The sequence below is a fragment of the Moritella sp. genome (assembly GCF_033791185.1).
Lineage (GTDB): Bacteria > Pseudomonadota > Gammaproteobacteria > Enterobacterales > Moritellaceae > Moritella.
In genome coordinates, this window is the sequence record NZ_JASJHF010000168.1 from 1 (window position 1) to 41,431 (window position 41,431).

At 41.5% G+C, this 41,431-nt stretch carries 37 protein-coding genes and 1 pseudogene; 24 read left to right on the forward strand and 14 right to left on the reverse strand.

Annotation, left to right across the window (positions count from 1 at the left end; all coding sequences use genetic code 11):
- From QNK26_RS10085 to QNK26_RS10095, 3 genes are all read right to left on the reverse strand, one after another.
- The coding region (locus QNK26_RS10085) for an OB-fold nucleic acid binding domain-containing protein (RefSeq protein WP_319222655.1) at positions 1-347 on the reverse strand (347 nt) is incomplete at its 3' end.
- A gap of 67 nt (positions 348-414) precedes the next feature.
- The gene (locus tag QNK26_RS10090) at positions 415-747 is read right to left on the reverse strand and encodes an SMR family transporter (RefSeq protein WP_319222656.1); all 333 of its coding nucleotides are present in this window, start codon (positions 745-747) and stop codon (positions 415-417) included.
- Complete coding sequence (locus tag QNK26_RS10095; protein ID WP_319222658.1) at positions 740-1,072, reverse strand: multidrug efflux SMR transporter; 333 nt, start codon at positions 1,070-1,072, stop codon at positions 740-742. The genes QNK26_RS10090 and QNK26_RS10095 overlap by 8 nt, the downstream gene beginning before the upstream one ends.
- Before the next feature lie 132 nt (positions 1,073-1,204).
- On the opposite strand from QNK26_RS10095, the gene QNK26_RS10100 reads away from it, so the two are divergent.
- The 7 genes from QNK26_RS10100 to QNK26_RS10130 all read left to right on the forward strand — a co-directional run bounded on the left by QNK26_RS10100 (position 1,205) and on the right by QNK26_RS10130 (position 10,382).
- The gene (locus QNK26_RS10100; protein WP_319222659.1) at positions 1,205-2,089 is read left to right on the forward strand and encodes a LysR family transcriptional regulator; all 885 of its coding nucleotides are present in this window, start codon (positions 1,205-1,207) and stop codon (positions 2,087-2,089) included.
- A gap of 81 nt (positions 2,090-2,170) precedes the next feature.
- Positions 2,171-2,770, forward strand: coding sequence for a Yip1 family protein (locus QNK26_RS10105; RefSeq protein ID WP_319222660.1), 600 nt, complete (start codon positions 2,171-2,173; stop codon positions 2,768-2,770).
- Between the two features lie 326 nt (positions 2,771-3,096).
- Positions 3,097-5,250 (forward strand): FAD-dependent oxidoreductase, encoded by a 2,154-nt coding sequence (locus QNK26_RS10110; protein ID WP_319222662.1) that lies wholly within the window; start codon positions 3,097-3,099, stop codon positions 5,248-5,250.
- Positions 5,251-5,407: 157 nt separating this feature from the next.
- Positions 5,408-6,823, forward strand: coding sequence for a PLP-dependent aminotransferase family protein (locus QNK26_RS10115; RefSeq protein ID WP_319222663.1), 1,416 nt, complete (start codon positions 5,408-5,410; stop codon positions 6,821-6,823).
- Between the two features lie 315 nt (positions 6,824-7,138).
- Entirely contained in the window at positions 7,139-8,545 is a 1,407-nt protein-coding gene (gene ccoG, locus QNK26_RS10120; RefSeq protein ID WP_319222664.1) for a cytochrome c oxidase accessory protein CcoG, read from the forward strand.
- 173 nt (positions 8,546-8,718) lie between these two features.
- On the forward strand, positions 8,719-9,708 hold the full coding sequence (locus tag QNK26_RS10125; protein WP_319222665.1) for a serine/threonine protein kinase: 990 nt from the start codon (positions 8,719-8,721) through the stop codon (positions 9,706-9,708).
- Positions 9,709-9,758: 50 nt separating this feature from the next.
- Positions 9,759-10,382 carry a thiol:disulfide interchange protein DsbA/DsbL gene (locus QNK26_RS10130; protein ID WP_319222666.1) on the forward strand — a complete coding sequence of 208 codons (624 nt, stop codon included), beginning with the start codon at positions 9,759-9,761 and terminating at the stop codon, positions 10,380-10,382.
- Between the two features lie 72 nt (positions 10,383-10,454).
- Here QNK26_RS10130 and QNK26_RS10135 read toward each other — a convergent pair whose 3' ends face one another.
- The 4 genes from QNK26_RS10135 to QNK26_RS10150 form a co-directional block, all read right to left on the reverse strand.
- A complete protein-coding gene (locus tag QNK26_RS10135; protein WP_319222667.1) occupies positions 10,455-12,116 on the reverse strand; it encodes an AMP-binding protein in 1,662 nt (553 codons plus the stop codon).
- Positions 12,117-12,333: 217 nt separating this feature from the next.
- The gene (locus QNK26_RS10140) at positions 12,334-13,251 is read right to left on the reverse strand and encodes an acyltransferase (protein ID WP_319222668.1); all 918 of its coding nucleotides are present in this window, start codon (positions 13,249-13,251) and stop codon (positions 12,334-12,336) included.
- On the reverse strand, positions 13,244-14,146 hold the full coding sequence (locus QNK26_RS10145; RefSeq protein WP_319222669.1) for an acyltransferase: 903 nt from the start codon (positions 14,144-14,146) through the stop codon (positions 13,244-13,246). Before QNK26_RS10145 ends, QNK26_RS10140 begins: the two co-directional genes overlap by 8 nt.
- 73 nt (positions 14,147-14,219) lie before the next feature.
- A complete protein-coding gene (locus QNK26_RS10150; RefSeq protein ID WP_319222670.1) occupies positions 14,220-15,737 on the reverse strand; it encodes a YifB family Mg chelatase-like AAA ATPase in 1,518 nt (505 codons plus the stop codon).
- A 500-nt stretch (positions 15,738-16,237) separates the two neighbouring features.
- Between QNK26_RS10150 and ilvG the strand changes: the two genes are divergently transcribed.
- The 11 genes from ilvG to QNK26_RS10205 all read left to right on the forward strand — a co-directional run bounded on the left by ilvG (position 16,238) and on the right by QNK26_RS10205 (position 30,123).
- Complete coding sequence (ilvG, locus tag QNK26_RS10155; RefSeq protein ID WP_319222671.1) at positions 16,238-17,893, forward strand: acetolactate synthase 2 catalytic subunit; 1,656 nt, start codon at positions 16,238-16,240, stop codon at positions 17,891-17,893.
- Positions 17,886-18,140 (forward strand): acetolactate synthase 2 small subunit, encoded by a 255-nt coding sequence (ilvM, locus tag QNK26_RS10160; protein ID WP_319222673.1) that lies wholly within the window; start codon positions 17,886-17,888, stop codon positions 18,138-18,140. The genes ilvG and ilvM overlap by 8 nt, the downstream gene beginning before the upstream one ends.
- A 92-nt stretch (positions 18,141-18,232) precedes the next feature.
- On the forward strand, positions 18,233-19,162 hold the full coding sequence (locus QNK26_RS10165; RefSeq protein ID WP_319222674.1) for a branched-chain amino acid transaminase: 930 nt from the start codon (positions 18,233-18,235) through the stop codon (positions 19,160-19,162).
- Positions 19,163-19,311: 149 nt separating this feature from the next.
- Entirely contained in the window at positions 19,312-21,159 is a 1,848-nt protein-coding gene (gene ilvD / locus QNK26_RS10170; protein ID WP_319222675.1) for a dihydroxy-acid dehydratase, read from the forward strand.
- Positions 21,160-21,440: 281 nt separating this feature from the next.
- A complete protein-coding gene (gene ald / locus QNK26_RS10175; RefSeq protein WP_319222676.1) occupies positions 21,441-22,556 on the forward strand; it encodes an alanine dehydrogenase in 1,116 nt (371 codons plus the stop codon).
- A gap of 61 nt (positions 22,557-22,617) precedes the next feature.
- Positions 22,618-23,589 carry a glucosaminidase domain-containing protein gene (locus tag QNK26_RS10180; RefSeq protein WP_319222677.1) on the forward strand — a complete coding sequence of 324 codons (972 nt, stop codon included), beginning with the start codon at positions 22,618-22,620 and terminating at the stop codon, positions 23,587-23,589.
- Between the two features lie 500 nt (positions 23,590-24,089).
- Complete coding sequence (locus QNK26_RS10185) at positions 24,090-25,367, forward strand: dicarboxylate/amino acid:cation symporter (protein WP_319222679.1); 1,278 nt, start codon at positions 24,090-24,092, stop codon at positions 25,365-25,367.
- A gap of 189 nt (positions 25,368-25,556) precedes the next feature.
- Entirely contained in the window at positions 25,557-27,122 is a 1,566-nt protein-coding gene (gene ilvA / locus QNK26_RS10190) for a threonine ammonia-lyase, biosynthetic (RefSeq protein ID WP_319222680.1), read from the forward strand.
- 187 nt (positions 27,123-27,309) lie between these two features.
- A complete protein-coding gene (locus QNK26_RS10195) occupies positions 27,310-28,152 on the forward strand; it encodes a 23S rRNA (adenine(2030)-N(6))-methyltransferase RlmJ (RefSeq protein WP_319222681.1) in 843 nt (280 codons plus the stop codon).
- A gap of 21 nt (positions 28,153-28,173) precedes the next feature.
- Complete coding sequence (locus QNK26_RS10200; RefSeq protein WP_319222682.1) at positions 28,174-29,040, forward strand: alpha/beta hydrolase; 867 nt, start codon at positions 28,174-28,176, stop codon at positions 29,038-29,040.
- A 6-nt stretch (positions 29,041-29,046) separates the two neighbouring features.
- Entirely contained in the window at positions 29,047-30,123 is a 1,077-nt protein-coding gene (locus QNK26_RS10205) for a potassium channel family protein (RefSeq protein ID WP_319222683.1), read from the forward strand.
- Between the two features lie 91 nt (positions 30,124-30,214).
- Here the strand turns inward: QNK26_RS10205 and ubiK are convergent, their stop codons facing one another.
- The 3 genes from ubiK to ilvY form a co-directional block, all read right to left on the reverse strand.
- Positions 30,215-30,451 carry a ubiquinone biosynthesis accessory factor UbiK gene (ubiK, locus tag QNK26_RS10210; protein WP_319222685.1) on the reverse strand — a complete coding sequence of 79 codons (237 nt, stop codon included), beginning with the start codon at positions 30,449-30,451 and terminating at the stop codon, positions 30,215-30,217.
- 95 nt (positions 30,452-30,546) lie between these two features.
- Positions 30,547-31,158, reverse strand: coding sequence for an LA_2272 family surface repeat-containing protein (locus QNK26_RS10215; protein ID WP_319222686.1), 612 nt, complete (start codon positions 31,156-31,158; stop codon positions 30,547-30,549).
- Between the two features lie 103 nt (positions 31,159-31,261).
- On the reverse strand, positions 31,262-32,140 hold the full coding sequence (ilvY, locus tag QNK26_RS10220) for an HTH-type transcriptional activator IlvY (RefSeq protein WP_319222687.1): 879 nt from the start codon (positions 32,138-32,140) through the stop codon (positions 31,262-31,264).
- Between the two features lie 332 nt (positions 32,141-32,472).
- Between ilvY and ilvC the strand changes: the two genes are divergently transcribed.
- A complete protein-coding gene (gene ilvC / locus QNK26_RS10225; protein ID WP_319222688.1) occupies positions 32,473-33,948 on the forward strand; it encodes a ketol-acid reductoisomerase in 1,476 nt (491 codons plus the stop codon).
- A gap of 93 nt (positions 33,949-34,041) precedes the next feature.
- On the opposite strand, the gene fabV is transcribed toward ilvC, so the two are convergent.
- On the reverse strand, positions 34,042-35,241 hold the full coding sequence (fabV, locus tag QNK26_RS10230; RefSeq protein ID WP_319222689.1) for an enoyl-ACP reductase FabV: 1,200 nt from the start codon (positions 35,239-35,241) through the stop codon (positions 34,042-34,044).
- A 499-nt stretch (positions 35,242-35,740) separates the two neighbouring features.
- Positions 35,741-36,490 (reverse strand): glutathione S-transferase N-terminal domain-containing protein, encoded by a 750-nt coding sequence (locus QNK26_RS10235; protein ID WP_319222691.1) that lies wholly within the window; start codon positions 36,488-36,490, stop codon positions 35,741-35,743.
- A 167-nt stretch (positions 36,491-36,657) separates the two neighbouring features.
- On the opposite strand from QNK26_RS10235, the gene tcdA reads away from it, so the two are divergent.
- Together tcdA and QNK26_RS10245 are read left to right on the forward strand one after the other, a co-directional pair.
- Entirely contained in the window at positions 36,658-37,458 is an 801-nt protein-coding gene (tcdA, locus tag QNK26_RS10240; RefSeq protein WP_319222692.1) for a tRNA cyclic N6-threonylcarbamoyladenosine(37) synthase TcdA, read from the forward strand.
- A 236-nt stretch (positions 37,459-37,694) separates the two neighbouring features.
- Positions 37,695-38,906, forward strand: coding sequence for an acetyl-CoA C-acetyltransferase (locus QNK26_RS10245; RefSeq protein ID WP_319222694.1), 1,212 nt, complete (start codon positions 37,695-37,697; stop codon positions 38,904-38,906).
- A gap of 141 nt (positions 38,907-39,047) precedes the next feature.
- On the opposite strand, the gene csdE is transcribed toward QNK26_RS10245, so the two are convergent.
- Both csdE and QNK26_RS10255 read right to left on the reverse strand, forming a co-directional pair.
- On the reverse strand, positions 39,048-39,473 hold the full coding sequence (gene csdE / locus QNK26_RS10250) for a cysteine desulfurase sulfur acceptor subunit CsdE (RefSeq protein ID WP_319222696.1): 426 nt from the start codon (positions 39,471-39,473) through the stop codon (positions 39,048-39,050).
- 47 nt (positions 39,474-39,520) lie between these two features.
- Positions 39,521-39,775, reverse strand: coding sequence for a PepSY domain-containing protein (locus tag QNK26_RS10255; protein ID WP_319222698.1), 255 nt, complete (start codon positions 39,773-39,775; stop codon positions 39,521-39,523).
- Positions 39,776-39,827: 52 nt separating this feature from the next.
- Here QNK26_RS10255 and QNK26_RS10260 point away from each other — a divergent pair, with 52 nt between their 5' ends.
- From QNK26_RS10260 to QNK26_RS10270, 3 genes and pseudogenes are all read left to right on the forward strand, one after another.
- Positions 39,828-40,184 (forward strand): PepSY domain-containing protein, encoded by a 357-nt coding sequence (locus QNK26_RS10260; protein ID WP_319222700.1) that lies wholly within the window; start codon positions 39,828-39,830, stop codon positions 40,182-40,184.
- A 2-nt stretch (positions 40,185-40,186) separates the two neighbouring features.
- Positions 40,187-40,846: a response regulator transcription factor gene (locus tag QNK26_RS10265; RefSeq protein WP_319222701.1), complete on the forward strand. Its 660-nt coding sequence runs from the start codon at positions 40,187-40,189 to the stop codon at positions 40,844-40,846.
- Positions 40,843-41,431, forward strand: a pseudogene (locus QNK26_RS10270) (ATP-binding protein); the annotation flags it as partial. The gene QNK26_RS10265 and the pseudogene QNK26_RS10270, both read left to right, overlap by 4 nt.

A 41,431-nucleotide genomic window follows, 5' to 3' on the forward strand; every position in this document is an offset into this window, starting at 1 on the left:
CCAATATCCCATTTTTTAAATTGTTCATTGTAGAAGTTTTCAGGCAGATTATCACGGCTCACGTACAATTGGATTTTTCCACCCATATCCTGCAGTGTCACAAAACTTGCTTTACCCATAATACGACGAGTCATGATACGACCAGCAACTTTAACTGTTACCTTTGACGCTTCTAATTCATCGCTCGATTTGTCACCATAAGTGTTTAACAAATCGTTAGAAATTGAATCCCGACGGAATGTATTTGGGAAGGCGTTACCTTGCTTTTGTAGCTCAGCTAACTTGTGGTGACGTTGTTCAACTTCACTTTGAAAATCGATTTCTGGGTTTTGGATAGTTTCTGACATATAGAGCCTCTGGTGTTTAGTTTATTAATGCATGTTTATAAAATTTACTGTGAGTTAATAATTACGTTCAGTGTGAAAATTGCAGTACCACAATGCCTGAAATTAAAAGTGGTACGCCTATTTGGCTACGACGTCCTATCGTTGCGCCGAACATGTATTTATCGACTAAAAGGGTACCGATAATACCGCCAGCCCCCCACGTCGCATAAGCAATCGATAATTGGATTGACTGTACAGCCTGACCCAGACTGATAAACGCTGCCGCAACCAGTAAGATGGCAAATACCCCTGGTACTTTATTTTTAAAACCATCTGATAGTTTTAAAAAATAATTTGCAGCGATATCTAACAATATGGAAAAGCATAAAAATAGTATGTGTATGAGTTCAGCGTTATTCATCGTTATGTCCTTCATCAGAATTAATAAAGATAAGTCCAGCGACGATCAAACCAACACCAAAAATTTTAGCTAGGGTGATATGTTCATCAAATAGATAATTACTTATTATTGTTATAAGTAAAATACCGACCCCTTCCCAAATGGCATAAGCCACACCTAAGGGAATTTTTTGTATCGCTTTTGACAATAGAAAATAGGACAGACCTATTAATATTATCATTGCTATTGTGCCTGTTACTGGACTGTTTTCAGCGGAGTAGCGCATGGATATCGTGCCTGCAACTTCGGCTATAATGGCCAATAACAGCATCATGCTGTGATACATAAATAATCCCTAGTTGTGGTTAATAATGCTTTAATTAAATCCTCGATTTAACTACTATGGACTTGAGTCTATCCTTGGCTCTAAAAAAGGTGAAATCGCTCAGCGCTAGTTTTTTCATCACTGGGGGTTATTGTGAGATTGATACAAATTGAGATGTTCTTGTTGGCGGTTAAAACTGGGTCTGTTTCCGAAGCGGCTATTGAGTTAGGAAAAAGTCGTTCAACGGTCAGTGCTGCGCTGCTTGCGCTTGAAGATGAGCTCGGGGTAGATCTATTAATACGTAGTGGTAATAAAATTGAGTTAAGTAATATTGGTGAAAATATTGTTGCTGATTGTCAGCGGATTTTGCATCTATCTAAAGGCGTTCATGCAAAATGTGCACATCACCTTGCGGGGGCTGAGTCGGCATTAAGAATCGCTCGAGATGATGCATTACCCGAAAAGTTTTGGAGTCAACTTATCGGTGAAATTGAAACTAAATTTCCGCATACTTCATTATCAATATACGCCGCGCCAACACCTGAGTTAATCGGTTACGTTGAGGATAACAAAGTGGATATCGCCTATGGTATAGTCACTAATAATCATGATTATCAACGGCATGCGAGGTATGAGTTGGGCCAGATCCGCATGATGGCGGTTGCGGCTGCCACACATCCTTTACATACCATCGGCAATCGTTTGACCAGTAATGACTTAGCGCTATACACCGAAATTGTGTTGGCTTATATGGATGGACTATTAACAGTTGAAGCGTCTATCAGCAATCGCTATATCGGTTTAACATTTTATGAATACTTACGTGATGCAGTATGTAATGGGGTTGGCTGGGCTAAGGTGCCTGCGCCTCTTATTACGGAACAACTTAGAAATGAAACACTTAAAGTTCTTCGTTATAAAAAGTCGATGAGTTGGGAAATCTATGGTGAAATTACTGGTGTGGATTTTTGTCGTGGTGCCGTGACCGATTGGATTGCAGAGCAAATTGAGCACTACTTGATTACTGAGTCACACTAACAACTAATTCTTGCTGGGTAACTGGCAATCTCAATATATTCGCTAATACTTAATGAAAGTCTTACATTAAGGAGTCGACTTATGTTGGTAAAACACTTATGGGGTTTATATGTGCAGCCCAAGGACGAATGGATTGATATTGATACCCACCATGAGTCTTTATTATCGGTAGTTGTGAGTTTGTTGTTTTTTGCTTTAATACCGGCGATATCAGCTTGGTATACAGCAACTGTAACAGGCTGGAAGCTTGGTGTTGGAGAAACCACCTATTTATCTTCCTCAAGCGCAGGGATAATGGCTGTTGGTATGGTTATTATCAGTATTGTGCTTGTGGTTACATTTGCAATCTTTGTACAGTGGATGGCGGGTAACTTTGGTTCATCATCGAGCTTTACTCAGGCCTTAGAATTAACGACATACACTGCAGCCCCTATCTTTATTACCGGTATTGCTGCGTTGATCCCTGTTGCTTGGGTCATTATGCTGGCGTTATTAGTGGGGGTAACCTTCTCGGTGCGAGCCCTTTACACCGGAGTACCAGTGATCATGCATATCACTGAAGAGCGTGGTTTCATTTATGCGTCGTCATTATTGACTGTTGGTCTGGTATTATTTGTCGCATCGATGGGCTTTACTGTGGTGATGTGGAGCTTTGGCTTAGGGCCACAATTTGTTATTTAATCCCGTTTATAGCCTAAATTTATTTTATCGCAGCGATGTCGGTTAGTGTCTACCTCGCTGCTTTTTCATATTTGATATATTCTATATTTAATCAAATTATTTTCCCTGCCTCATGTTTCCTAAAATATATTGCCACAGCAAATACTTGTCAGTAAAAATCCAATTACCAAGTAGATTAACCTGCGCAGATCCATTAATGTAATTTAACTGTTCTGAAACTTAACCATAAATATAGAAATAGCAGATTGTCGTGAGACTTTTGTGATGATTCAGGGTTAGGCTTACAGTAATACCGAGTTATTTATGTGTGCAAGGATAGGTGCCAGATGGCTATTAATGATAAAGAACCAAAATCCCAGAATAAAAAAATTATTATCGCAGTGATTATTACCGTATTTTCATTGTGGTATGGGTTTGATTTAAATCAATACGCTTCTCTGGAGCAAATAAAAGCATTGCAGCAAAGTTCTGGTGATTATATTGCTGAGCATCAATCCTTGGCTATGCTGATCTTTTTTGTTAGTTATGTTGTTATCACCGGGTTTTCATTACCTGGGGCGGTATTACTGACGTTGTTAGGTGGCGGCTTGTTTGGTTTTGGTTATGGGTTATTACTTATCTCTTTTGCTAGTTCTATTGGGGCAACGCTGGCCTTTTTAGTTAGCCGCTATTTATTACGAGATTATGTGCAAAAGAAATTCGGAGCGCGCCTTAATGCGATTAATAAAGGGGTGGAAAAGGAAGGTAACTTTTACTTATTCTCGCTACGTTTAATTCCTGTTTTCCCGTTCTTTTTAATTAATATTTTGATGGGATTAACTAAGATTAGTACCCGTAGTTTTTACCTAGTAAGTCAAGTGGGTATGCTCGCTGGTACCGCTGTTTATGTTTGGGCTGGTACACAATTAAGTGAAATAAACAGTTTGTCGGGTATCGCGTCACCTTCGTTACTCAGTGCGTTGGTGCTATTAGGCGTTTTTCCTTGGATTGCCAAGCGTGGATTAGCCATGTTTAGTGAACGTCAACGTTACGCTCGTTGGGATAAACCTAAGTCATTTGATCGAAACATGATTATCATTGGTGCCGGAGCCGGTGGTTTGGTTAGCGCTTACATTGCGGCTGCGGTTAAATCAAAAGTAACCTTAGTGGAAAAGCACCGTATGGGTGGTGACTGTTTGAATACCGGTTGCGTACCTTCTAAAGCATTGATCCGTAGCGCACATGCAGTGGCTGAAATTGGCCGTGCCAATGAGTTTGGTATTGATGTGGAGATTAAAAATATCAACTTTGCAAGAGTGATGGGACGTATTCAGCATGTCATTAAGACGATAGAGCCACACGACTCTATTGCGCGTTATTCGGCGATGGGCGTTGAGTGCCTAACTGCAGAAGCTAAAATTATCGATCCTTGGCATGTACAAATTGGCGACCAGGTATTAACCACTAAAAATATTGTGGTGGCAACGGGCGCTCGTCCTATTGTGCCGCCAATCCCTGGGCTCACCGAGGTATCGTATTTAACATCAGATACCTTGTGGCAGTTAACAGATCAACCGCAACGTTTATTAGTATTAGGCGGCGGTCCTATTGGTTGTGAAATAGCACAAAGTTTTGCTCGTTTAGGCTCTACTGTGACACAAGTTGAAATGGCGCCACAATTACTGGGGCGGGAAGATGAAGATGCTGTTGCAGTGGTGCAAGCTGAATTATTTGCTGATGGTGTGACGATATTGTTAGACAATAAAGTAGAGCGTTTTATCAATGAAGGTGGTCAATATAGTGCGCTATTATCGAATGGTGATGCCATTGCATTTGATCAGGTATTTTTAGCGTTAGGGCGCCAGGCTAATATCAGTGGTTTTGGTTTGGAGGCGTTAGATATAGCCATTACTGAACGCGGTCTTATCGAGATTAATGAATTCCAACAAACTTCTATTCCCAATATTTATGCAGTAGGAGATGTTTCTGGGCCTTATCAACTAACCCATGTTGCGGCGCATCAGGCTTGGTTCGCGGCGGTAAATGCTTTGTTTGGGTCGGTGAAAAAGTTTGCCACGGATTATCGTGTTATTCCTGCTGTGACCTATACCTATCCTGAGTTGGCGCGTGTTGGCATCAGCGAAAATGAAGCGCGACAAGCAGAACTTGATTATCAGGTGACCAAGTATGACATTGATGATTTAGATCGTGCTATCACAGATGGTGAAACCAAAGGTTTTGTTAAAGTTATAACCGCAGCCAATAGTGATAAGATTCTAGGGGTTACTATTGTCGCTAGCCACGCTGGTGAGTTGTTGGCGGAATACACGTTAGCAATGAAATATAAATTAGGTTTAAACAAAGTGTTAGGTACTATTCACCCATATCCAACCATGAGTGAAGCAAATAAATATGTAGCAGGTAACTGGAAGCGTAACAACAGCCCTGAGAAATTACTGCTGTGGGTGGCTAAGTTCCATCGTTATATGCGCAAAGCTTAATATGTTCTTTTGCTACTAATGTTTGGATGCCGATTCAGAAAAGAGCGTAGTCCTGAAAATATCGTATATAATCAATCGCACTTAATTCGTTTACTGTGCGCTTGTTGCTTCGCTATTTTTCAGGTCGATATTCAAATAGATAGATTTAGGTAGATTCATGTTGTTACAAAAAAGTCGTTATCATGTGGTTGCGGCTGAGCTCCAATTACAGATTGAACAGCGAATATGGCTACCCGGTGATCGCATACCTTCTATTCGTAAAATGAGCAAAATACAAAATATTAGTCCGATGACGGTGTTAAAAGCCTACGAGCGCTTAGAGTCGGCTGGTTGGATTTATGCTAAACCGCGTTCCGGATATTTTGTTGCCGCTCACCTTAATCGTCTTGCTATCCCTCAACAAACCATCCCTCAGTTAACTAATCGTGCCATTAAGATTAACGAACATGTTTTTGAAGTACTTAAAGCTTGTAAACGTGTTGATATTGTACCACTTGGTTCTGCTTTTCCCGATCCGGCCTTATTTCCGTTAAAACAATTGGGTCAAGCGTTGGCTAAAACCATCAAAACCATGCCAGCGCAAAGTGCTGTCACGGAATTACCACCCGGCAGTGTGGCCTTAAGACGGGCGATTGCTCAGCGTTATATCCGTGACGGTATCGATGTGTCCATTGATGATATCGTGATCACCTCGGGCGCGATGGAATCATTGGGTTTGAGTTTAATGGCGGTGACCAAACCGGGCGATACGGTGGCGATTGAATCACCGGCTTTTTATGGGGTATTGCAAACCGTCGAACGCTTGCAGCTTAAAGCGATTGAGATCACCACCGATCCCCAATTTGGCATGTCAGTTGAAGCGTTGACAAATGCAGTGAAGAATCATGATATTAAAGCCTGTTGGTTGATGAGCAAATACCAAAATCCGTTAGGTGCCACGATGCCTGAAGCAAATAAATTGGCGATCCGAAATGTATTAGCTGCGGCGCAGATCCCGTTACTGGAAGATGATGTTTATAGTGAACTGTATTTCTCAGAACATAAACCTAAACCGATAAAAGCTTATGATGAACAAGGTCTGATATTACATTGTTCATCATTTTCAAAATGCTTAGCGCCTGGTTTTAGAGTCGGTTGGGTGGTTGCTGGTCGCTATGCGAAACAAATAGAACAGCTGCAATTGATGACCACGCTTTCGGCCGCGGTACCGAATCAGTTAGCCATTGCTGAATTTGTCTTGCATGGTAACTATGATATTCATCTGCGTCGATTAAGGCGTCAGCTTGAATCTCGTCAGCAACAGATGCAACATGCAATTGCCCAGTACTTCCCCATCGAAACCAAGATAACTAGACCTAGTGGCGGTTATTTTTTATGGATTGTATTAGCTGAACATATTAATACTGGTGAGCTATTGCAAACTTTACTGGATGATCACAATATCAGTATTGCACCTGGAACTTTATTTGCTTGTGATGACAAATACAAAAATTGTATGCGTATTAATTGTTCCTATGCACTGACTGACAACATTCGCCAAGCACTTATTACCTTGGCTCGCTGCATTGCTTGATATCCAATATAAATAAAACTGTTCTAGTCTTTATTTATAACTAAAGCATCTGTTATAGGGTGGTTTAGTATTGATCTGTACTATGCTCATGCGCCTATTTTGTGTTTCAATAGCAGCGCTAATGCATTAAATAATTCTATCCATTAAGAGATAACTGGGTTGGTGTCATGTCAACTTGCTTTCAGCCCTGTCTGCAAGTTTTTCGGTTGCAATAAGTGTTTGATTAAATTGATAAGCATGAGGTAAGTCAAATGATTGTAAAGACTTATAATGCTTTTTTGGTATAATCGAAGATATAAAAATAAGGAGCATGTAATGTCTGAAGAACGCATAAATATAAAAGATGTAACCCCTAAAGTGAAGCCTAAATATACCAATGTTGGCGCTGATAATCATATCTATGTCCGCAACATGACGGGTGTATTTCAGCGACTGAGAAAATACATGGGTTGGTTTTTTATGGTGTTGTTTTTAGCATTACCTTTGTTCCAGTGGGATGGGCAACAGGCGATCTTATTAAATATTGTTGAACAGCGTATTCATATTTTTGGGTTAACTATTTTCCCTCAAGATCTGATGTTATTAGCCCTATTACTGATTGTCTGTGCATTCGCGTTATTTTTTATCACCGCTTATTTAGGTCGGGTATGGTGTGGATTTATGTGTCCACAAACAATCTGGACCTTTATTTTTATTTGGTTTGAAGAGAAAATTGAAGGTTCTGCCAATAAACGTCTGAGGCTAAACCAAGGTCCGGTAACCGTAGACAAAGTGAAAAAGAAAGTACTTAAACACACTGCTTGGTTAAGTTTTTCGGTCATTACCGGCTTGGCATTTATGGCTTATTTTGTGCCTATTTTTCAACTGTACACTGATTTTTTCACCCTGAAAGCCAGTGGTATTGTGTATTTCTGGGTGCTGTTTTTTGCATTTTGTACTTATGGTAATGCCGGCTGGATGCGCAGCATTATGTGTACACATATGTGCCCGTACGCGCGTTTCCAATCGGCAATGTTTGATACTGATACCTTAATTGTTGGTTATGATTTTAATCGCGGTGAGTCTCGTGGACCTCGTTCACGTAAAACCGATCACAAAGCTAAAGGCTTAGGTGATTGTATTGATTGTAATTTATGTGTTCAAGTATGTCCTGCTGGTATTGATATTCGTGATGGCCTGCAGTATGAGTGTATTAACTGTGGCGCTTGTATTGATGCTTGTGATCAAACTATGGAGCGCATGAACTACCCGAAAGGATTGATCCGCTATACTTCTGAAAACGACCTAAATAATAAACCGCATGAGAAAAGCCGTTTTAAGTTAGTTGGTTACGGTATTGTTATGACGTTAATGACGGTGATGTTTGCGATGAGTGTGATGAGTGTTTCGCCAGTGCAAATGGACATTATCCGAGATCGTAATGCGCTCTATCGTGAGAACGCGGATGGTAATATTGAAAATACTTATACATTGAAAATTATCAATAAAACATCATCGATACAGCGATACAGCTTATCGGTTATCGACGTGCCTGAGCATGAATGGTTTGGACCGCGTGAAGTGGAAGTATTGCCTGGTGAATTGTTGATACAGCCTGTGAGTTTAGCTATCGACCCGTATGATCTGCAACAACCTGTGCTTAAAATCAACTTTGTTATCACTGAACAAGGTAATACGCATTATGCGTTTACCCAACAAAGTCGTTTTATCAGCAAGTTATAGTTTCAATCGGTAACTATAAATAGCTTTATAATCTATGTAAGTTAAAGTAAATAGCAAGCCCAGTATCACTGGGCTTGCTATTATTGTATCCAATCTAATACCTGTTATACGTTTATAGCGTGATTTGGATATAGATATGTGGGTATTAGAGAGTCGTTTTTTAGGAAATAACCATGACAGACCAGCCTGTTGACTACCGTTTGCTTTCCCCTGATTTTATGTTGGACGCGATAGAGTCTATCGGTATCCGTGTTGATTCAGGGCTGTTGGAATTAAACAGCTATGAGAATCGGGTATTTCAATTTCTCGATGAAGATCGTCAGCGCTTTGTGGTTAAGTTTTATCGCCCTGTACGTTGGAGCGATGCACAGATCCAAGAAGAGCATGATTTTTCGCTGCAGTTAAAGTCGGCTGAGATTGATGTCGTTGCGCCATTACAATTTGATGGCTGTAGTTTATTCACTTACCAAGGTTTCCGCTTTGCTATTTTCCCTAGTGCCGGTGGTCGTCCTATTGAAGTGGATAACCTCGATGCATTGGAGTCGGTAGGGCGTACCTTAGGTCGCGTTCATCAGTTAGCGAACCAGCAATCATTTGTGCATCGGCCAACATTGTCGATTGCAGAGTTTGTGGACACACCCAAGCTGATATTGCAGCAGAATGATTTTATACCTACGCATTTAGAAAACTCATTCTTTAATGTTTACGATGTGTTAGCTAAAGAAATTGCATTGCAATATAAGCCGGATAATAAGCAATTGATTCGCTTACATGGTGATCTGCATGCCGGTAATATATTGTGGCGTGATAAAGTGACACTATTGGACTTTGACGACTGTCGCCAAGGCCCTGCCGTGCAAGATCTTTGGATGATGCTGCACGGTGAACATCATGAACAATTATTACAATTGGAAGTGATGCTTGAAGGTTATGAGGAATTTTGTTCTTTTGATACTAAGCAGCTGACTTTAATTGAGCCATTGCGTGCGATGCGCATGATGAATTATATGGGCTGGATCGCCAAACGTTGGCAAGATCCGGCTTTTAGTCGTCATTTTGCTTGGTTTACAGATGAGCAATATTGGCAACAGCAGATAACTTTTTTACATGAACAGATTGATAATATGCAAAAATCGCCGTTATCTCTCATTCCCAATTACTAATTTTTTGTACCGTTAATTATGTTTAATTTAAATTTTCAGGAAGGAAAATAATGAAAAAAATATTTATATTGATCACCGCAATGCTATTTTTACCATTTGCGAACGCTGCACAGTTTAAAGAAGGTGTGCATTATGATGTTATCTCTGAACAGGCAACATCAAAACCACAAGTTGCTGAGTACTTTTCGTATTTTTGCCCACACTGTAGTAAATTTGAACCTATCATGACCGACGTGACTAAACGTTTAGCTGATAGTGATATTAAAGTAGAAAAAAATCACGTTGCTTTCATTGGCCGTGAAATGGGTATTGAAATGCAAAAAGCATTTGCGACAGCCGAATTACTGAATGTTGAACATGAAATGTCATCAGCAATCTTCACGGCTATTCACGAGCAAAAACGTCGTTTTAGTGATCGTGATGATATTCGTACCGTATTTACTGACGCTGGCATTGACGGTAATAAGTTCGATGCTGCGGTTAATAGCTTTGCTGTGAATGGTAAAGTTGCACGCATGGATAAAAATACGGCTAAAAACAATATCCGTGGTGTACCAGCACTAATCGTTAACGGTAAATACCAAATCAACATGGGTAGTCTAAAAGCCCGTGGTGAAGAGTTTAACGTTAAATTAGCCTCACTAATTAAATACCTAGCGGCAAAAACTGATTAATGTAGTTGGATTTTAGGTATTAAAAAAGGACGCAATAGCGTCCTTTTTGTTTATCTAAATAACGCTGTTAGGTTACTGTTCCCAAACAATTTTAGCTTGGTGGTTCTCTTCATAGAAAGGTTTAAAGCGGCTTTCTAATTCGTGACGTTTAAATTTAAGTGTTGGTGTTAATAAACCATTATCGACAGTCCACTCATCTTTTAAGACGATGATATGACCGATACGCGCATGTGATTCCAGAGATTTATTGATATGCTGACGTGTTTCTTCAAGGTTACTTGTCATCACTTCTTGGCCTTGCTCACGCGCTTCAGGTGATAGCACCACTAAGGCAACTGGCTGAGTTAGTGCTGTACCGGTAATACAGATTTGCTCAATATTCGGGTTTTCACCAAACTTACATTCAATTGGCACTGGTGTAACGTACTTACCTTTCGATGTTTTGAAGATATCTTTTACACGACCGGTAATTTTTACATAACCGTTAGCGTCGATTTCGCCTTTATCACCCGTTTTGAAATAACCTTCTTCATCGAATGACTCTTTGGTTTGTGCTTCATCTTTGTAATAACCTGTCATCAGGCCATCACCTTTTACTAAGATCTCACCGATCTCTGAAATTTTAAGATCAACACCTTTACCTGGCTTACCAATAGTGCCGATTTTTTGTGGATTAAACGGGTGATTTAACGTGCCGTAAGCTAGGTTTTCTGTCATCCCCCATGCTTCGGTAATATTTAAACCAAGACGCTCATACCATTTTAATAATGCTGGTGATACCGCTGCGGAACCACAACCAAGCATACGGGCATGATGTAAACCGAGACCACGTTTAATTTTCGCTCTAACTAAACCATTAACGAATGGAATTTTAAGTAGGAAATTAAGTTTATGTGCCGGCATTTTTTGTAATACGCCCATTTGGAAGCGAGTCCATAGACGGGGTACTGAAATAAATAATGTCGGTTCTACAGACTGAATATTACTTACAAAGGTATCCAGTGACTCCACAAAGGAGACCACGCCTGCACCGGCATAAATACTGCTGCCTTCAATGTAAACACGTTCAGTGATATGTGCCAGTGGTAAATAAGACAGTAAACGGTCGCCTGCCACAACGCCTAAGCTGGCGATAATATTTTGTGATGCTGATTTGAATGCCGCAAACGTGATCATCACGCCTTTCGGATTACCTGTGCTACCAGAGGTATAAATAATCGACATCAAGCTGTCTAGATCTATTTTCACTGGTGTTGCTAATGGTTGATGCTGCTCAAGTAGATCATTCCATTTATATTGGCAAGTCAATGTTTCGTAAGGGTAGCTAATCGTGATAACGTCTGCTGGCAATTTGCCTTCTAGGTTTTGATAGTTATCTAGCTTACCAACAAATAATACTTTGGCTTCACTGTGCTCGAGCACATAGTTGATTGTTTTCGCGTTTGCTGTTGAATAAATTGGCACACTGATATAACCCGCGTACATAATTGCTAAATCGTTAATAAACCATTCAGCGCTATTCTTTGCAAGGATTGCGACTTTGTCACCTGGTTCTAGCCCCAGTGATTGTAGTGCTTGAGCGATACGCTTGGTTTGGTCAGCCACTTGCGACCAAGTGAACTCGTGAAACGTCCCATTAATAGGCTGGCGTAAATATACCTCATTGGCACGATGCTTTTCCCAGTGCAATAAGGCATCGAGAGGTGTGTTTAAGTTTGGTGCTAATGTGCTCATATGAGATCCCACAAAAAAGGTTAATGCAACAATGCATTAACAGTTATAGCATGTTACACCTTGTTTCGTTTAAGATTAAAGTAAAAGTGAGATCTTAATGTCGATTTAGAATCAACACTCTATTTATGGCAGTTTTTCCCGCTTTTTTTACCCCTAAAGCGTTATTTTGTTGTGTGTTTTTGATAATTAAAATGAAGTGGCCCACAAAATTATCATCTTAATATTGTGGGGGGTATCGTTGTGTTTGTTGATGCAATGTTGCAATTAGTCGATCTTTAGCTTGCCATAAATGCGTTACCCATTGTTGAAAGTGATGCTTAAAAGCGGCATCATTCTCATAATCACCTTGCAAATCTTCGGTGACTGCAATCACTTCAACCCGGATAACAATACGCTTTAATTTACCTTGTAATAGATCTTTAAAGGGTGACTCTGGGTTATCAGGATAAATAATCGTCACATTTAATATCTGCTCAAAGGTTGAGCCCATTGATGCTAATGACAGGGCAATTCCGCCTGATTTTGGTGGTAATAAATAACGATAAGGAGAATTGGTTTGCTGTTGCTTTTCTTCTGTGAAACGTGTGCCTTCGGCAAAATTAACAATGGTAGTTGGCGACAGTTTTGCTTTAGCGCATGCTTGGCGTGCACTTTCCATGTCTTTGCCTTTTAAATGAGGCTTTTTGGCCAGTATTTGTTTGCTGTAGCGTTTCATGAATGGCATCTCTAGTGCCCAACAGGCTGTACCAACAAAAGGTAGATATAAGATAGCTTGTTTTACGAAAAATTTCGGCAATGGGATTTTATTGGCAAATACAGAAAAGAGAATAACAATATCAGCCCAGCTGTGATGATTGGATATCAACAAATACCAATTATCTTTGCTTAAGTTATCGTTGATCTCAACATCCCATTCGGCCTTGTTAATCAGTTTGATCATCCAAGTATTGATACCAGCCCAGATGGCTAACAATATATCTGCGATTTTACGGGTAAATTTCTGGATTGGTGCAAAAGGTAAAATTAGCTTAATTAGACCAGTGAGGGTGATCAATGTTAATGAACAAATAATGTTAATCACGACTAATGATGTGCTTATAATCATTAAAATAAACGTGGGTAAAAAATTAATCATTTAATGATGCCTGCTTAAGTTGTTCTATCTCCGCATCTTTATTTACCCATAATGCATTGATCCATTGCTGGAAATTCGCCTGAAAGGCTTTGTCATTAGCGTAATCACCAATATAACTAGGATGAATATCCTGCGTTGTTATTTGCACTTGAATTTGATCGACTTGGCCACTGATAAACTGCCAAAAAGTTGGAATACCTTGCGGATAATGAATCGTCACGTTGACTAAGGTATCAAGTTGTCCACCCATTGCATCGAGTGCAAATGCGATACCGCCAGCTTTAGGTTTTAATAAATGTTTAAACGTTGAAGCCTGTTGACTATGTTTATCTTGAGTGAAACGGGTGCCTTCAACAAAATTCATCACACTGACTGGTTTGTGCTGGAATTTAGCACAAGCTTTTTTGGTGGTTTCAATATCTTTGCCACGCATGTGAGGATTCTTTTGCAAAAACTTTTTGCTATAGCGTTTCATAAATGGGAAATCTAATGCCCACCAAGCAAGGCCTAAAAAAGGTACCCAAATAAGTTCTTTTTTTAGAAAGAATTTTAGAAACGGGATTTGACCGTTAAGTACACGCTGCAACACTAAAATATCAACCCAAGATTGATGGTTAGAAATGACCATATACCATTTATTTAATGATAGGCCGGCAAGACCATCTATTTGTATATTTGGATTGCCAATTAAGCGTTGGGTAATCCCATTGACTGAGATCCAATTTGAGGCGCAACCATCAAGTAAATGATTAAGAGTCTTTTGCGTTATTTTGAATGGCGTGACGCTTTTTAACAGCGAAAGCACAACAATCGGGATTAACCAAAATATGGTATTCAAAAGATAACAGGTAAATGCAATGGCGCCTGCCACCTTTTGCGTGAATGTCGAGAGCATAATATGGCCTAGGTGTGATGAAGACCTGAATGATAAACTATCATCACGTTAAGCCAAACAAAAACTACCATTATTAAACATTAATTTGTTGTAACAAACGGTCCATGGCTCGGTATGAAAGTGCTTCAAGCAAATGGGATTTATTGATATCTATACAATTATTTAAATCGGCGATGGTACGGGCGACCTTAATTATTTTATGAAATGCCCGTGTTGATAAGCCCATTTTATCTATCGCTAATTCTAAGAACACCGCATCTTGATGCTGTAGTTGGCAGTGTAATTCAATTTCTTTGTTGCTGAGCGCATCATTTAATTTGTTACTGCGTTGGCGTTGTATTGCTTGGGCGGTACTGACTCTGAGTTTGATTTGTTCACTGTTTTCACCACGCTGACCTTGTTCAGTTAAGCTGCCTTTCGGTAATGCGGGTACTTCAATGGTGAGATCGAAGCGGTCTAAAAATGGCCCTGATAATTTACTCAAATATTTTGCCACTTGGTTGTTATTACCACCGAATTTATTATTGTCATAATAACCTGAAGGGGAAGGATTTAGCGCGCCGATTAATTGAAACCTAGCGGGGAAGTCGACTTGTTGATTGGCACGTGAAATACTAATTGTGCCTGATTCTAATGGTTCCCGTAATGAATCGAGCGCCTTGCGTTGATATTCAGGTAGCTCATCTAAAAATAGTACGCCGTTGTGCGCTAGGGTTATTTCTCCAGGTCGAGGATTGCGGCCGCCGCCGACTAATGCAACCGCAGAAGAAGTATGATGTGGGGTACGAAAAGGCCGGCGACACCAATCTTGAGCGACAAACTCGCCACCACTAATTGACTTTATCGCTGCACACTCTAATGCTTCTTGCTCGGTCATGTCGGGCTGGATCGTTGTTAACCGACTCGCTAACATAGTTTTCCCAGTCCCCGGTGGACCAAACAAGAGGAGGTTGTGATTGCCCGCTGCACTGATCTCTAAAGCGCGTTTGGCACTTTGCTGGCCAATAATATCTTGCATGTCTTGTTGGTTGTCTGCTGTGGTAACGGAGGTTGTGATTCGCTGCGCTGATTGCAATGTTTGCTGTTCATTTATATGTTCACAGACTTGAAGCAGGTTATCAGCGACAAAGCAATTGGCGTTGTCGATAAGCGCTGCTTCGTGGCCATTACCAAAGGGAATGATACTGCTGCGGTTGGCTTTTTTAGCGGCGATAATACTGGGTATCGTGCCACGGCAAGCACGTAATTTACCAGATAAGGATAACTCACCAATAAACTCTAGCTGTGGATGTTGGTTGCTACTGAGCTGTTGTGATGCAATTAAAATAGCGATAGCAATGGGCAGGTCATAGCGACTGCCTTCTTTGGGTAAGTCGGCTGGGCCCAAATTGACCGTTATTCGTTTTGCGGGCATAACAAAATTTGAATTCATTAAGGCGCTACGCACGCGATCTTTAGCTTCTTTTACCGATGTTTCGGGAAGTCCGACAATAGTAAAACCAGGTAAACCCTCGCTAATGTGCACCTCTATGGTGATTAATGGTGCGGTAATACCTAAAATGGCGCGGCTGTAGATCACGGCTAAATTCATTCATTATCCTTACTAAGTGGGTGGTCGTGTTTCTACCCTAGTGGAATAAATGACAAGCGCAGTTGAATTCGATGGATTATTTTAAAACCTTAAGCAAGACCAATTTGCCACAGTCTATTTTGTGATGTTCGTCATGTGTGAAGTTTTAAACTGCATATTGTTGATTTGTCGATATGTTGAATTATTCACACCTGTTTATTTGGTTGTTTGAGTTATTTTGTACTCGGTTATAAGGCTTGCTTAAATAAATTCACCATGCTAATAATGAATTATCAAAATGATTTAGAGTTGTTGGATTAGTTATATGTTTGGGTTTACTTCGCGTCTAATTATAGTAGTCAGCATTCTGGTGGTAATTATTAAATTACCAAACCGGGGACTTACTGCTAAGCGAAAATAAGCTTAATCCAGCAATAAGAAAACCTCGGTAAATAACCGGGGTTTTTTTTTGTCTGGCGTTTAATTATTTGCAAGAATGATGTTTAAAGGGATGTAGATTAATGAAAGCAACAGAATTTATTGTAAATGCTTTACGTAAACAGGGGGTAACCCAGGTATTTGGTTATCCTGGTGGCGCGATCATGCCGTTATATGATGCGTTATATGATGGTGGTGTTTCTCACTTGTTAGCTCGTCATGAACAAGGCGCAGTGATGGCGGCGTTAGGTTATGCGCGTGCTGGTGCCAGAGTCGGCGTATGCATTGCCACTTCGGGTCCGGGGGCGACCAATATCGTGACTGGCTTAGCTGAGGCAATGGCAGATTCTATTCCTGTCGTGGCTTTTACCGGTCAAGTACCGAGTGCCTTGATTGGCGTGGATACGTTCCAGGAAGTGGATATTCTGGGCATGACCTTATCGTGCACCAAACACAGCTTTTTGGTCGAAGATCAAAATGATTTAGACCGTATTATTACTGAAGCATTTACTATTGCAACGACGGGCCGCCCTGGCCCGGTATTAATTGATATCCCTAAAGACATCCAGCTTGCTGAAATGGCGGTGGAAACGGTTTCTGAATTACCGGCGTTACCGCCACTCGATGGTTTAGTTGAAGAGCAAGTTGCTGCTGCACGCGCATTATTACATGCGGCTAAGAAACCAGTTTTGTATGTTGGTGGTGGCGTTGGTATGGCGAATGCGGTACCTGAGCTACGTGAATTAGCTGCAGCATTAGATATCCCTATGGTCAGTACCTTAAAAGGTCTTGGCAGTGCGGATCCTGAACATCCTTATTATTTGGGTATGTTGGGGATGCATGGTTTGAAAGCGGCGAACTTAGCAGTACAAGAAAGTGATCTGTTGATTGCCGTTGGTGCACGCTTTGATGACCGGGTAACGGGTAAACTTGATGAGTTTGCCCCGCATGCCAAAGTTATCCATCTTGATATTGATGCTTGTGAACACAATAAACTACGTGTGGCTAATGTGGCGATCACTACAGATCTAAAACTTATTCTACCGGCATTAAAAATGACCTTGGACATTGCCCCGTGGCGTTTACATACCCTAGAGCTGAAAGTTGAAACCGCGTTTCGCTATGATCATCCAGGCATCGCAATTTATGCACCTTTATTACTTAAGCAATTATCTGCGAGCTTACCAGAAGATCATCTTGTGGCTTGCGATGTTGGTCAGCACCAAATGTGGACAGCACAACACATGACCTTTACCCAACCTGAAAACTTATTATCCAGTGCCGGTTTTGGCACTATGGGGTTTGGTCTACCTGCTGCAGTAGGTGCTGCGTTAGCACGTCCCGATGCGATGCCTATTGTGGTAACGGGTGATGGTTCTATCATGATGAATATCCAAGAGCTCGCCACTATTAATCGCGCAAAATTACCGGTCAAAATTGTGCTTATCGATAACCAACGTTTAGGCATGGTACGTCAATGGCAAACTTTGTTCTTTGACGGTCGTTTATCCCAAACAATTTTGGATGATAATCCTGATTTTGTGGCGCTGGCTGCGGCCTGTGGTATTCCCGGTGAAGCTATTATGGTTAAGGAGCAAGTGCAACCTGCCATCGATCGTATGCTGGCTAGTTCTGGTGCGTACTTCTTGCATGTGCAGATCTCAGAGCAAGAAAATGTGTGGCCATTGGTACCTCCAGGGGTAAATAACGGCGAGATGTTGGAGCAATATAATGATTGAAAAACAAGTACATGAAATGGTTATTGAAGCCAATAATACTGCCGAAGTTTTAGAGCGTATATTACGGGTTATTCGTCACCGTGGTTTTCGGATCAGTAGCCTGCATTCTGTAGAAATGAATGATTGCAATAATATTAAGATTACGGTTACAGTATCTAGTCAACGTCCGATAGATTTACTCTATAAACAACTAGATAAGTTGTTTGATGTGAGTCAGTTAGACTACCAAAAAATAAATACTCTATAATATTTTATTAAAAATGGCGGCTGACATTAGGTTGGCTGGCGTTAATTAACAACAAAATCAAGATTAAATTACAGCTAAAGGAAGCAGCAATTATGGCGAATACTGAACAGCAAGTTTGGTTTAATGGCAAGATGGTACCGGAGTCTCAAGCACAAGTGAGTGTCTTTACTCACGCTCTACATTATGGTTCATCTGTATTTGAAGGTATTCGTGCATATGATACGCCCAAGGGCCCGGCTATTTTCCGCCTACAAGAACACATCCAACGTTTATTTGATTCCGCTAAGATCTATGGCTGGACCATTCCTTATTCAAAGCAAGAAATAGAACAAGCCTGTAAAGATGCGGTATTAGCCAATGGCCTGACTAATGCTTATTTACGTCCTCTGGCTTATATTGGTAATGTTGGTCTTGGTTTAACACCAAAATCAACCGTGTGCGAAGCACTTGTTGCAGCGATGAATTGGGGCGCTTATCTGGGTGATGAAAGTTTAGAACAAGGGGTTGATGTTTGCGTTACTTCTTGGAACCGCCTTGCACCAAATACTATACCGACTGGCGCCAAAGCCGGTGGTAACTATTTATCATCACAATTAATCTCATCAGAAGCGAAACGTCATGGTTATGCCGAAGGTATTGCGCTGGATGTGAATGGCACTATTTCTGAAGGTGCGGGTGAGAATTTATTCTTCGTTAAGAATGGCGTTATCCACACCCCACCGACAACGGCATGTATCTTACCGGGTTTAACCCGTAATACCTTGATGGTATTAGCACGTGATTTTGGTTATGAAGTACGTGAAGAGCCGATTGCTCGTGAAGCCATGTATTTAGCCGACGAAATGTTCATGTGCGGTACAGCTGCAGAAGTTGTTCCAGTTCGTTCGGTTGATCGTATTGAAATTGGCACGGGCAAACGTGGTCCAATTACTGAACGCCTACAGAGTGCTTACTTTGCTTTGATTAAAGGTCAGAGTGAAGACAAATGGGGTTGGTTGGATTACGTTGCTGATCCAAGCTAAGCGTCATTATTAGATTATTGCTACTGTTTATTATTTATATAGGTAGGTGTTGTTTACCTACGCACGACCGAGAGTCGATTTAATTATTAAGGTGAGGCGCAGAGCCGCCTCCTTTATTTACTGTTTATTTTGTTTCATGGAGAGAACCTATGCCTAAACTGCGTTCTGCAACATCTACCCAAGGCCGTAATATGGCGGGTGCTCGTGCCTTATGGCGTGCTACTGGTACCCGAGAAGAAGATTTCGGTAAGCCTATTATTGCCATTGCCAATTCATTTACCCAATTTGTACCGGGTCACGTTCATCTAAAAGACATGGGCCAACTAGTTGCCGATGAAATTTTGAAAGCCGGCGGTATCGCCAAAGAATTTAATACCATTGCTATCGATGACGGTATCGCGATGGGTCATGACGGCATGCTCTATAGCTTACCTTCACGTGACTTAATTGCCGATTCTGTTGAATACATGGTGAATGCCCATTGCGCCGATGCATTAGTGTGTATTTCTAACTGTGACAAGATCACCCCTGGTATGTTGATGGCGGCACTGCGTCTTAATATTCCGGTTATCTTTATTTCCGGTGGTCCAATGGAAGCGGGTAAAACCAAACTTTCAGACCAACTGATTAAACTTGATCTTGTTGATGCCATGGTAATGGGCGCAGATAAAAATGTGTCAGATGAAGATGTCGAAAAAGTAGAGCGTAGCGCGTGTCCTACTTGTGGTTCATGTTCAGGCATGTTCACTGCAAACTCTATGAACTGTTTAACAGAAGCATTAGGTTTATCACAACCGGGTAATGGTTCATTAGTCGCAACCCATGCTGATCGTGAAGAATTATTCTTAAATGCGGGTCGTCGTATTGTTGATCTGTGTAAGCGTTATTATGAGCAAGATGATGAATCAGTATTACCGCGTAATATTGCTAATCGTGAAGCGTTTGAAAATGCCATGACCCTTGATATTGCCATGGGTGGTTCAACCAATACAGTATTACATTTAATTGCGGCAGCGATTGAAGGTGAAGTTGATTACAGCTTAACGGATATGGATGCGCTATCACGTAAAGTACCGCAGTTATGTAAAGTTGCACCGTCGACGCCGCTTTATCATATGGAAGATGTACATCGCGCCGGTGGTGTGATGGGTATTTTGGGCGAACTGAACCGTGCTGGTTTATTGCATACAGACAATATGACCGTAATGGGCATGACAATGGCTGAACAGCTCGCTAAGTTTGATATCGTGACGACTGAATCTGCAGCCGTGAAGAAAATGTACTCGGCAGGTCCTGCTGGTATCCGTACTACCAAGGCCTTTAGTCAAGATTGTCGCTGGGATTCATTGGATGATGATCGTGCTAACGGTTGTATTCGTTCAATCGAAAATGCGTACAGCCAAGAAGGTGGTCTTGCCGTATTAACAGGTAACATTGCTATTGATGGCGCGGTTGTTAAAACAGCGGGTGTTGCCGATGACAACTTATTGTTCCGTGGTACTGCACGGGTATTTGAAAGCCAAGATTCTGCGGTAAGTGCAATTCTAGCCAGTGAAATTAAAGCTGGTGACGTTGTTGTTATTCGTTATGAAGGCCCTAAAGGTGGTCCGGGTATGCAAGAAATGCTTTACCCAACCAGCTACCTGAAATCAATGGGACTAGGTAAAGAATGTGCATTAATTACTGATGGCCGTTTCTCGGGTGGTACGTCGGGTCTATCTATTGGCCATGCTTCACCAGAAGCGGCAAGCGGTGGCTTGATTGGTCTGGTTGAAGATGGCGATATTATTGATATCAACATTCCAGAGCGTTCAATGAACTTGGTTGTTGCTGATGATATTTTAGCGGAACGTCGTGCTGAAATGGAAAACCGTGGTGATCAAGCTTGGAAACCAGTGGAAATTCGTGAACGTAAAGTAACTCAAGCACTACGTATTTATGGTCACTTTGCCACAAGTGCTGATAAAGGCGCGGTACGTGATAGAAGCTTGATTTAATCTACCTCGTTAGTATTATCTGGCACTTCGCCATGATCTACATCAAGGGCTTTGCGGTAATCTACTATGATTACCGCAAAGCTATTTTTTTGAGGGCGATCTTGCTCACAGAAAAAATTATCCTCTGTTTAACATCGATTTAACAAATCTTATATAAAATTTCCTTGAAATTAGAATGATCTTTAGTGATTAATTCTGTAGTTCTGCGTCTATACTTCACCTATATATCGAGAAGCTTTTCTCAGCCAGTTAAATAAACCATAAATCGGAGTAAACAGCATATGATTATCGGCGTACCTAAAGAAATTAAAAACCATGAGTATCGCGTAGGTATGACTCCTGCAAGTGCACGTGAGCTTATTGCACATGGCCATACTGTTAATGTTGAAACATTTGCTGGTGCTGGTATTGGTTTTAGCGATAGCGATTATGAAGCTGTTGGCGCAACTATCCTAAACACAGCTGCTGAAATTTTCGCAATTGCAGACATGATTGTTAAAGTTAAAGAACCACAAGCTGTTGAACGTGCAATGTTACGTGAAGACCAAGTGTTATTCACTTACCTTCACCTTGCACCAGATCTTCCACAAACTGAAGACCTAATCAAGAGTAAAGCAATCTGTATCGCTTATGAAACAGTAACAGATGTAAACGGTGGTCTACCACTTCTTGCGCCTATGTCTGCTGTTGCTGGTCGTATGTCAATTCAAGCTGGTGCACAAGCATTAGAAAAATCACAAGGTGGTTGTGGTCTTCTTATGGGTGGCGTACCGGGTGTTGCTCCTGCAAACGTGGTTGTTATCGGCGGCGGTGTTGTTGGTATGAATGCAGCGAAAATGGCTGTTGGTATGGGCGCTAGCGTAACTATGTTAGACCGTAACCTTACAGTACTAGCTAACCTAGACAACCAGTTCGACGGTCGTCTAAAAGTTGTTTACTCTACGCATGATGCAATCGAAAAATATGTATTAGAAGCTGACCTAGTAATTGGTGCTGTACTAGTACCGGGTGCTGCAGCGCCTAAACTAGTTACAAAAGAGCTTATCTCACGCATGAAACCTGGTGCTGCTGTTGTTGACGTTGCGATTGACCAAGGTGGTTGTTTCGAAACTTCACATGCTACTACACACCAAGACCCTACTTACATCATTGATGACGTTGTTCACTACTGTGTTGCTAACATGCCTGGCGCTGTTGCGAAAACATCTACATTCGCATTAAACAATGCAACACTACCGTACATCATCAAACTTGCTAACCTAGGTTGGAAAGAAGCACTAATCCAAGATGAGCACCTGCTTAACGGTCTAAACGTTATCGCTGGTCACGTCACTGTTCAAGATGTTGCTGAAGCACATAACTTACCGTTCGTTGCACCAAAGAGCATGATTTTATAATCTAGCTTATTGCAATAACGTGTTAAATTAGCACCATTATTTATTAATGGTGCTTTTTTGTATGCAAAAGAAAATAACTGCGTTAATCCTTACAGCCGGGATCGGTCTATTTGGTCTCTATACTGTCCTTCAATTTGATAATACTGCTGACACAGAAAAGTCCGATGTGCCTGACTTTGCAGCTATCAGTGATGTTAATGCTAAAAAAACTGCCTTCTTTAATTATTTACAACCTGCGTTTGATGTTGTCACTGCCGAAGTCTTAGCTGAACGTGCATTACTGACTACTTGGCAGACTAAAGCCACCTTAACCACCGACGAGCAAGCTCAGCTGCAAGCGATGGCTGACATGTATAAAGTCACGGCTGATACTGATCAGCAAGTGATTACGACATTATTAGCTCAAGTCGATGTCATTCCAGAAGAACTGGTGTTTAGTCAATCCGCTAATGAAACGGGTTGGGGGACGTCTCGTTTTGCTAAAGAGGGTCATAACTTCTTCGGCCAATGGTGCTTTAGCAAAGGTTGTGGCATCGTGCCGAACCAACGTGATCAAGGCGCTGACCATGAAGTGGCGAGTTTTGATTCGATAGAAGCCTCTGTGCGATCGTACTTCCGTAACATTAACCGTAATCAAAGTTATTTACCGCTACGTGACATTCGTAGCGAGCTGCGTATTAATGATGAAAGTATTAATGCCTGTGCGCTTGCGGCGGGATTAATTAACTATTCAGAAAGAAAAGAAGCCTATATCACGGAGATCCGCGCGATGATCCGTCATAACCGTAAATTTTGGCGTGATAATGAAAATACCGACTATCGTTTATGCGCAGCACCAAAACCCATCGTGACAGAAATTGTGCCGGAGGAATCGATTGAACTTCCAGAGACAATGACGTTAACACCTGACTCTACAACAATTGAAACTGCAAATAGTGCTTTAACAATAGTTGAGTCTGACAAGGTGACTGATGTTGTGGAAAATGAGCCAGTAGCAACAGAAGAACCATTAAAAAAGGCTGCAGCAGAATAATTACCTAGTTTGCTTTTCGGCGTTCAGAGCCCTCCTGAGCGCCTTCTCTTATCTTACCTCTTCCTGAATAGTTTAGCTAAATTCGATTTATTGGTTCGTATTGGTAACTTAGGTTAAATTTACGCTACAAATCACTACATTTGTTAAAAGTAGCGTTGCTATTAGATTTTAATTATTATCGATTTAATGCCTACTTTTGAGTATATAAGGCTTTTTAGTGGTTTAAGCTCGGTAAAATTGCTGTTTCACGATTTAAAGCCCCTTTTATTGATGATTGCTCGGATGTTGCACACTGGTAAAAGTTGTAAATGGCTTGGATGTGTGACCAACCTCTATATTCCAACTGCCAGATGATTGAACTGCTTCCCTTCGTCAATGGAGTTGTAATACTCTCCACTCAGCAAATCTTGCAGTGCAAAGAATTGTAAAATTATAAAAAAATATATATAAGCAAATAAACACACACACACTACTATGATAATTGAAAGGCTGAGTTTGTTATGGATAAATCACTAAGTTCGAAAATATTTATATCCCTGTTTGTGGGCTTGCTACTGGGTACCATCGTTCAGTATGGCTTTGGTGCAGGATCGTTCCTTGACACATACTTTGTCGGTGCAGCAACTGCAGTCGGTACTATGTTTGTATCACTCATTAAATTGATGGTTGTACCATTAGTTTTCATCTCTATTGTATGTGGTGTATGTGAACTAAAAGACATTAAAAGTTTCGGTCGCCTAGGTGGCAAAACTTTCTTCCTTTACCTCGCTAATACAGCAATCGCAATCACAGTAGCACTTATTGTGGCAATGATTGTGCAACCAGGTGTTGGCGCTAACCTTGCTGAATTAGGTGGTACCGCGGTACAGCTAGCAACAACTGAAACACCTGATATCGGTCAACTCATCGTAAACATCGTACCAAGCAACCCAGTACAAGCATTTGCTTCTGGTGACATGTTACAAATCATCTTCATGGCAATCATCACAGGTCTCGCGATTCAAGCATTAGACACAAAAGGTGGTCCAGCGATCAATGCATTCCAAATCGCTAATGACATCATGATGAAACTTGTTAGCCTAATCATGAGCTTTGCCCCGTTTGGTGTATTCGCGTTAATGATTCAATTAGGTGCAACACTTGATGGTGCTACACTGGCTTCAGTGGCAAGTTATGTTGGTCTCGTTGTAACCTTACTTGTTGTTTGGATTCTAGTTGTATACCCGCTAGCAGTATGGGCAACTACCGGTATCCGCCCAGCTACGTTCCGTCGTCAGATCCGTGAGCAGTTCCTATTCTCACTATCGACAGCGAGCTCAAACGCAACTATCCCAGTAACTATGCGTACCCTAACTGAGAAAATCGGTGTATCGAAAACAGTTGCTGGTTTTGGTGTGCCACTTGGCGCAACAATGAACATGTCTGGTGTTTCTATCTACATCTCTATTGCAACCGTATTTGCTGCAAACGCATACGGCACGCCAATCCAAGTGACTGACTTGTTCACTATGGGTCTAACCATCTTACTACTATCTGTTGGTGCAGGTGGTGTACCTGGTGGCGGTATCGTAATGATCGGTGTGTTACTAACACAAATGGGTCTGCCTGTTGAAGCACTAGCAATCATTGCAGCGGTTGACCGTATCAATGACATGTTCTGTACCTCTGCTAACGTTATCGGTGACACTGCGGTTAACACTATCGTGGCTAAATCTGAAGGCGAGCTAAACATTAATGTTGCTAATGCAGAACCTCAAGGTGAAGTTGAAACAGCTTAATAACTAGAAAGTAATACCAGAGAGGGAGCTTAATGCTCCCTTTTTTATTTCCTGCTAAAAGTTATCCAGTGTTAGCTCTTTTTATCTGTTTCGATTGTTGTTATAACTAGGTAATAGTACTAAGTATTAAAACTAGATAATAGCGTTAACGATGGCATGCCAAAGCGTTAACTTGTCAGTTAAATTTCAATGGATGATAAAGTGACAAATAACGAACCCCAACAAGACCACTCGCTACTTACAGCAAGTGAATACTTATGTAAGATCTTATTATCACCAGTTTATGAAGCTGCCGTGGTTACCCCGTTACAGCCATTAACTAAATTGTCTGAACGTCTGGGGAATACTATTTTACTTAAACGTGAAGATCGCCAACCAGTACATTCGTTTAAATTACGCGGCGCGTTTAATAAGTTAGTACAATTAACAGAAGCACAAAAATTACGTGGTGTCGTTGCGGCGTCTGCCGGTAACCATGCCCAAGGCGTCGCGATGTCTGCTAAGAAGTTAGGTATTAAAGCCACTATTGTTATGCCTGTCATTACCCCTGAGATTAAAGTCAGTGCAGTACGCGGATTTGGTGCAGAAGTATGCCTGCACGGTGATAGTTTTGATGAAGCCTCTAACTATGCTAAAAAATTATCAGCGGAACAAGGTTATACGCTGATACCACCATTTGATGATCCGGATGTTATCGCGGGACAAGGGACTATCGCGCGAGAACTGCTCGAACAAAACGCCCATTTAGACTATATCTTTGTGCCTGTTGGCGGCGGCGGTCTGGCGGCGGGTATCGCTGTTTATATCAAACAACTAAAACCCTCTATTAAAGTGATTGGCGTCGAGCCTCGAGATTCTGCCTGTTTACGTGCTGCACTGGATGCTGGTGAACCGGTTACTCTAGACCGTGTTGGGATTTTCGCTGATGGCGTGGCGGTAAAACGGATTGGTACTGAAACCTTCCGTTTGTGTCATGAATTTATTGATGACGTGATCACGGTGAGCAGTGATGAAATTTGCGCCTCGTTAAAAGATATTTTTGAAGATACCCGTGCCATTGCTGAACCATCAGGTGCATTAGCGTTAGCTGGATTAAAAAAATATACTGAATTGAAAGATTTGCGTGATAAGAACATGACGGCGATATTAAGTGGTGCCAATGTTAATTTCCACTCATTACGCTACGTATCTGAGCGCAGTGAGTATGGCGAGAAAAAAGAAGCGGTATTGGCGGTGACAATCCCAGAACGTCCGGGGGCATTCTTAAAATTCTGTGAGTTAATTGGCAATCGTGCGGTGACCGAATTTAACTACCGTTATTCTAATCGCGCATCGGCAAATATTTTTGTTGGTTTACGCACCCCACAAGGCACTCCTGAGCTAGACACTGTGATCAAACTGCTTGAAGATGCTGAATATCCAGTGGTTGATTTGTCTGAAGATGAAATGGCCAAGCAGCATGTGCGTTATATGGTGGGGGGGCGTCCAGCGGAAGCCTTGCAAGAACGCTTATTTAGCTTTGAGTTTCCAGAGCATCCGGGCGCATTGCAGAAATTTTTGCTAACCCTGGGGATGAACTGGAATATTACCTTGTTCCATTACCGTAATCATGGCGCTGCGTATGGCCGAGTATTAACTGGTTTTGAATTGCCAGACGGTGAAGTAAAAGCTTTTTCAGCGTATTTAGTAAAATTAGGTTATCAATATAAAGACGAAACCGATAATCCAGCGTACAAATTCTTTTTGGCGCACTAACACTGCTGCGATAATTTACCGTTAGCAGTCATTGTTAACTATCTTGCGTTAATAGCCGAGCACTGAGAATGAATTGATTCTCAGTGGTTCTTTTCGATTCTCATCGGCATCGCAGATCACTACCTTGATTTATGAAACAGTGATACCCTTAGCGCATAAATCTCTCTCTTTTTATATTGGAAATATTATGCTGAGCTACCGTCACAGCTTTCATGCTGGCAACTTTGCAGATGTACTTAAACACGCTGTTGAAGTACTGATCTTAGAATCGTTAAAACAAAAGGATACGCCTTTTATTTATCACGATACCCATTCTGCCGCGGGTCGTTATAGCTTATCGAGTGCAAACGCTGAAAAAACAGCGGAATACGTTGATGGTATCGCGCGTATTTGGCAACAAGGTGAAGTACCTGCGCCATTAATCCCTTATTTAAATGTGATTAAACAATTAAATAAAACCTCGAAATTAAAGCATTATCCGGGTTCACCGTTAGTTGCACGATTATTGTTACGTGAACAAGACCGTATGCAAATGACAGAACTGCATCCTGCCGATGTGAAATTGTTAGAGCAAGAATTTGCTGGTGATCGTCAAGCACGTGTACACAAAAAAGATGCTTATGAAGGGCTGAAAGCCTTGCTACCAGGGCGTAATAAACGTGGTCTAGTGCTGCTGGATCCATCATATGAAATTAAATCAGAGTACCGCCAGGTTGTACAAGAGATAGCAGAAACTTACCGTCGTTTTGCTACGGGTACGTATGCGTTATGGTATCCAGTTATCGAACGTCGCACAATTGATCGTTTGATGCGTGACTTTGTCGGTACTGGCATTAAAAAAATTCTCGTGATCGAATTATGCGTTAAAGGCGATACTGGCGAACGTGGTATGACAGGTACTGGTATGGTAGTGATTAACCCACCGTGGAAATTGGTATCACAAATGGAAGAATTGCTGCCTTGGTTAACAAAAGAATTAGCGCAAGATAAAGACGCATCTTTCCGTTTAGAATGGTTAGTACCTGAATAAACTTTAATATATAGGTAAGTTATGAAGCAATGGATAGCAGATCAATTAACAGCGCAGGGAAATGTTGCTGAAGGCTTACCCGCTAAGCATATTGGTGGAGAAGGTGAGCATGTGGTATTTTTTCATGCTAATGGTTTTCCGCCCGCTATGTATCAGAAAATGTTACAGCCACTCACTGATGAATATAAAGTGAGTGCTGTATATCAACGCCCGTTATGGCCATTACCCGTGCCAGAAGACTTTGATAATTGGCGCTTAATGATCGACGATGCTTGTCGTTTTATTGCTGCACAGCCAGAGCCTATTACCTTAGTTGGCCATTCTATGGGGGGCTTAATCAGTATCATTTGTGCGGTACGTGAACCAGATAAAGTTAAACAACTCATTCTCTTAGATCCGGTTATTCTTGCGCCCCACCTGATTTGGGTAATGCGAAATCTACCTGATTTTTTACGTAAAAAACTGCCTTTAGTTGAAAAAACATTAAGACGTCCAGATACGTTTGCTAATATTGAACAAGGTTTCGATTTTCATCGTAAAGTCCGGGGCTTTAAAGGTATTTCCGATAGTGTGTTAGCAGATTACATGGCCGAAGGTTTATATCAAACCGACGACGGTTTCAAACTTAGTTATAGTCGTGAATGGGAAGCAAGCATTTATCAGACGGTGCCTTGGGCTTGGTCGAGTATCAAAAAATTAACCACTGATACCGTGCTGATCAGAGGTCGAGATTCCGATACTCTATCGACAGAAGTCGTGGCGCGATTCGTACGTAAACAACCACAAATTAAAGTGGTTGAGGTTGATGGCGGCCATTTATTCCCATTAGAGCAACCATTGCAAACGGCAGCGCTTATTCGTCAGCAGCTCACCACTCATGATAATTAGGGCAATATGTATATATCGCGACTTATTAGTTTAGCATTACGTAAGCTCACTGCTGAGTTACGTTGGGCTAACTTATTTTTGATATTTTGTAGTTACTTGGCGGTGGTCTGGGGATTGTTGTGGTTAAGCAATGAAACGACATTAACCGAACCTCTGACATTTTTTTATTATACCGTGGTGGTGATCTCTACGGTTGGTTTTGGTGATCTCTCGCCGACCACAGCCAGTGGGCAATTGGTTGTTGCGCTCATTCAGATCCCATTTGGGTTATTAATCTTTGGTGCTGCGATTGGTAAAACAACGCAAGCTATTGTGATTATTGCAAGGAAAGGTATGAATGGAAAAAAAGATTTTAGTACTTATCGCGATCATATTTTAATTTTAGGTTGGCGTGCGCATCGCACTAAACGCATTTTAGAACTGATACTGGCAGATAAAAAACGTCAGAAACGCAAAATAATTTTGTGTGTTGAGCGAGATATGAGTCATCCGTTTCCACAACTATTAGATGTGGAATTTGCCAAATTAGAATCGTTTACCCACCAGGATGAGTTAGCACGTATTGCCATGGCGCAGGCGAGTTCGATCATTGTTGATGGCGAGAATGATGAAATGACGCTTTCTATGGCATTAAGTGCCTCTTCACATACTTCGAAACAGACACATATTAGCGCGTATTTCCATGAAGAAAGTAAAGCTGAATTACTGCGTGCACATTGCCCCAATGTGGAGTGTTCAAGTTCACGTCATGCCGAGATCTTAGTGAGAACGATGCAGTCTCCGGGAGCGAGCATCGTTCATGAGCAATTATTTTCAACCCTAGATGAAGCGACGCTGTATTGTTTAACCTTGGAAAATGTACCGGAAATGACGGTCGGTGATGTGTTTCAGCCATTACGAGAAAAGCACGGTATGACCTTGATGGCGGTGGCTGATGATGAAAAGGGCAATGGTTTTAAATTAAATCCAGCCATGGATCTTCAGCTTCACGGTGGGCAAGTATTACATTATATAGCCAATGAACGGATCCATAAGCATGAAATAAATTGGGTCGATGTGTTATTGCTGAAAATTGAACAGTAGTTGGATAGATAGTAGAGCGTTGTTCGTGGCTGCGTAATATTAACCTGATACGATTAACAATGGTCATAGTTAACAGTATCAGGCTGACATACTATTTTTCTAGCTCTGTTAAACGAGCTTCTAATGCAGCTAGTTTTTCACGCGTACGTAACAGTACTTTCGTTTGTACTTCAAATTCTTCACGGTTAACCAGATCAAGCTTGTTCAGTTGTGATTGCAATACTTGATGGATCTTCTTTTCTACTTCGGTACCTAACGACTTTACACTCGTTGGTAGTGATTCATGTATTTGCTTGGCTATTTCTTCTAATTTTTGTGGCTTGATCATACGGCACCTAATTACTGAGTGAGTTTAACTGTTCTTTAACGATACGTTAATTTTGTCTAAGGTTAGTCTAGCATTTTAATTATCGATTAATCGACCTAAAATGAATGCTTAAAATTGATCAGTGGTAAGATTTTTACGACCCCGTTTTCAGCATAATTTAATAACCCGATCTGCAAACCTTGCAAGTTTTCGGTCATATTAAACAGTCCAATTTGAAATTTCGCTGTTTTTGCATAATTCATCACACCAAAATCCACCAGTGATAATTTTTCACTGTAGTTAATCAGTCCGACATTTGCGCCAGCAACTGTTTTTGATAAATTAACCATGGCCAGATTAACGCCTTTTACATGCGTGGTATTATTCACTAATGCCATGTTAAAACCGGTATCATGACCTAAATGCCAATTGAGTAAGCTAAATGAGGCACCTGAGAACTCATTATTTACTTTACTTGCGCCCAGTAATAAATTGAAGCTCACGCCTTCCAGCTTATCGACTTCAGATAAACCCAAAACCGCCATGTCAAAACCGTGCACTGTTTCAGTTTGGCCGTGAAACAGTGAAAAACGAAAGCCATTAACTTGTTGGCCTGCTGGTGCATTAAGGCCAACTGTTGAAAATTGCGCTGGTAATTCATTGGCGATGGCGGTTTGACTTAAGGTTAGCGTGGCTAGCATTGCCAAGCATATTTTTTTGAATCCCATGAAAACTCCATATTAACAATGATAAGGGAAATAACGTGTGCTCGATTATAGCCGAATTAGTCCGCGACTCTTAATCATATTTAACTTAGATTACAATAATGACTCAGTGCTTTGTCATGCTAAAAAATGCCGCAATCGCAGGTTCGTCAAAGCGTTTACGCTGACAGCATAACCCCAGATCGAAAGGGTCTATTTTATTGCTATTTTCAAAGGTTAATACCCGATCGCGAACCGGACTGTTATCCACCACCACGGCAGGGGCTATACCGACACCTAGTCCTAGCGCTACCATACTGACAATGGCTTCGTGCCCAGCCACTGTGGCATAAATACTCGGTTTAATTTTCATCTGCTTAAACCATTTATCAATACGTTTACGGGCGGGACCGTGTTCCGGCAAGATAAACGGTACGGCATTCCAGTCAATATTATCCTGCATAATTTGTTGCTGTACTTGGCAGGAAATCACCGGGGTAATGATAGACAGCGGTACTTTGGCTATCTCGACAAACTTTAAGCGGTTAGAGATTTGATCGGGATGCGCAGCAATGGCAATATCAATTTTTTCTTCATCAACTAATTGCATGCCCATAGCAGCATCACCGGTGATAAGTTTTAGTTCGACGTTGGGATGTAATAAACGGAATTTATCTAATATGGCAGGTAAGTGGCTGTAGGCTGCTGTTACTGAACAGAAAATTTTAAGTTCGCCATCGAGTTCGCCACTATTACAACTCAGGTCGGCTTTAAGCTGGGTCCAATTCTCGAGGGTTTGCTGGGCGAAGCTGCGCAAGCGTTTACCGCTTTCAGTGAGCGCAACAGATCTATTATCACGGGTAAAAATTTGGCTGCCAACGGCTTCTTCTAAGCGCTGCATGGTGCGAGTCAGTGTTGACGTGCTGACATGCATCGCTTCTGCAGTTTTACCAAAGTGTAAGGTCGTGGCTAAATGTAAAAAAAGTTGTAGTGAACGAATATCCATATGGCACTTTTCCTGACGGTATAAAGTTTATCTGTTGTTATTGCTGGTTTTATTTACTAATGGTAAAAATTTTAACTGAGTCGAACTTAGCTTAATCCACTATTTATTTAATTTTTGTGGTCGTTATTACTGGCTGTGGTGCATCGCTAATGCTGTAAATACTGATATTAACCTAATTTGTACTGGATAAATGTTTACGTTGCAGATAATGCAATACTGTATTGTAAATATATCATTTCCAGCAATGAGTAACTTAGCATATAGTAAATACATAGCGCATCACTGGAGTAGTGATAGCACATTTAAATTACTAAATTCTCATGGAGAGCAACATGGCTAACTATTTTAACACTTTAAACTTACGCCAGCAGTTAGAGCAACTTGGCAAATGTCGTTTTATGGATCGCAGTGAATTTACTGACGGTTGTAACTTCATTAAAGATTGGAACATAGTAGTTGTCGGTTGTGGCGCGCAAGGTCTTAACCAAGGCCTAAACATGCGTGATTCTGGTCTTAATATTGCTTATGCATTACGTGGCGCAGCAATTGCTGAAAAACGTCAATCTTTCCTAAATGCATCTGAAAATGGTTTCGTTGTAGATACATACGAAAACTTGATCCCACAGGCGGATCTAGTATTAAACCTTACTCCTGATAAACAGCATTCAAATGTTGTTGAAACGATCATGCCGTTGATGAAGAAAGATTCAACGCTAGCTTACTCTCACGGTTTCAACATCGTTGAAGAAGGCATGCAAGTGCGTTCTGACATCACAGTTGTTATGGTTGCACCTAAGTGTCCTGGTTCTGAAGTACGTGAAGAATACAAACGTGGTTTCGGTGTACCAACACTAATCGCTGTTCACCCTGAAAATGATCCGAAAGGTGATGGTCTTGCGATTGCTAAAGCATACGCATCGGCTACCGGTGGCGATCGCGCTGGTGTTCTTGAGTCTTCGTTTGTTGCTGAAGTTAAATCCGACCTTATGTGTGAGCAAACTATCCTTTGCGGTATGTTACAAACAGGCGCAATCCTCGCATTTGATAAAATGGTTGCTGACGGTAAGTCACCAGCATACGCAGGTAAATTGATTCAGTTCGGTTGGGAAACAATCACTGAAGCACTTAAGTATGGCGGCATCACTAACATGATGGATCGTCTATCTAACCCTGCTAAAATTAAAGCCTTTGAAATGGCTGAAGAAATGAAAACTACACTTCGCCCATTATTCGAAAAGCACATGGATGACATCATCACTGGTCACTTCTCATCAACGATGATGGCTGACTGGTCAAACGATGATGTTAACCTACTTAAATGGCGTAAAGAGACTGGCGAAACTGCATTCGAAAACTACCCAGAATCAGACATCGTTATTGACGAACAAGAATTCTTCGACAACGGTACGCTATTCGTCGCTATGATTAAAACGGGTGTTGAACTAGCATTCGAAAGCATGGTTGCTTCAGGTATCGTTGAAGAGTCTGCATACTACGAATCACTACATGAAACGCCGTTAATAGCGAACACGATTGCACGTAAGCGTTTATATGAAATGAATGTTGTTATCTCTGATACAGCTGAATACGGTTGTTACCTATTTGCTCACGAAGCGGGTCCACAATTACGTGACTACGTAAACGCGCTACCAACTGAATTGATGGGTTCTGCATTCGCTGCTGAATCAAACAGTGTTGATAATGCGCGTCTAATCGACGTGAATGAAGAGATTCGTAATCACCCTGTAGAAGTTATCGGTAAGAAACTACGTGGTTACATGTCAGACATGAAAAAAATCGTTGGCTAATAGCTGATGTCAGCATCAAGGTTTAGCTAATATAGCCCGGTAAACATGACGATGTTTACCGGGCTTTTTTGTCGCTAATATTTACTGGCTAACTTATGGCTGCATTAACGTTAATGCTTCCATGTCTGTTGCTTTGGCATAATCAACACCGGTTAAAGCAAAGCCGTTAAGTTCTAAAAATTCTTGCTTATAACCTTGGTAATCACCAATGTCTGTAAAATTACCGGCATTTAGTTCTTTCATTAATTTAGCGACTTCAGCTTGCACATCAGTACGTAATTCCCAGTCATCAACCCGGATCAAGCGACCTTCATCAACAGGTACTGCGGTTGGGTTATACAAACGTTGTGAGTACATACGTTGCATTTGCTCAATACAACCTTCGTGTAAACCGTGTTGTTTCATTACTTTGAATAAACACAGAATGTAGGGGGAGAACGCTGGAATAAAGACACTGGCTTTAGTTACCAGTGCTTTACACACTGACACATAAGCTTCACCACCGATGCTTGCGAGTTGCTTATTCAATACGTCACTGGTTGCGTGCAAGTGTTTCTTCGCTATACCTAAGGTACCTTGATGGTAGATAGGGTAAGTTGCTTCTGGACCGATGTAAGAATAAGCTATTGTTTTAGCACTCGGTGCTAATACGTTTTCATCTAATAATAATTGGATCCATTCTTGCCAGTCTTCGCCACCCATTACTTTTTCAGTGGCTGCAATATCTGCTGCTGAAGCCGGCTCTAATACTGAATCTTCTAGGCTATTTTGTTCGATATTAATGGTTTGGCCTGAGAACGGTTCGCCTACTGTTTTTAGGCTCGAGCGCCACAGTTCACCAGTTGCAGGGTTTGGACGTACACCTGTTGCTAAGCTGTAAACAACAAGGTCAACGTTACCGCCAAATTCATCACGGATATAATCAGCAACTTGCTGACGAATTTGTGGTGAAAATGCATCACCAACGAAGTTTTTCGCGATGCGACCTTCTTGCTCTGCCGCTTGTCGGAAGAAAATATTGTTATACCAGCCTGCTGTACCTACGCCTTTTTCGCTTGGACCGCGCTCGAATGAGACTCCGATAGTATCAGCTTCTGCACCACCAAAAGTCAGAGCAATACGTGATGCCAGACCAAAACCTGAAGATGCACCAAGAATAAGTACTTTTTTAGCGCCGTCAACGATATTGTTTTCAGCTTTAGCAAAGTTAATTTGGTTTTGTACCGCTTGTTTACAGCCTTCAGGATGTGCTGTTTTTGCGACTACGCCTTTAATTACTGGTTTGATTATCATGCTTATTTCCTAATTAAAATTATTTAGCCGCTTTTGGTGGTGTTACTGTCGTAATACCTTTGTTAACTGCTGCACAAGCTGCTTTATTTCTTTTGCTGCGAGCTTATTGATGTGAATTGGCTTATTGTAAATGCCATTGTTATACCTCAAAAGTATAAGGTTTGCGATGTGTATTGTCGTCAGCGAAATTTATATATGCGATGGGTTGCTTTTGCGAGTGCTATATCAGGTTTAAGCCACTGTCTGTGAAGCATTAATGAAAATGCGTGTATCGTTTGCTTTTTAGCCTAGGTTGATTTCTGAAGGAAAAGGGGTTAATGATGTAGTTAAATCTCAGTACCGGGGCGCTCGAATTAATCGTCTTTAACTGAAGTAAGGTAAATGCAGTTAGATGTTGTAAATTTGACCATCCTAAAAGCGGATATTTATTTGTACTTGGTCAGCGGTAAGAATGTATAACAATTGTTATACATTCTCTGGTTACTTAGGGCTAAGTAATCTAAAGTGCATACGTGGCAATCAAATACTTCACGATAGCTTTTGACTCAAACATATCCACATTAGTGTTAGGGTCTTTTAAGAACGGCACTTGTACTGTGCCATGCTCAGCAAAGAATGCACTGCGCTTGGTTTCTGGTAGCGGGCTGTATTCGCCTGGGCTTAAGCGTCTTGTTGCAGGACCCAATTCACCAAAGCGTTGCTTACCTAAATTCACCAACAAATACGGCAGTTCTAATTCACATAATGTTTCACGAACTGGACGTGAGTAAGGGCTACTTTCAAAGCTATATAAAACCAGTGGGTCGGTTGGTTCCATTGCAGGAGTCTTGGTTTTACCGGCATTAAAACGGATTAATGAGGCCGTAGTCGAACTGGCATAGTTAAACAGATTGGCACGTAATCGGATCGGCGCACTGCAATTGCCATAATACTTGTATAGATAACTGATGATCTCAGACGCCGAATTTAAGATGGTCTGGGTATTTTTATCAATCAAGAATGGAATCTTATCTGTGCTATACATTTCTTGCAGTTGTTGCTTGTGGCGCTCGCCGCCTTTTGGACAAGGAATAATAAGCACATCAAGGTTTAATTCTGAAATCGCTTCACGTACTAAGCGACATAGTGGGTCGGCTTCATTGTCATACATGATTAACGGATCTTGCTCATTAATCGTGGTTTTGGCTGCTTTGGTGCCAGCCCATAAACGTGTTTGTGAAGCCAGTGCAGAAGTCAGTAGATTAAACATAGCGTAAATCCGTTAAGGTAAAGCCTCATTTTAAATACACAAATTTGAAAAAGCTGTCTAGTCTGGCGGTCAATAATACTATTCTGATGAAAGTGTTATTGACCACAAACTTTGTGTTATCGGACTGAATCAGTATAATGCGTTTTTTGCTTGATTTGGGGTAGGGTATGTCAGCTGAATATGACAATCGTTTTAGTGGTATTGCGCGTTTATATGGCGTTAAAGCACTGCAATTTTTTAGTCAAGCGCATGTATGTGTGATTGGTATTGGTGGTGTGGGTTCTTGGGCTGCTGAAACCTTAGCGCGTTCAGGTATCGGCAAGATCACCCTGATCGACATGGATGATATTTGTGTGACTAATACCAACCGTCAAATTCATGCCTTAAAAGATACCATCGGTAAGCAGAAAATTGATGTGATGGCTGAGCGTATTCGCGCCATTAATCCAGAATGTATCGTGACGCCAATCGATGATTTTATTACGGTTGATGAAGTCGGCCTACATATCAGCAAAGACTTCGACTATGTGGTTGATGCGATTGATAGCGTACGTTCAAAAACGGCACTGTTAGCACACTGTAATCGCCAAAAAATCAAATGCATTACCATTGGCGCTGCGGGTGGTCAAATCGATCCAACCCAAATTCAAGTGTTGGATTTATCTCGCACCCATCAAGATCCATTAGCGGCGAAAGTACGCTCTGATCTGCGTCGCTTACATAACTTCAGCAAAAACCCAACCAGTCGCTTTGGTATTGAGTGTGTATTCTCAACCGAGCAATTAATTTACCCAGGTACAGATGGCGAAGTGTGCTCGACCAAGAACTTTCTTGATGGCGCAACAGGTATGGACTGTTCAAGTGGTTTCGGTTCTTCAACCGCGGTGACGGCTAGCTTTGGTTTAATCGCTGCTTCGCGAGTATTGAAAAAATTAGCAGAACGAGAAGCGCGTTACCGACCTGAATAAGGTTTTGAATAAGTGATTAAAACCAGCTGATACCCCGTGTATTCGCTGGTTTTTTTGTATCTAGCACCTAGCTTTATTTTTCCCCTGATTAAAATACGCCAGCGATGTTTATGTGATTGCACCGTAAATATGACTCAGAGTTATCGCCTTTAACTCGGTTATGTTAACAACTTGTGATACCATTCAAACACATGTTTGAAAAACCAAACTGATCACATCAAGTAAGGAAACAAGGTATGAGTGAAGTATTTATTGTTGCAGCAAAGCGTACGGCCCTTGGTAGTTTTGGTGGCAGCTTAGCCGGTGTTGATGCAGCTACGTTAGGTGCAACGGCAATTAAAGGCGCATTAGCAGCTGCAAAGGTTAATCCAGAGCTTGTTGATGAAGTGATTGTTGGTAATGTGATTAGTGCGGGTCAAGGCATGGGACCGGGTCGTCAAGCGGCAATACAAGCGGGTATTCCTGCTAATGTGCCTGCTTATACGTTAAATATGATCTGTGGCAGCGGCATGAAAACCATCATGGATGGTGCTGCGCATATTAAAGCCGGTGATGCCGATATCGTCGTTGCTGCAGGTATGGAAAGTATGTCTAATATTCCTTATTTGATGCCAGCGAAAACGCGTTTTGGTTCTAAAATGGGTAACATGACCATGGTCGATGCCATGATTAACGATGGGCTGACGGACGTATTTAACAATTACCACATGGGCATGACGGCGGAAAATATCGTTGAGCAGTTTGACTTAACCCGTGAACAACAAGATACCTTTGCAGTGGCTAGCCAATACAAAGCGGTAGCTGCCATTGCGGCTGAACGTTTCGTTGATGAGATTGTACCCGTTGAAATCAAAGTTCGTCGTCAAACACAAAGCTTTACCACCGATGAATATCCAAAAGATAATACCAGCGTTGAAGGCTTAGCTAAATTGCGCCCAGCATTTAAAGCTGATGGTTCAGTAACGGCGGCAAACGCATCTGGTATTAACGATGGTGCGGCAGCGATCATCTTAGCCTCTGCTGCGGCAGTAGAAAAATACGGTTTAGAGCCGATGGCAGAGCTGATTGCTTATGGCCAGGGTGGTATTGATCCACAAGTTATGGGCTTAGGTCCGGTACCTGCAATTGAGCAGGCGTTGCAACGTGCTGATATGTCATTGGAACAAATGGAGTTGTTAGAACTTAATGAAGCCTTTGCTGCGCAGGCGTTAGGGGTCATGACTAACCTGACTCAAGCGCACAACGTTGATATGGAGTGGTTTGCCGATAAGACCAATGTTAACGGTGGCGCTATTGCTCTTGGTCACCCATTAGGTGCATCGGGCGGTCGTATTACGGTGACGTTATTACACGAAATGCAAAAGCGTGGTGTCGATTACGGCTTAGCATCGTTGTGTATTGGCGGTGGTATGGGGACGGCGTTGATCGTTAAAAACTTGCAGAAATAAACACGCTAAATTAATTAGCTAAATGATATTGGTGGCGCAAACATACAAGGGCACGGATGCCCTTGTTTAAGCGAACAGGGATGTCTTGAGCGGTTTGCAGAATCAATTCATTTAGCGGTATGTTAGATAGTCATGTTAACTTTAAGCCGCTTTAATCGCTGCAATTACTGCTTTTAAGCCATTGCCTCGCGAAGGGCTAAGCTGTTGCATAAAACCCAGTTGAGCAAAGTAATCATCGACATCAAATGCGGCGATCTCAGCACGGGTTTTACCGTTAACAGCAGCAAGTAACGCTGCCATCAAGCCTTTGACAATACGGGCATCGGAATCTAAACCAAACCATAATCGCCCGTCATTATCACAATTCAGTGCTAACCAAGCTTGGCTTTCACAGCCTTTAATTTGATTTTCTGCTATTTTATAATCATCACTTAATGCTGGGATCTTATTACCGAGTTGGATCAATTGGCGGTATTTATTTTGCCAGCCAGCTTGCGCGGTTAATAACGTCAGCACATCTGTACTGGTGATGGTGTTGCCAAATGGGGTTGACGAGAAATCGGTCATGGGTATTCCTGTATTACTTACCAAACATAAGGTCTGGCAGGATAAAATTAATCTTTTTCGACTGAGATAAATTGACCAGTGGTAGTCAGCTCTATTTCAACTTTTTCGTTGTTGGCGTTACGCGCTTTAATTTCATAGTGATTATCGTCATGATCAAATTCAACTTTAGAAATATCATGAAAACCTTGTTCAACAAGCAGTTCAATCACTTGCGCTATGGATTTTTCTGGTTGATCATGCGCTGGATTAGCAAGCGTTACTGGGCTTAGCAAAATCAGTATTAAGTAATAATATTTTAGCAAAATTTGACCCTGTTAATGTTCTATTCATTTAAACAACGGTACTCTAGAACCTATGAAAACACGAATCTTATTAACTGTCATGCTAATCTTTATGTCATGGCAAAGTGTGGCAATGCCGCATATCGAATATGAAGAAGACCTTGACGAAGTCACTGCCGCGGTGAAGGCAAAAGAGATCAGTCCGTTTATTGATTTATTAGCCATTATTGAGCGTGATTTTAATGGTCGGGTGATTAAAGTCGAACTCGAAAAAGATGATGATTACAGCGAAAATGATATTTGGATATACGAGATCAAGATTCTCGATGCCGATCGCAATGTGGTCAAAGCAGACTTTGACGCCAAAACGTTCCGCTTATTAGCCATTAAAGGTCATAAACTTGAACGCTTTTTTAATCAGAGTAGGTAAGCATGAAAGTATTAATCGTTGAAGATGAACCGCAATTAGCCCAACAAATGCAGCGACAATTAACCGCGCAGGGCTTTATTGTTGACTGTGCTTATGATGGCGAAGAAGCGCATTTTATGGGCTCGACCGAAACTTATGATGCTGTGGTACTCGATCTCGGTTTGCCTAAAATTGACGGTTTAACGGTATTGAAAAAATGGCGCGCTGAAAACCTGACCATGCCCGTTATTATCCTTACTGCACGGTCGTTATTGCACGAAAAAATTGAAGGCTTGAATGCCGGAGCCGATGATTACCTAGCAAAACCATTCCAAATGGGCGAGTTAGTTGCGCGCTTACAGGCCTTAGTGCGACGTGCGGCGGGCAAAGCCTCATCAATTGTGACTGTTGGTGATATTCGTTTAGATATTTCGGCATCCACGGTGACTCGAGCTGGCTTGAGCATTACCCTGACAGCACATGAATTTAAAGTGCTGAGTTATTTAATGTTGCACCTAGGACAAGTGGTATCTCGGGCTACCTTGATTGAACATATTTACGCTCAGGACTTTGATCGTGACTCTAATACGATCGAAGTTTTTGTCGGCCGATTGCGCAAAAAACTTGGTAGTAAGATGATCGAAACGGTACGTGGATTAGGTTATAGGATCGCGCAGGATTGAAACATCATTCATTAAAAAATCGCTTACTGTTTGCTGCGGGAGGTTGTTGCGTGGTGCTGATCCTAGTCACTGGGTTTACCGTACAGCGTTACATGCAAGACTATCTACGTAGCGAATTGGTGACTAAATTAACCTTATCGTTAGATGAATTATTAAGTCGTCTCGAGGTGCAACCGCCCACGCTAGACTCGGCAAACCGCAATGCCCCATTCGATGTCATGCCGATTAACTCCTTGTCCGAACCGCGATTTAACCAACCTTATTCGGGATTGTATTGGCAAATTCAAACCGATAATCAGGTGTTAAAACGCTCGCGCTCCTTATGGGAAACAGAACTTGATTTTAGCCATTTGAATAATGAATTTGGTCTTGATGATTTTGTGACGGAAGGACCTACTGGGCAAGCACTTATGGTGCTGCAACAAAAAGTAAAACTACCTGATAGTGAAGTGATTTTTTGGGTTTCTGTGGCACAAGAAAGCAGCAGCTTAGCGCTGGCATTACAGGGCGTTAATCGCAGTTTGCTCATTGGCCTTGGGTTATTGGCGCTGGCTGTTATGTTGTTGATTTTTTTACAATTAACCT

Bases quoted from the DNA above. Each gene is read 5' to 3' on its own strand.
- QNK26_RS10090 (WP_319222656.1), bottom strand. From the start codon at position 747: ATGAATAACGCTGAACTCATACACATACTATTTTTATGCTTTTCCATA.
- QNK26_RS10095 (WP_319222658.1), bottom strand. From the start codon at position 1,072: ATGTATCACAGCATGATGCTGTTATTGGCCATTATAGCCGAAGTTGCA.
- QNK26_RS10105 (WP_319222660.1), top strand. From the start codon at position 2,171: ATGTTGGTAAAACACTTATGGGGTTTATATGTGCAGCCCAAGGACGAA.
- QNK26_RS10110 (WP_319222662.1), top strand. From the start codon at position 3,097: ATGGCTATTAATGATAAAGAACCAAAATCCCAGAATAAAAAAATTATT.
- QNK26_RS10115 (WP_319222663.1), top strand. From the start codon at position 5,408: ATGTTGTTACAAAAAAGTCGTTATCATGTGGTTGCGGCTGAGCTCCAA.
- ccoG (WP_319222664.1), top strand. From the start codon at position 7,139: ATGTCTGAAGAACGCATAAATATAAAAGATGTAACCCCTAAAGTGAAG.
- QNK26_RS10125 (WP_319222665.1), top strand. From the start codon at position 8,719: ATGACAGACCAGCCTGTTGACTACCGTTTGCTTTCCCCTGATTTTATG.
- QNK26_RS10130 (WP_319222666.1), top strand. From the start codon at position 9,759: ATGAAAAAAATATTTATATTGATCACCGCAATGCTATTTTTACCATTT.
- QNK26_RS10135 (WP_319222667.1), bottom strand. From the start codon at position 12,116: ATGAGCACATTAGCACCAAACTTAAACACACCTCTCGATGCCTTATTG.
- QNK26_RS10140 (WP_319222668.1), bottom strand. From the start codon at position 13,251: ATGATTAATTTTTTACCCACGTTTATTTTAATGATTATAAGCACATCA.
- QNK26_RS10145 (WP_319222669.1), bottom strand. From the start codon at position 14,146: ATGCTCTCGACATTCACGCAAAAGGTGGCAGGCGCCATTGCATTTACC.
- QNK26_RS10150 (WP_319222670.1), bottom strand. From the start codon at position 15,737: ATGAATTTAGCCGTGATCTACAGCCGCGCCATTTTAGGTATTACCGCA.
- ilvG (WP_319222671.1), top strand. From the start codon at position 16,238: ATGAAAGCAACAGAATTTATTGTAAATGCTTTACGTAAACAGGGGGTA.
- ilvM (WP_319222673.1), top strand. From the start codon at position 17,886: ATGATTGAAAAACAAGTACATGAAATGGTTATTGAAGCCAATAATACT.
- QNK26_RS10165 (WP_319222674.1), top strand. From the start codon at position 18,233: ATGGCGAATACTGAACAGCAAGTTTGGTTTAATGGCAAGATGGTACCG.
- ilvD (WP_319222675.1), top strand. From the start codon at position 19,312: ATGCCTAAACTGCGTTCTGCAACATCTACCCAAGGCCGTAATATGGCG.
- ald (WP_319222676.1), top strand. From the start codon at position 21,441: ATGATTATCGGCGTACCTAAAGAAATTAAAAACCATGAGTATCGCGTA.
- QNK26_RS10180 (WP_319222677.1), top strand. From the start codon at position 22,618: ATGCAAAAGAAAATAACTGCGTTAATCCTTACAGCCGGGATCGGTCTA.
- QNK26_RS10185 (WP_319222679.1), top strand. From the start codon at position 24,090: ATGGATAAATCACTAAGTTCGAAAATATTTATATCCCTGTTTGTGGGC.
- ilvA (WP_319222680.1), top strand. From the start codon at position 25,557: ATGGATGATAAAGTGACAAATAACGAACCCCAACAAGACCACTCGCTA.
- QNK26_RS10195 (WP_319222681.1), top strand. From the start codon at position 27,310: ATGCTGAGCTACCGTCACAGCTTTCATGCTGGCAACTTTGCAGATGTA.
- QNK26_RS10200 (WP_319222682.1), top strand. From the start codon at position 28,174: ATGAAGCAATGGATAGCAGATCAATTAACAGCGCAGGGAAATGTTGCT.
- QNK26_RS10205 (WP_319222683.1), top strand. From the start codon at position 29,047: ATGTATATATCGCGACTTATTAGTTTAGCATTACGTAAGCTCACTGCT.
- ubiK (WP_319222685.1), bottom strand. From the start codon at position 30,451: ATGATCAAGCCACAAAAATTAGAAGAAATAGCCAAGCAAATACATGAA.
- QNK26_RS10215 (WP_319222686.1), bottom strand. From the start codon at position 31,158: ATGGGATTCAAAAAAATATGCTTGGCAATGCTAGCCACGCTAACCTTA.
- ilvY (WP_319222687.1), bottom strand. From the start codon at position 32,140: ATGGATATTCGTTCACTACAACTTTTTTTACATTTAGCCACGACCTTA.
- ilvC (WP_319222688.1), top strand. From the start codon at position 32,473: ATGGCTAACTATTTTAACACTTTAAACTTACGCCAGCAGTTAGAGCAA.
- fabV (WP_319222689.1), bottom strand. From the start codon at position 35,241: ATGATAATCAAACCAGTAATTAAAGGCGTAGTCGCAAAAACAGCACAT.
- QNK26_RS10235 (WP_319222691.1), bottom strand. From the start codon at position 36,490: ATGTTTAATCTACTGACTTCTGCACTGGCTTCACAAACACGTTTATGG.
- tcdA (WP_319222692.1), top strand. From the start codon at position 36,658: ATGTCAGCTGAATATGACAATCGTTTTAGTGGTATTGCGCGTTTATAT.
- QNK26_RS10245 (WP_319222694.1), top strand. From the start codon at position 37,695: ATGAGTGAAGTATTTATTGTTGCAGCAAAGCGTACGGCCCTTGGTAGT.
- csdE (WP_319222696.1), bottom strand. From the start codon at position 39,473: ATGACCGATTTCTCGTCAACCCCATTTGGCAACACCATCACCAGTACA.
- QNK26_RS10260 (WP_319222700.1), top strand. From the start codon at position 39,828: ATGAAAACACGAATCTTATTAACTGTCATGCTAATCTTTATGTCATGG.
- QNK26_RS10265 (WP_319222701.1), top strand. From the start codon at position 40,187: ATGAAAGTATTAATCGTTGAAGATGAACCGCAATTAGCCCAACAAATG.